This is a genomic window from Microlunatus flavus, assembly GCF_900110855.1.
GTDB classification, from domain to species: Bacteria; Actinomycetota; Actinomycetes; order Propionibacteriales; family Propionibacteriaceae; genus Microlunatus; species Microlunatus flavus.
Genome location: NZ_FOFA01000011.1, coordinates 6,172 through 63,842, shown reverse-complemented (window position 1 = coordinate 63,842; position 57,671 = coordinate 6,172). Strand labels below are relative to the sequence as shown.

General features: G+C 74.9%; 52 protein-coding genes (1 of these 52 running past the window's edge). 10 read left to right on the top strand and 42 right to left on the bottom strand.

Annotation, left to right across the window (positions count from 1 at the left end; genetic code table 11):
• Nucleotides 1–289: the 5' end (the start) of an NAD-dependent epimerase/dehydratase family protein gene (locus tag BMY04_RS20205; protein ID WP_091185979.1), read on the bottom strand. It extends 530 nt beyond the left edge of the window; 289 of the gene's 819 nt are visible here — the first part of the coding sequence; it begins with the start codon at nucleotides 287–289; its stop codon lies off the left edge, out of view.
• A 61-nt stretch (nucleotides 290–350) separates the two neighbouring features.
• Here BMY04_RS20205 and BMY04_RS20200 point away from each other — a divergent pair, with 61 nt between their 5' ends.
• Nucleotides 351–797 (top strand): MarR family winged helix-turn-helix transcriptional regulator, encoded by a 447-nt coding sequence (locus BMY04_RS20200; protein ID WP_091185977.1) that lies wholly within the window; start codon nucleotides 351–353, stop codon nucleotides 795–797.
• Here BMY04_RS20200 and BMY04_RS20195 read toward each other — a convergent pair.
• From BMY04_RS20195 to hisF, 6 genes are all read right to left on the bottom strand, one after another.
• On the bottom strand, nucleotides 794–1,993 hold the full coding sequence (locus tag BMY04_RS20195; RefSeq protein WP_170854245.1) for a DNA glycosylase AlkZ-like family protein: 1,200 nt from the start codon (nucleotides 1,991–1,993) through the stop codon (nucleotides 794–796). The genes BMY04_RS20200 and BMY04_RS20195 overlap by 4 nt on opposite strands.
• Nucleotides 1,994–2,083: 90 nt before the next feature.
• A complete protein-coding gene (locus BMY04_RS20190) occupies nucleotides 2,084–2,503 on the bottom strand; it encodes a VOC family protein (RefSeq protein WP_091185971.1) in 420 nt (139 codons plus the stop codon).
• Between the two features lie 16 nt (nucleotides 2,504–2,519).
• Complete coding sequence (ilvD, locus tag BMY04_RS20185; protein WP_091185967.1) at nucleotides 2,520–4,244, bottom strand: dihydroxy-acid dehydratase; 1,725 nt, start codon at nucleotides 4,242–4,244, stop codon at nucleotides 2,520–2,522.
• Between the two features lie 98 nt (nucleotides 4,245–4,342).
• Nucleotides 4,343–5,650 (bottom strand): glycosyltransferase 87 family protein, encoded by a 1,308-nt coding sequence (locus BMY04_RS20180; protein WP_091185963.1) that lies wholly within the window; start codon nucleotides 5,648–5,650, stop codon nucleotides 4,343–4,345.
• A complete protein-coding gene (locus tag BMY04_RS20175; RefSeq protein ID WP_091185960.1) occupies nucleotides 5,647–6,105 on the bottom strand; it encodes an HIT family protein in 459 nt (152 codons plus the stop codon). The genes BMY04_RS20180 and BMY04_RS20175 overlap by 4 nt, the downstream gene beginning before the upstream one ends.
• Nucleotides 6,102–6,911 carry an imidazole glycerol phosphate synthase subunit HisF gene (hisF, locus tag BMY04_RS20170; RefSeq protein ID WP_091185957.1) on the bottom strand — a complete coding sequence of 270 codons (810 nt, stop codon included), beginning with the start codon at nucleotides 6,909–6,911 and terminating at the stop codon, nucleotides 6,102–6,104. The genes BMY04_RS20175 and hisF overlap by 4 nt, the downstream gene beginning before the upstream one ends.
• Nucleotides 6,912–7,024: 113 nt before the next feature.
• Between hisF and BMY04_RS20165 the strand changes: the two genes are divergently transcribed.
• The 3 genes from BMY04_RS20165 (at nucleotide 7,025) to BMY04_RS20155 (ending at nucleotide 11,804) form a co-directional block, all read left to right on the top strand.
• Nucleotides 7,025–8,557, top strand: coding sequence for a TldD/PmbA family protein (locus BMY04_RS20165; RefSeq protein WP_232506540.1), 1,533 nt, complete (start codon nucleotides 7,025–7,027; stop codon nucleotides 8,555–8,557).
• Nucleotides 8,554–9,939, top strand: coding sequence for a metallopeptidase TldD-related protein (locus tag BMY04_RS20160; RefSeq protein ID WP_091185954.1), 1,386 nt, complete (start codon nucleotides 8,554–8,556; stop codon nucleotides 9,937–9,939). The genes BMY04_RS20165 and BMY04_RS20160 overlap by 4 nt, the downstream gene beginning before the upstream one ends.
• A gap of 431 nt (nucleotides 9,940–10,370) precedes the next feature.
• Nucleotides 10,371–11,804, top strand: a complete 1,434-nt coding sequence (locus tag BMY04_RS20155; protein ID WP_091185950.1) for an HNH endonuclease signature motif containing protein — start codon at nucleotides 10,371–10,373, stop codon at nucleotides 11,802–11,804.
• Nucleotides 11,805–11,977: 173 nt separating this feature from the next.
• Here BMY04_RS20155 and BMY04_RS22515 read toward each other — a convergent pair whose 3' ends face one another.
• From BMY04_RS22515 to BMY04_RS20140, 3 genes are all read right to left on the bottom strand, one after another.
• Nucleotides 11,978–13,492, bottom strand: a complete 1,515-nt coding sequence (locus BMY04_RS22515; protein ID WP_139210032.1) for a glycosyltransferase family 39 protein — start codon at nucleotides 13,490–13,492, stop codon at nucleotides 11,978–11,980.
• Between the two features lie 59 nt (nucleotides 13,493–13,551).
• The gene (locus BMY04_RS20145) at nucleotides 13,552–16,428 is read right to left on the bottom strand and encodes a DEAD/DEAH box helicase (RefSeq protein WP_091185945.1); all 2,877 of its coding nucleotides are present in this window, start codon (nucleotides 16,426–16,428) and stop codon (nucleotides 13,552–13,554) included.
• An 81-nt stretch (nucleotides 16,429–16,509) separates the two neighbouring features.
• Nucleotides 16,510–19,260, bottom strand: coding sequence for a helix-turn-helix transcriptional regulator (locus tag BMY04_RS20140; protein WP_139210030.1), 2,751 nt, complete (start codon nucleotides 19,258–19,260; stop codon nucleotides 16,510–16,512).
• Between the two features lie 148 nt (nucleotides 19,261–19,408).
• Between BMY04_RS20140 and BMY04_RS20135 the strand changes: the two genes are divergently transcribed.
• Nucleotides 19,409–20,125: an alpha/beta fold hydrolase gene (locus tag BMY04_RS20135; RefSeq protein WP_091185936.1), complete on the top strand. Its 717-nt coding sequence runs from the start codon at nucleotides 19,409–19,411 to the stop codon at nucleotides 20,123–20,125.
• Between the two features lie 189 nt (nucleotides 20,126–20,314).
• Here BMY04_RS20135 and BMY04_RS20130 read toward each other — a convergent pair whose 3' ends face one another.
• The 6 genes from BMY04_RS20130 to BMY04_RS20105 all read right to left on the bottom strand — a co-directional run bounded on the left by BMY04_RS20130 (nucleotide 20,315) and on the right by BMY04_RS20105 (nucleotide 24,915).
• The gene (locus BMY04_RS20130) at nucleotides 20,315–21,253 is read right to left on the bottom strand and encodes a diacylglycerol/lipid kinase family protein (protein WP_091185933.1); all 939 of its coding nucleotides are present in this window, start codon (nucleotides 21,251–21,253) and stop codon (nucleotides 20,315–20,317) included.
• A complete protein-coding gene (gene tatC, locus BMY04_RS20125) occupies nucleotides 21,246–22,127 on the bottom strand; it encodes a twin-arginine translocase subunit TatC (RefSeq protein ID WP_091185932.1) in 882 nt (293 codons plus the stop codon). The genes BMY04_RS20130 and tatC overlap by 8 nt, the downstream gene beginning before the upstream one ends.
• Before the next feature lie 36 nt (nucleotides 22,128–22,163).
• Entirely contained in the window at nucleotides 22,164–22,475 is a 312-nt protein-coding gene (gene tatA, locus BMY04_RS23635) for a twin-arginine translocase TatA/TatE family subunit (RefSeq protein ID WP_091185928.1), read from the bottom strand.
• Nucleotides 22,472–22,768 carry a hypothetical protein gene (locus BMY04_RS20115; protein ID WP_139210028.1) on the bottom strand — a complete coding sequence of 99 codons (297 nt, stop codon included), beginning with the start codon at nucleotides 22,766–22,768 and terminating at the stop codon, nucleotides 22,472–22,474. Before BMY04_RS20115 ends, tatA begins: the two co-directional genes overlap by 4 nt.
• Nucleotides 22,769–22,972: 204 nt before the next feature.
• The gene (locus BMY04_RS20110) at nucleotides 22,973–23,941 is read right to left on the bottom strand and encodes a helix-turn-helix transcriptional regulator (RefSeq protein WP_091185921.1); all 969 of its coding nucleotides are present in this window, start codon (nucleotides 23,939–23,941) and stop codon (nucleotides 22,973–22,975) included.
• A complete protein-coding gene (locus BMY04_RS20105; RefSeq protein WP_091185918.1) occupies nucleotides 23,938–24,915 on the bottom strand; it encodes a helix-turn-helix transcriptional regulator in 978 nt (325 codons plus the stop codon). Before BMY04_RS20105 ends, BMY04_RS20110 begins: the two co-directional genes overlap by 4 nt.
• Nucleotides 24,916–25,190: 275 nt before the next feature.
• On the opposite strand from BMY04_RS20105, the gene BMY04_RS20100 reads away from it, so the two are divergent.
• On the top strand, nucleotides 25,191–25,892 hold the full coding sequence (locus tag BMY04_RS20100; protein ID WP_091185914.1) for a potassium channel family protein: 702 nt from the start codon (nucleotides 25,191–25,193) through the stop codon (nucleotides 25,890–25,892).
• A gap of 10 nt (nucleotides 25,893–25,902) precedes the next feature.
• Here the strand turns inward: BMY04_RS20100 and BMY04_RS20095 are convergent, their stop codons facing one another.
• Nucleotides 25,903–26,352 carry a VOC family protein gene (locus BMY04_RS20095; RefSeq protein WP_091185910.1) on the bottom strand — a complete coding sequence of 150 codons (450 nt, stop codon included), beginning with the start codon at nucleotides 26,350–26,352 and terminating at the stop codon, nucleotides 25,903–25,905.
• A gap of 55 nt (nucleotides 26,353–26,407) precedes the next feature.
• Between BMY04_RS20095 and BMY04_RS20090 the strand changes: the two genes are divergently transcribed.
• Together BMY04_RS20090 and BMY04_RS20085 are read left to right on the top strand one after the other, a co-directional pair.
• Complete coding sequence (locus BMY04_RS20090; RefSeq protein ID WP_091185906.1) at nucleotides 26,408–27,559, top strand: DUF3866 family protein; 1,152 nt, start codon at nucleotides 26,408–26,410, stop codon at nucleotides 27,557–27,559.
• Nucleotides 27,560–27,569: 10 nt separating this feature from the next.
• Entirely contained in the window at nucleotides 27,570–28,064 is a 495-nt protein-coding gene (locus BMY04_RS20085) for a GNAT family N-acetyltransferase (protein WP_139210026.1), read from the top strand.
• A gap of 15 nt (nucleotides 28,065–28,079) precedes the next feature.
• Here the strand turns inward: BMY04_RS20085 and BMY04_RS20080 are convergent, their stop codons facing one another.
• The 6 genes from BMY04_RS20080 to BMY04_RS20055 all read right to left on the bottom strand — a co-directional run bounded on the left by BMY04_RS20080 (nucleotide 28,080) and on the right by BMY04_RS20055 (nucleotide 34,115).
• A complete protein-coding gene (locus tag BMY04_RS20080; RefSeq protein ID WP_091185898.1) occupies nucleotides 28,080–29,123 on the bottom strand; it encodes an FKBP-type peptidyl-prolyl cis-trans isomerase in 1,044 nt (347 codons plus the stop codon).
• A gap of 260 nt (nucleotides 29,124–29,383) precedes the next feature.
• Nucleotides 29,384–30,757 (bottom strand): Pup--protein ligase, encoded by a 1,374-nt coding sequence (pafA, locus tag BMY04_RS20075; protein ID WP_091185894.1) that lies wholly within the window; start codon nucleotides 30,755–30,757, stop codon nucleotides 29,384–29,386.
• Between the two features lie 20 nt (nucleotides 30,758–30,777).
• Entirely contained in the window at nucleotides 30,778–31,569 is a 792-nt protein-coding gene (locus tag BMY04_RS20070) for a pseudouridine synthase (protein ID WP_232506539.1), read from the bottom strand.
• On the bottom strand, nucleotides 31,566–32,222 hold the full coding sequence (scpB, locus tag BMY04_RS20065) for an SMC-Scp complex subunit ScpB (RefSeq protein WP_091185891.1): 657 nt from the start codon (nucleotides 32,220–32,222) through the stop codon (nucleotides 31,566–31,568). Before scpB ends, BMY04_RS20070 begins: the two co-directional genes overlap by 4 nt.
• Nucleotides 32,219–33,073, bottom strand: coding sequence for a segregation and condensation protein A (locus BMY04_RS20060; RefSeq protein ID WP_232506538.1), 855 nt, complete (start codon nucleotides 33,071–33,073; stop codon nucleotides 32,219–32,221). The genes scpB and BMY04_RS20060 overlap by 4 nt, the downstream gene beginning before the upstream one ends.
• A gap of 49 nt (nucleotides 33,074–33,122) precedes the next feature.
• Entirely contained in the window at nucleotides 33,123–34,115 is a 993-nt protein-coding gene (locus tag BMY04_RS20055) for a ParA family protein (protein ID WP_091185884.1), read from the bottom strand.
• A 142-nt stretch (nucleotides 34,116–34,257) separates the two neighbouring features.
• Between BMY04_RS20055 and BMY04_RS20050 the strand changes: the two genes are divergently transcribed.
• Both BMY04_RS20050 and BMY04_RS20045 read left to right on the top strand, forming a co-directional pair.
• Nucleotides 34,258–35,028, top strand: coding sequence for a GAF and ANTAR domain-containing protein (locus BMY04_RS20050; protein ID WP_091185882.1), 771 nt, complete (start codon nucleotides 34,258–34,260; stop codon nucleotides 35,026–35,028).
• 213 nt (nucleotides 35,029–35,241) lie between these two features.
• Nucleotides 35,242–37,113, top strand: coding sequence for an ABC transporter ATP-binding protein (locus tag BMY04_RS20045; protein ID WP_170854244.1), 1,872 nt, complete (start codon nucleotides 35,242–35,244; stop codon nucleotides 37,111–37,113).
• Nucleotides 37,114–37,123: 10 nt separating this feature from the next.
• On the opposite strand, the gene BMY04_RS20040 is transcribed toward BMY04_RS20045, so the two are convergent.
• The 19 genes from BMY04_RS20040 to BMY04_RS19950 form a co-directional block, all read right to left on the bottom strand.
• The gene (locus BMY04_RS20040) at nucleotides 37,124–38,104 is read right to left on the bottom strand and encodes a site-specific tyrosine recombinase XerD (protein WP_091186147.1); all 981 of its coding nucleotides are present in this window, start codon (nucleotides 38,102–38,104) and stop codon (nucleotides 37,124–37,126) included.
• Nucleotides 38,101–39,216, bottom strand: coding sequence for an alanine dehydrogenase (gene ald / locus BMY04_RS20035; protein ID WP_091186144.1), 1,116 nt, complete (start codon nucleotides 39,214–39,216; stop codon nucleotides 38,101–38,103). The genes BMY04_RS20040 and ald overlap by 4 nt, the downstream gene beginning before the upstream one ends.
• 180 nt (nucleotides 39,217–39,396) lie before the next feature.
• The gene (locus BMY04_RS20030) at nucleotides 39,397–40,629 is read right to left on the bottom strand and encodes an RNA polymerase sigma factor (protein WP_091186141.1); all 1,233 of its coding nucleotides are present in this window, start codon (nucleotides 40,627–40,629) and stop codon (nucleotides 39,397–39,399) included.
• The gene (locus BMY04_RS20025) at nucleotides 40,626–41,003 is read right to left on the bottom strand and encodes a YciI family protein (protein WP_091185875.1); all 378 of its coding nucleotides are present in this window, start codon (nucleotides 41,001–41,003) and stop codon (nucleotides 40,626–40,628) included. Before BMY04_RS20025 ends, BMY04_RS20030 begins: the two co-directional genes overlap by 4 nt.
• 101 nt (nucleotides 41,004–41,104) lie before the next feature.
• Nucleotides 41,105–41,749: an NUDIX domain-containing protein gene (locus tag BMY04_RS20020; RefSeq protein WP_408630470.1), complete on the bottom strand. Its 645-nt coding sequence runs from the start codon at nucleotides 41,747–41,749 to the stop codon at nucleotides 41,105–41,107.
• Nucleotides 41,750–41,808: 59 nt separating this feature from the next.
• Nucleotides 41,809–43,476, bottom strand: coding sequence for a CTP synthase (locus tag BMY04_RS20015; protein ID WP_091185869.1), 1,668 nt, complete (start codon nucleotides 43,474–43,476; stop codon nucleotides 41,809–41,811).
• 145 nt (nucleotides 43,477–43,621) lie between these two features.
• The gene (locus BMY04_RS20010; RefSeq protein ID WP_091185865.1) at nucleotides 43,622–44,545 is read right to left on the bottom strand and encodes a phosphotransferase; all 924 of its coding nucleotides are present in this window, start codon (nucleotides 44,543–44,545) and stop codon (nucleotides 43,622–43,624) included.
• Nucleotides 44,546–44,717: 172 nt separating this feature from the next.
• Nucleotides 44,718–46,475 carry a CDP-glycerol glycerophosphotransferase family protein gene (locus BMY04_RS20005; protein ID WP_091185862.1) on the bottom strand — a complete coding sequence of 586 codons (1,758 nt, stop codon included), beginning with the start codon at nucleotides 46,473–46,475 and terminating at the stop codon, nucleotides 44,718–44,720.
• 58 nt (nucleotides 46,476–46,533) lie between these two features.
• On the bottom strand, nucleotides 46,534–47,619 hold the full coding sequence (locus BMY04_RS23595; RefSeq protein WP_269766241.1) for a glycosyltransferase family 4 protein: 1,086 nt from the start codon (nucleotides 47,617–47,619) through the stop codon (nucleotides 46,534–46,536).
• Nucleotides 47,612–49,222, bottom strand: a complete 1,611-nt coding sequence (locus tag BMY04_RS19995) for a lipid II flippase MurJ (RefSeq protein ID WP_091185859.1) — start codon at nucleotides 49,220–49,222, stop codon at nucleotides 47,612–47,614. The genes BMY04_RS23595 and BMY04_RS19995 overlap by 8 nt, the downstream gene beginning before the upstream one ends.
• An 18-nt stretch (nucleotides 49,223–49,240) precedes the next feature.
• On the bottom strand, nucleotides 49,241–50,125 hold the full coding sequence (locus tag BMY04_RS19990; protein ID WP_170854243.1) for a hypothetical protein: 885 nt from the start codon (nucleotides 50,123–50,125) through the stop codon (nucleotides 49,241–49,243).
• Nucleotides 50,126–50,144: 19 nt separating this feature from the next.
• The gene (locus tag BMY04_RS19985; protein ID WP_091185852.1) at nucleotides 50,145–51,077 is read right to left on the bottom strand and encodes a copper transporter; all 933 of its coding nucleotides are present in this window, start codon (nucleotides 51,075–51,077) and stop codon (nucleotides 50,145–50,147) included.
• Nucleotides 51,074–52,255 (bottom strand): putative cytokinetic ring protein SteA, encoded by a 1,182-nt coding sequence (gene steA / locus BMY04_RS19980; RefSeq protein WP_091186134.1) that lies wholly within the window; start codon nucleotides 52,253–52,255, stop codon nucleotides 51,074–51,076. Before steA ends, BMY04_RS19985 begins: the two co-directional genes overlap by 4 nt.
• Nucleotides 52,256–52,319: 64 nt before the next feature.
• Nucleotides 52,320–54,044, bottom strand: coding sequence for a DNA repair protein RecN (gene recN, locus BMY04_RS19975; RefSeq protein ID WP_091185849.1), 1,725 nt, complete (start codon nucleotides 54,042–54,044; stop codon nucleotides 52,320–52,322).
• A 4-nt stretch (nucleotides 54,045–54,048) separates the two neighbouring features.
• Nucleotides 54,049–55,143 carry an NAD kinase gene (locus tag BMY04_RS19970; protein ID WP_232506536.1) on the bottom strand — a complete coding sequence of 365 codons (1,095 nt, stop codon included), beginning with the start codon at nucleotides 55,141–55,143 and terminating at the stop codon, nucleotides 54,049–54,051.
• Between the two features lie 4 nt (nucleotides 55,144–55,147).
• Nucleotides 55,148–55,927 carry a TlyA family RNA methyltransferase gene (locus tag BMY04_RS19965; protein ID WP_091185845.1) on the bottom strand — a complete coding sequence of 260 codons (780 nt, stop codon included), beginning with the start codon at nucleotides 55,925–55,927 and terminating at the stop codon, nucleotides 55,148–55,150.
• Complete coding sequence (locus BMY04_RS19960; RefSeq protein ID WP_091185840.1) at nucleotides 55,924–56,133, bottom strand: hypothetical protein; 210 nt, start codon at nucleotides 56,131–56,133, stop codon at nucleotides 55,924–55,926. Before BMY04_RS19960 ends, BMY04_RS19965 begins: the two co-directional genes overlap by 4 nt.
• Entirely contained in the window at nucleotides 56,130–56,465 is a 336-nt protein-coding gene (locus tag BMY04_RS19955) for a hypothetical protein (protein WP_139210024.1), read from the bottom strand. The genes BMY04_RS19960 and BMY04_RS19955 overlap by 4 nt, the downstream gene beginning before the upstream one ends.
• A gap of 25 nt (nucleotides 56,466–56,490) precedes the next feature.
• Entirely contained in the window at nucleotides 56,491–57,510 is a 1,020-nt protein-coding gene (locus BMY04_RS19950) for an HAD-IIA family hydrolase (RefSeq protein ID WP_091186127.1), read from the bottom strand.
• Nucleotides 57,511–57,671 lie beyond the last annotated feature (161 nt).

Below are 57,671 nucleotides of genomic sequence, written 5' to 3'. Positions count from 1 at the left end.
CCTCGACCGCGGACAGGAGGTTCCGGGTGCCGTCGAGGTTCGCCCGCCAGATGGCCGCCTCGTCCTGGGTGCGGAAGAGCGCCGCGAGGTGCACGACCAGGTCGACGCCCTCGACGGCCGCCCGCAGCGAGTCGGGGTCGGCGAGGTCGCCGCGGACGGCGACCACCTCGGGCGGCAGCGGGTGCTCGCCCCGCACGAGGGCGCGGCACTCGAAGCCCGCCGCCACGAGACGCGGGAGCAGCCGGGCGCCGACGAGGCCCGAGGCGCCCGTGAGCAGAAGTGTGGACATGATGTTCCCCTTTACTGATCGTCAGTAGGACTGATCATCAGAGTAGCAGTAACCTGGCGATGTGGTGAACGAGGCGGACCTGGGACCGGAGCTGGTCGGCCGGCTGACCTACCTCCTCAAGCGGGCCCTGCTCGAGCTGGAGGACCTGCACGCCGAGCACCTGGCGCCGGCGGGTCTCGGAGCGCGCGAGCTCGCCGTCCTGCTGCTCCTCGGCGGCCACGAGCCGGAGTCCCAGCAGCAGGCCGCCGCACGGCTGGGGGTGGACCGCACCTCGATGGTCGGGCTGCTGGACGGCCTCGAGGCCAAGGGCTTCGTCGCGCGGCGCCCCGACCCCGTCGACCGGCGGCGCAACGTCGTGGAGCTCACCCCCGCCGGTCAGGTGGCGCTGCGGGAGGCGACGCGCGCCAGCGACGACGCCGAGCGCGCGCTCCTCGCCGACCTCGACGACGCCGAGGCGGCCCAGCTGCGCGCCCTGCTGCGCCGCGTCGGGCACGGCGCGCGCCGCTAGCCGTCCTGGTCCGCACCCTCCGCCCGGCCGGCGAGGATCCGCGGGTGCTCGCGGCCGGGGAACCGGACGCTGTAGCGCGTCTCCCCGACGGCCGCCGCGAGCACGGCGAGCCGGTCGTCGAGCTCGGCCCGCCGCGCCGCGGGGACCGCCTCGAACCAGTGGGTGAGCATCCGGCCGTCCGGCGCCTGCGCCCAGGCGCCGACCACCCGTCCGTCCACCCAGAGGGTCGGCCCGGCGTTGCCGTTCGTGTCGAACGCCTGCTCCGCGCTCTGCGGGAGGTACCAGGCGCGCTCCTTCCACCCCATGGTCGTGGGGTCCAGGCTCGGCAGCGCCGCGACCCAGGGACCGGGGTCCTCGACCTCCGCCACGTCGCCGGCGGCCATCCAGGCCGGACCGGTGGCGAGCGCGACCTCCTGCGCCCCGACGTCCGCGAGGGCCGCCCTCGTCGCCGCCGCCGTCCAGCCCGTCCACCAGCGCAGGTCGTCGGTGCTGACGGGGCCGAAGCGTTCCAGGTGGCGACGGGCCAGAGCCGCCCGCGCCGTCCGCGGGTCGAGGTCGCCGAGCCCGCCCGGCAGCCAGTCCTCCGCGAGGGCGTAGCGGTACGCGCCGCTCACCCAGCTGCCCACGGGCCGGGTGCGCAGCAGCACGCCGGCGAAGCCGAGGCCCAGCAGCACCCGCGTGTGCGCGGACTGGGTGGCCCCCCACCGCGGGCCGCCGACGACGATCGGCTGGCGCAGCGCCGGGATGCGTTCGCCCAGCTCGCGCGCGGTGCTCGGCCCGTGCGCCCGCAGGTCGGCGACCACCTGCTCCGCCGCCGCGCCGAGCCACGCCTCCGGTCTCTCCACCCCGCTCACGGCGAGGTAGCCGGCGGTGCGGCGCCGCTCCGGCGTGACGAGGGCCAGGGTCGCGGCCCCGTGCAGCTCGCGGACGACCTCCGGCGTGGCGACCCAGAGCGTGCGGCGTACGGCGTGGTGGCGCACCACGGAACGTTGCTCGTAGAGCGCGGCGTCGACGGCGGCCAGACAGGGGTGGGCCATCCGGGCCAGGGCCGAGAGGTAGACGGTCACCGGGTCGGACGAGTGCAGCGCGACCAGGGCGTCGGCGAGCGCCGCGACGTCGTCGGTCCGCGTCCCGGGCAGCAGCAGGTGGCGCCGCGCGAGGCGCGCGCGACGTTGCTCGACCCCGATCGCCCGCACGGTCGGAACGCTAGAGGATGGCGCTGACAGGGTGCCCGAGCTTCCCGCCCGTGGTGTCCCTCGGCGGGGCACGACGCGCGAGACCTCGGCTCAGTCGGCGACGAAGATGCAGAACGGGTGGCCCGAGGGGTCCGCGTACACGTACAGCGGCTCCTCCGGGTCGTCGAACCGGTCGTAGAGCAGCGTCGCGCCCAGCCCGAGGGCGCGCAGGTGCTGCTCCTTGAGGTCCGCCGCGGTCGGCACGGTCGTGTCGAGGTGGAGCTGCTGCGGGACCTCGCCGGTCGGCCAGGTCGGGTGCGGCAGCGACTCGACGCGCTGGAAGGCCAGCGCCGGGACGCCGCCGTCGCCGTGCAGGACCAGCCAGTCCTCCCCGTGCGGGTCGGGCTCGCCGGGCGCCGGCGGTTCGTCACCCGGCCGGTACGTCAGCCCGAGCAGCACCCGGTAGAACTCGGCGAGGGCGCGCGGGTCCTGGGTGTCGAGGACGGTCTGGCGCAGGCGCGGGACGCTCACGATCCCAGGCCTCCGCTCAGCCGCAGACCGCGCCGACGTTGGCGGAGCGCACCAGCTTGGTGTACTTCGCCAGCACGCCCCGGCGGGCCGGTCGTTCGGGCGCGGTCCAGGCCGCCCGGCGACGCTCCAGCTCGTCGGCCTCGACGCCGAGCTCGAGGGTGCCGTTGGCGACGTCGAGCGTGATCTTGTCGCCGTCCTGCACGAGGGCGATCGGGCCGCCCTCGGTCGCCTCGGGGGCGATGTGGCCGACGCAGAGGCCGGTCGTCCCGCCCGAGAAGCGGCCGTCGGTGATGAGCATGACGTCCTTGCCGAGGCCGGCGCCCTTGATCGCGCCGGTGACCGCGAGCATCTCGCGCATGCCGGGACCGCCCTTGGGGCCCTCGTAGCGGATGACCACGACGTCGCCGGCGGTGATGGTGCCGTCCTCGAGCCCGTCCATGGCGGCGCGCTCGCCGTCGAACACGCGCGCGGTCCCCTCCCACACGGAGGTGTCGAAGCCCGCGCTCTTGACGACCGCGCCCTCGGGCGCGAGCGAGCCGTGCAGGATCGTGATGCCGCCGGTCGGGTGGATCGGGTTGGCCAGCGCCCGCAGGATCGTCCCGTCGACGTCCGGCGGGTTGATGTCGGCCAGGTTCTCGGCCATGGTCCTGCCCGTCACGGTCAGGCAGTCCCCGTGCAGCAGGCCCGCCTCGAGGAGGGCCTTCATGACCACGGGCACGCCGCCGACGCGGTCGACGTCGGTCATCACGTAGCGGCCGAAGGGCTTGAGGTCGCCCAGGTGCGGAACCTTCTTGCCGACGCGCACGAAGTCGTCGAGGGTCAGGTCCACCTCGGCCTCGTTGGCGATGGCCAGCAGGTGCAGCACCGCGTTCGTCGAGCCGCCGAAGGCCATGACGACGGCGATGGCGTTCTCGAACGCCTCCTTGGTGAGGATGTCGCGTGAGGTGATGCCGCGGCGCAGCAGCTCGACGACGGCCATGCCGCTCTTGCGGGCGAAGCCGTCGCGACGGCGGTCGACGGCGGGCGGCGCCGCGGAGCCGGGGAGCGACATGCCCAGGGCCTCGGCGGCGCTGGCCATCGTGTTCGCGGTGTACATGCCGCCGCAGGCGCCCTCGCCCGGGCAGATCGCCTTCTCGACCTCGGTGACCTGGTCGCGCGTCATCCGGCCCGCGAGGCAGGCGCCGACGGCCTCGAACGCGTCGATGATCGTCACGTCCTTGTCCCCGACGCGGCCCGGCATGATCGAGCCCGCGTAGAGGAAGACCGACGCCAGGTCGAGGCGCGCGGCGGCCATCAGCATGCCGGGGAGCGACTTGTCGCAGCCGGCGAGCAGCACCGAGCCGTCCATCCGCTCGGCCGACATCACGGTCTCGACCGAGTCGGCGATGACCTCGCGGCTGACCAGGGAGAAGTGCATGCCCTCGTGGCCCATCGAGATGCCGTCGGACACCGAGATCGTGCCGAACTCCAGCGGGTAGCCGCCCGCCGCGTGCACGCCGTCCTTGACCGCCTTGGCCAGCCGGTCGAGCGACAGGTTGCAGGGGGTGATCTCGTTCCAGCTCGAGGCGACGCCCACCTGCGGCTTGACCCAGTCGTCGTCGCCCATGCCGACGGCGCGCAGCATGCCGCGCGAGGCGGTCGCCTCGAGGCCGTCGGTGACGACGCGGGAGCGCGGCTTGATGTCCACGCCGGCGTTGGCGTCAGGGGTGTCCGTCGAGGTCTGCGGGAGGGTGTCGGTCACAGCCGTCAATGTAGTGCGCGGCGCCGACGGTTCTCCGAGCCTTCCGCCCGCCGTACGCCCCGAGGCTGCTCGGCTGCAGTGCCGCGTCGGTGCGGGGCTCAGCGCGGGAGCGCGGGGGCCGTGACCGGCGCACCGCCGGCGACCAGGGCGTGGCGCGGGACCTCACGGTTCCGGGTCGCCAGCACGTGCACGGCGAGCCCGAGCACGAGGACCGCGCCGGTGACCGGGCCGAGGTTGGCGACGAGCTCCTGCAGCGGGGAGTAGGTGGCCTCGACCCGGTTGCCGTACGGCAGCAGCGCGAGCGGCGGACACAGGCAGACCCACACGACCCAGAACCCGGCGACGACGCGCACCCAGCGCGGCAGGGCCTGGGTGAGCACGGCGACCCCCATCGGCAGGATCCACACGTAGTGGTGGGTCCAGGACACCGGGGAGGCGAGGTTGGTGCAGAGCCCGACCAGCGCGATCGCGAACACCTTCTGCCCGACGCGCCACCAGTGCACCGCGACCAGCGTCCCGACGACGGCCACGGTGGCGGCGACGCCGAACCCGAGCAGGCTCGTCGTGCGGCTCGTGTCGATCAGCCGGTAGAAGACGCTCAGCAGGTTCTGGTTGCCGACGTAGAAGGGTGAGGCCGGCGAGCGGGTGTCGCCGCCGGACAGCCCGGTGTAGTACTCGACGGTGTTGCGGGGCAGGAACGCGTATCCCACGGCGGTGAACGCCAGGAACGACAGTCCCGAGACGATCGCGAGCCTGCGCCGGCCGGCCAGGAAGGCGAAGACCCCGAACAGCGCCGGGGTGAGCTTGACCGACGCCGCCAGCCCGACGAGGACGCCCCGCCACGGGCGCTCGTGCTGCGGCGCCCCCGGCCAGCGCGGCAGCAGGTCGGCGACCACGAGCGCCATGAGGAACGTGTTCACCTGCCCGTAGCCGAGGGTCGTGCGGATCGGCTCGACCGCGACCACGGCCACGCTGCCGACGAGCGCCAGCCGCCAGCCGCGCTGCACCCCGCAGCGCCGCAGCACCGACTGCTGGGCGCCGACGCCGGCGACGGTCCAGGCCAGCTGCCAGAACAGGTACGGCCCGAAGGCGAGCGGGGTCATCAGCACCGCCGAGATCGGCGGGTAGATGAAGTAGAGGTGCCAGCCCGGCGTCGTCGTCGCGAAGATGTCGCGCCCGGCCAGCATGTCCTTCACCGCGTAGACGTAGACCTGCAGGTCGATCGTGTTCGGGGTGCGCGGCCACCAGTGGCTGTAGGCGATGACGAAGGGCAGCACCAGCAGCGCGACGACGGCGGGCGGGCCGACCTCGGCCAGCAGCAGGAGCGCCCGCCGGCCCGGGGTGAGCGGGTGCTGCGGGGCCGGCGCGCCGGACTCGGGCGCCGCGACGGCCGGCGAGGACGTCACGCGGTGCCGCCCGTGATCTCCGCCCACACCGCGTCGAGCTCGGCGGCGGGCACCTCGCTGGGGTCGACGAGGTGGGTGAAGCCCGGCTGGTCGGCGTAGCGCGGGATGACGTGGACGTGCGCGTGGAACACGGTCTGCCCGGCCACTGGGCCGGCCGAGGAGAGCACGTTGAACCCGTCGGGCGCCAGCCGGTCCTTCAGCAGCCGCGCCACCGCGTCGATCGCCGGGGCGATCGCCGGCAGCGTCGGCTCGCCGGAGACCAGGTCGGCGACGTGGCGGCGCGGGATCACCAGCGTGTGGCCGCGGTGCCAGCCGTTGATGTCGAGGAACGCGACCGCCGCCTCGTCGGCGTAGACCTGGCGCGACGGGATCGTGCCGGCGACGATGGCGCAGAAGATGCAGTCGGCGCTGCTGGCGTCCGGGCCGGTGCCGGCGTCGGTCTCCGAGGGGCTCACGTCGCGACAGTCTCCCTGGTCGGGCGCTGCATCGCTAAGGACGCGCGCCGTACGGGGAAGCCCGCGGCGGCGATCGCGTCCTTCACCTCGCCGACGCGGAGCGTGCCGAAGTGGAACACGGTGGCCGCCAGCACGGCGTCGGCCCCGGCGGCCACGGCCGGCGGGAAGTCCTCGACCCGGCCCGCGCCGCCGGAGGCGATGAGGGGCACGTCCACGGCCGCCCGGACGGCGGCGATCATCTCGAGGTCGAAGCCCGCGGTCGTGCCGTCGGCGTCCATCGAGTTCAGCAGGATCTCCCCCACGCCCTCCTCGACGCCGCGGCGCGCCCACTCCACCGCGTCGAGCCCGGCTGCCCGGCGTCCACCGTGCGTCGTGACCTCGAAGCCCGACGGCTGGTCGGGCGCGCGTCGCGCGTCGACGGACAGCACGAGCACCTGGTTGCCGAAGCGCCGGGTGATCTCCCCGATCACCTCGGGCCGGCGGATGGCGCCGGTGTTGATGGCGACCTTGTCGGCCCCGGCCCGCAGCAGCACGTCCACGTCGGCGACGCTGCCCACGCCGCCGCCGACGGTGAGCGGGATGAAGACGGTCTCGGCGGTCCGGCGGACGACCTCGAGCGTGGTCTCGCGACCCTCCGAGCTCGCGGAGATGTCGAGGAACGTCAGCTCGTCGGCCCCCTCCGCGTCGTACGCGGCCCCCAGCTCGACGGGGTCGCCCGCGTCGCGCAGGTCGACGAAGTTCACGCCCTTGACCACCCGGCCGGCGTGCACGTCGAGGCAGGGGATGACCCGGACGGCGACTGGCACGGGGCGAAGCCTAGTTCTTGGGGCTGGTGGTCCTCGCCCCGTTCGGACGCGGCCGGGTCGGCTCCCGCGCAGACCCCTCGGAACCGTCCGACCCCCTCGTTAGGGTGAGCGACGTGCCTCCTGCTCCGCCTCCCGCGCCTGCGCGGCGCCACGGGATCGACCCCTCGTTCACCGCGCTCCCCCTCCACGCGCTGGCCGACGCGGCGCTCGCCCGTGCCCGCGAGCTGGGCTGCAGCTACGCCGACCTCCGGGTGGAGCAGGTCCGCGAGGGGCTGCGGTCGTTCCGCGACACCGCGCTGGAGTCGAGCACCGACCACTCCACCGTCGGGCTGGCCGTCCGCGTCGTGCACGACGGGGTCTGGGGCTTCGCCGCCGGCGTCGGGCTGACCACCGACGTGGCCGCCCGGCTGGCCGAGCGCGCCGTCGCGACGGCCCGGATCTCCAAGCCGCTCACGCCGCACCGCGTCGAGCTGGCCGACGAGCCCGTGCACGCCGACCGGACCTGGGTGTCGGCGTACGAGACGGACCCCTTCGACGTGCCCGAGGCCGAGCAGCAGGCCCGGATGCTCGACCTCTCCGCCGCGCTGCTCGCCGGCGCCGGCGTCAGCCACACCTCGGCGAGCCTGCACGTCGTGCGCGAGGACAAGTTCTTCGCCAGCCTCGCCGGCACCACGACCACCCAGCAGCGCGTCCGCGTCCAGCCGCAGCTGACCGCGGTGAGCGTGGGCGACCACGGGTTCGCGACGATGCGCACGCTCGCCCCGCCCGCCGGCCGCGGGTGGGAGTACCTGACGGGCACCGGCTGGGACTTCGACGCCGAGGTGGCCGAGATCCCCGCGCTGCTGGCCGAGCACGCCGCGGCGCCCACCGTCGAGGCCGGGCGCTACGACCTCGTCATCGAGCCGAGCAACCTGTTCCTCACCATCCACGAGTCCGTCGGTCACGCCACCGAGCTCGACCGGGCCCTGGGCTACGAGGCCGCGTACGCCGGCACCTCGTTCGCCACGTTCGACCAGCTGGGCACGCTGCGCTACGGCAGCCCCGCCATGCACGTCACGGGCGACCGGGTCGTCGACCACGGGCTCGCCACGATCGGCTTCGACGACGAGGGCGTGGCGGCGACGACCTTCGACATCGTGCGCGACGGCACGCTCGTCGGCTACCAGCTCAACCGGCAGATGGCCGCGGAGAAGGGCCTGGGCCCGTCGAACGGGTGCGCGTACGCCGACTCCCCCGGCCACATCCCGATGCAGCGGATGCCGAACGTCTCGCTCGCCGCCGACCCCGGCGGCCCGAGCAGCGAGGAGCTCATCTCCCGGGTGGACCGCGGCCTGTACGTCGTCGGCGACAAGTCCTGGTCGATCGACATGCAGCGCTACAACTTCCAGTTCACGGGGCAGCGGTTCTACCGCATCGAGGGCGGCCGGCTGGCCGGGCAGGTCAAGGACGTGGCGTACCAGGCGACGACGACCGACTTCTGGCGCTCGATGGAGGCCGTCGGGGGTGAGCAGACCTACCTGCTCGGCGGCGCCTTCAACTGCGGCAAGGGCCAGCCGGGCCAGTCCGCGCCGGTGTCGCACGGTTCCCCGGCCGCGCTGTTCCGGGGCGTGAACGTGCTCAACACCGCGGCGGAGGGAGCAGCATGAGCGTCGTCGACCTGCTGGACGAGGCGCTGCGCGTCGCCACCGGACCCGTGGTGGCGGTGCTGACCGAGCGCCACGAGGTCAACCTGCGCTGGGCGGCGAACGCGTTGACGACCAACGGCGAGATGCGCAGCGTGAGCCTGGCGGTCACGGCGACCGCCGAGGTCGAGGGCGGCACCGCGATCGCGACCGTCGCCGCCGACCTCGTCGAGGTGTCGGAGGTGGCCGCCGTCGTCGCGGCGGCCGAGGCGGCCGCCCGCGCGGCCTCGCCCGCCGAGGAACCCTCGCCCCTCGTCGCCGCCGAGGCGCACCCCGAGGACGGCGACGTGCGCGCCGGACCGGCGACGACCACGGTCGAGACGCTGGCCGACGTGGCGGCCGGTCTCGGGCGGGCCTTCGAGCGCGCGGCCGCGGAGGGCCACCTCCTCTACGGCTTCGCCGAGCACATCGTCTCCACGGTCTACCTCGCCAGCAGCACCGGCCTGCGCCGGCGCGGGGTCGACCCGCAGGGCCGCCTCGAGCTCAACGGCAAGAGCGACGACCTCGCGCGCTCGGCGTGGGTCGGTCAGCAGACGCGGACGTTCGCCGACGTGGACGTGGACGCCCTCTACGCCGAGGTGTCGCGCCGGCTCGGGTGGGCCCGCCGCACGGTCGAGCTCCCGCCCGGCCGGTACGAGACGCTGCTGCCGCCCGGGCCGGTGGCCGACCTGGTGATCTACGCCGCCTGGACGGCGAACGCCCGCGACGCCGAGGACGGCAGCAACGTCTTCGCGGGCGGCGAGGGGCGTACGCGGGTCGGCGAGCGGCTGGCCGAGCTGCCGGTCGACCTGCTGTGGGACCCCGCCTGGCCCGGGGAGGAGACGCTGCCCTTCGTCGCCTCCACGTCCTCGCCGGACGGCACGTCGTTCGCCTTCGACCTCGGGCTCCCGGTCGAGCCGGTGCGCTGGGTCGAGGGTGGTGTCCTCACCCAGCTGGTCCGCAACCGCGCGCACGCCGCCGCCACCGGTCAGCGACCGACGCCGCCGGCCGACAACTTCGTCATGGACGCGGGCGGCACGGCGACCCTCGACGAGATGATCGCCCGGACCAAGCGCGGCCTGCTGGTGACGTGCTTCTGGTACATCCGCGAGGTCGACCCGGAACGCCTGCTGCTCACCGGCCTCACCCGTGACGGGGTGTACCTGGTCGAGGACGGCGAGGTCGTGGCGGCGGTGAACAACTTCCGCTGGAACGAGTCCCCGATCGAGCTCCTCGGCCGCGCCACCGAGATCGGGGCCAGCGTGCCCGTGCTGTGCCGGGAGTGGAACGACTACGTCACCAGGACCGTCATGCCGCCCCTGCGCATCCCGGACTTCAACTACTCGACGGTGAGCCAGGCCTCGTAGTCGGCGCCGGCCGGCGCCCGGGTCGGGTTCGTGGGGTTGGGTTCGCGGGTTGGCGCGGGTCGGGCTTGCGGGTCGGGCTCGCGGGTCGCGCGCGCGGGTCGGGTCCGCAGGTCGCGCGCGTCGGATCCGTGGGTCAGCGCGACTCGGACCTCCTCACCCTCCCCCCTCCGCCGACGTTCTCTCCGCGAGGCAGGACCCGGCTTCTGGTCTGGCGGCTCCGGCTGGCGTACTTCTGGCAGCAGAGGTGCCCGGACGAGCGGTTTCGCGTGACTTCTGCTGCCAGAAGTCCCGTCAGGGTGGGCTGCGGGCAGGGGGAGTGGCAGCAGCACCGGTGAGCAGTGGCCTGCGTGCGCGGCCACCCCTCGCGAACTTGTCCACAGATTCGCTCGCGTGTTCGAAGACTGTCAGAGCCAGGCCGTAGCGTCAGATCCATGGACGAGGGGGCGGCCAGCGGGCTGGGGCAGGCGCCGCTCGGCGCTGCGCTGCAGGCGTGGTCGGACGCGCAGGACGACGTCGTCCGCCTCCTCGCCGAGGGCGCGCTCGACGCCGTGGACGACCTCGGGCTCGTCGAGGTCCTGCGGCGGATCGAGGCCACGCGGAACCGGTCGGCCCTGCTCGACCACCACGTCGTCCAGACCGGGGAGGCCCGGCGGCTGGCCGACAGCCTGACGCAGCCGAGCATGGCCGCCGTCCTCGTCTGGGCCCTGCGGCTCTCGCGCGGCGAGGCGTCGCGCCGGGTCCGGGCGGCGGCGCAGCTCGGCGAGCGCCGGTCCATGACGGGCGAGCTGCTCCCGGCACTTCGACCGAGCCTCGCCGCCGCGCAGGCCGAGGGTCGGGCGACCCCCGAGCAGATCGACATCTGCCTCCGCGCCCTCGACGGCCTCGACCACCGCGGCTTCGACCCGCACGACCTCGAGACCGCCGAGCAGGTCGTGGCGGGGTTCGCCGCGACGTTCCCGCCGGCCGAGCTCCGCGGGCTGGCCCAGCAGGTCGTGGACCGCGTCGACCCCGACGGCACGGTTCCGGACGACGAGCTGCACGCCGACCGACGGCACCTCGAGCTGCGTCGCTGCCGCGACCACTCGTGGCGGCTCGAAGGCCGTCTCACCCCGGAGGTCGGCGCCAAGCTCACGGCGGTGCTGGGCCCGCTCGCAGCGCCGCGGGTCAACCGCGACGTCACCGCGGACGGCAGGCCGGTCGAGGACCTCGACGAGCGTCATCACGGTCAGCGCCGGCACGACGCGCTCGAGGAGGTGTGCGACCGGCTCCTCCGCTCGGGCACCCTCCCGGACTCCGGCGGCACGCCGGCGACCGTGATCGTCACGATCGCCGAGGGCGACCTCGCGGCGCGGCGCCGCTGGGGAGTCACCAGCGACGGGACCATGCTGTCGTCGCGGACGCTCCGTCGGCTGGCGGACGAGGCCGAGGTCGTACCCGCGGTCGTCTCCTGCACCGGGGTCGTGCTGCACCTCGGCCGGACCCGTCGCCTGGCGAGCGCCGCCCAGACGCTCGCCCTCGTCGCGCGCGACCGCGGTTGCAGCTTCCCCGGCTGCCAACGACCGCCCGAGTGGTGCGAGCGTCACCACATCCGCGCCTGGGCCGACGGTGGCCGTACGGACCTCGACAACCTGACGCTGCTCTGCGCGTACCACCACCACCACTTCGAGGCCCGCGGCTGGACCTGCCGGGTGACCGACGGCCTTCCCACCTGGACGCCGCCGAGATGGATCGACCCGCAGCAGCGGCCGCTGCGCAACGTCCGCATCAGCGCGGCCGCCGCTTCCGCTGGCGGCAAGCTGACGATCAGGTCGAGGACCCGGAGCACCCGGGTCGTCGGAACCGGGCCGCCGGTGCTGAGGCGGTGAGGGCGAGGCGGTGAGAGCCAGGCTTTGAGGGCGAGGCGTGAGGGCGAGGCGGTGAGGGCCAGGCGGTGAGGGCCAGGCGGTGAGGGCCAGGCGGTGAGGGCCAGGCGGTGGCCGGAGGGTGAGGTGGGAGCGACGCCGTGGCGGTCCCTCCGGCGCATCGCTGCGGGCGTCGGTCAGCGCGGGGTGCGGAGGAGCAGGTCGCCGCGTTCGGCCTGGGCGGCGGTGCGGGTGAAGAGCCATGTCTGCTCAGCGTCGCTGCGCTCGAGCAGGTCGCCGCTGAAGCCGAGCTCGCGCAGCCGGCGGATCTCGAGCGTGCGCTGGGCCTCGTCGGCGACGGGCGAGAGGTACCAGAGGCGCTGGACGCCGCGGAGGCGCGGCTCGACGGCGGAGAGCGGGAGGCGGTCGTCCCACAGGTAGTGGCGCGAGAGCCGGTCGGCGCCGGCGTTGAGGACGGGGCCGGTGCCGAGGGCACCCGGGTAGGAGACCGTGATGGCGGAGACGAGCGGGTAGTCGATGACGGCGTCGCCGGGGTTGCCCCGGTACGCGACGACGGCAGCGATCTGGCCCCAGCTGTCCCACGCGTCCACCGTCCGCTGGTCTCGGTAGGTGGTGGTGCCGGCGAGCGGGAGGGCCGCCGCGAGGCAGAAGGCCAGCCAGCGCCGCCGCACCGAGGCGATCCCTCCCCCGGCCAGCACGGCGAGCGCGCCGACGCAGAAGGCGAGGTAGCGCTGCGAGTAGAGCGGCGTCCAGACCGCGGAGACGGTGATGAGGGCCAGCCCGGGGACGACGGCCCAGCCGACGAGCAGGAAGGTCGTGCCGCGGCGCCCCTTCCGGTGCCGCGAGAGCCAGACCAGCCCCGCGGCCGCCATGGCCCAGCACAGCACCGCCCAGAGCCCGTTGAGCGGGGCGAGCGGCTCGGTGGCGATCTTGGCGAGCGACTCCGGCGTCGGCGGGTCGATCCAGTCGACCTGGGCCTGCTGGCCCCGGGCCCGCCAGGCCAGCACCACGACCGGCACGGCCCCGAGCAGGAGGCCGACGAGCGCGGGCCAGCGGCCGGGTGGCAGCCCCAGGCGGAGAATCCGGCGGGGTCGCCCCTCGGGGTCGGGGGGCGCCCAGAGCCAGACCACGAGCACCGGCAGCATCAGGGCGGAGTAGACGTGCAGACCGCCGACCAGCGCGGTCGCCAGGGCCACGGGCAGCACCCAGAGCGCCGAGGGCCGGCGCGCCGACAGCACCACGAGCACGACGAGGAGGACGGCGGCCGCGGTGAACCACGCCCCCGACCGTCCCTCCGTGCCCACCAGGGTCACCCGGGGGCACACGGCCATGACCAGCCCGGCGAGCAGCCCGGCCCGCGGCGTGAAGAGGAGCGAGCCCAGAACGACGACGAGCCCCGCCGCCAGGCCGCAGGCGACGGCCGACGGCGCGCGCAGCGTGAGGGTCGAGATGCCGACGACGTCCAGCCAGACCTTCATGGTCGCGTAGAAGAGCGCGTGGACGACGTCGACGTTCTGCAGCATCTGCCCCAGCTGCGCCCAGGTGCGCGTGACGGCCGAGACGGTGGCCGCCTCGTCACGCGACTGGGTCGGAACCCACGAACCCGCGCCGACCAGCCCGGTGGTCATGACGAAGACCGCGACGGCCCGGACGACGACCGAGGCCGTACGGGTCGGGGCGGAGGAGGGCACGACCGGAGATGCTAGGCCCCGGCGCCGCAGAGACGGGGTCGACGCGAGCGGAGGACGGACTACGTCTCGTCCGTCTCCACCTCTTCGGCCTCGAAGGTCACCACGCCGCGGCGCATCGAGCGGACCAGCGCGTGCGCGGTCTCGCGCAGCGGCCCGGCCCCGGCGGCGTCGGCCACCTGCCCGGCGAAGTCGATGACCTGGCGGACCCAGCGCACGAAGTCCCCGGCCGTCAGGTCCGTCTGCTCGACCACGGCGGCCAGCGAGCGGCCGGCGGCCCAGCCGTACGCGACCTCGGCGAAGCCGATCTCCGGCTCGCCGCTGCGCGGCAGGCGGGCGTCGCGCTCGACGAAGGAGACCTGGCGCCAGACGCGGCGCACCTCGTCGACGGCCGCGCTCGACGCGGCGTCCGGCATCCGCGGCCGCCGGGCCTGGTCGTCGCTGCGCCGGGCCTCGAAGACCAGGGAGCTGAGCACGGCCGCGAGCTGCGGAACCGTCAACCCGTCGAACACGCCGGCGCGGATGCACTCCGCGGCGACGAGGTCGAGCTCGCCGTAGATCCGGGCGAGCATCCGCCCGGCGTCGCTGACCTCGCCCCGCGGCCCGTGCGCGGTGTCGCCGGTCAGGTAGCCGAGCGACTGCAGCACCAGGCAGATGCGGTCGAAGGACGTGGCGATGGTGTGCGTCCGCGTGCTGGCGCGGGACTCGAGCCTGACGTTCTCCCGCTCCAGACGCAGGGCCCGCTCGGCGGTGCGCGCGTGCTGCTCGCGGTCGGGGCAGGAGTGGACCGGGTCGCGGCGCTGCTCGTCGCGCAGCTGCTCGACGCGGGCGGCGACCTCGGCGTCGGCGGGCGGACGGCGCAGCGCGGGCGCGCCGAGGTCGATCTCGGCGAGCCGGGAGCGGAACGCGGCGGCCAGGTTGCGCCGCGACGCCGGCTCCTTGGGCGAGAAGTGCTTCGGTACGCGCATCCGGCCGGCGACGACCGGCGGTGCCGGGAAGTCGACGAGCGCGAGCCGGCGGACCTGGCGGTCCTCGGTCATGACCAGCGGTCGCGGCGACTCGTCGCTGCCGCCCTCGTGGACGCCGGGGTCGAGCACGACGACCCACCCCTGGCTGCGTCCGGCCGGCACCTTGACGATGTCGCCCGGCTTGAACGTCACCAGGACCTGCACGCTCTCGGCGCGCCGGTCGGCCTTGCGCTCCCGGGCGGCGTCGGCCTCGAGGTCGGCGATCGCCGCCCGCCGCCGCGCGTACGCCTCGAAGTCGCCGCGGTCGCAGGCGGCGTCGGCCCAGGTCTCGGTGATGGCCTCGGTGTTGCGGGCCACGGTCCGGGCGACGCCGACGACGCTGCGGTCGGACTGGAACTGGGCGAAGGACTGCTCCAGCAGCGCGCGTGCACGCGCCCGTCCGACGCTCCCGACGAGGTTGACCGCCATGTTGTAGGTCGGCGCGAACGACGAGCGCAGCGGGTAGGTGCGGCGCGACGCCAGGCCTGCCACGGCGCGCGGGTCGAGGCCGGGCTGCCACAGCACCACCGCGTGACCCTCGACGTCGATGCCCCGGCGTCCGGCGCGGCCGGTGAGCTGGGTGTACTCCCCCGGCGTGATGTCGGCGTGGGTCTCGCCGTTGTACTTGACGAGCTTTTCCAGCACCACGCTGCGCGCGGGCATGTTGATGCCGAGCGCGAGCGTCTCCGTGGCGAAGACGACCTTGGTCAGCCCGCGGACGAAGCACTCCTCGACGCAGCCCTTGAAGGCCGGCAGCATCCCGGCGTGGTGGGCCGCGACGCCCCGCGTCAGCGCCTCCGCGAAGCGCGGGTAGTCCAGGGCCCGCAGGTCGGCCTCGTCGAGCCCGCCGAGGTGGTGCGACAGCACGCCGGCGATCTCGCTCTGCTCCTCGGGGCGGGTGAGCGTGATCCCCGACCCCAGCAGCTGGCGGACGGCCGCGTCGCAGCCGTTGCGGGAGAAGATGAAGACGATGGCCGGCAGCAGCGCGGCCCGGTCGAGCTGCTCGACCATCTCGCGGCGGCTCGGCGCGGCGAGCGAGCGCGGCCGGTCGGAACCGTCGCGGCCCTGCGAGGCGCCACCGTAGGCCCCGCTGCCGTACGAGACGTTGCGCTTGCCGCGCCCGCCCCGGCCGCGCGGACGGCGGGAGTCGTCGCGGACGAAGCGCGACTCCTCGCGGGCGACCTTGAGCAGCGCGGGGTTGACCTCGCCGTGCCCGGGCGGCGCGTCGGGCCGCGCGGTCGGCGCCACGTCGGCGAAGAGGTCGTAGAGGTTCCGGCCGACGAGCACGTGCTGGTAGAGCGGCACGGGCCGGCGCTCGGAGACGACGACCTCCATCTCGCCGCGCACGGCGGCCAGCCACTCCCCGAACTCCTCGGCGTTGCTCACCGTCGCCGAGAGGGCGACCACCTGGACCGACTCCGCCAGCCCGATGATCACCTCCTCCCAGACGCCGCCCCGGAAGCGGTCGGCCAGGTAGTGCACCTCGTCCATGACGACGTAGCCGAGGTTGTCGAGGGTGCGCGAGCCCGCGTAGATCATGTTCCGCAGCACCTCGGTCGTCATGACGACGACGGGCGCCTCGGAGTTGACCGAGCTGTCGCCGGTCAGCAGGCCGACGTTCGCGGCGCCGTGCCGTCGGGCGAGGTCGGCGTACTTCTGGTTCGACAGGGCCTTGATCGGCGTCGTGTAGAAGGCCTTGCGCCCCTGCTGCAGGGCGAGGTAGACCGCGAACTCGCCGACGATCGTCTTGCCCGCGCCGGTCGGTGCCGCAACGAGCACGCCCGCCCCGGCCTCGACGTGGGCGCACGCCTCGCTCTGGTAGTCGTCGAAGGCGAAGCCGTACCCGTCGGCGAAGGCCGCGAGCTGCGGCGAGCTGCGCCGTTCCCGGAACCGCGAGTACGCCTCGGCGGGACTGACCTGTTCCGCGCTCACGACGACCGAACCTACCCGGTGGGCCCGCACCGGGTAAGGACGCCGCGTCGCCCGCCGGCCACCGTGCACCAGGCCCCGCGCCTAGCGGTCGAGCCGGGCCACCACCGCCGCGAGCTGGTGCCGGGCCGTGACGCCCAGCTTGGGGAAGGCGTTGTAGAGGTGGACGCCGACCGTGCGCGGCGACAGGAACACCGCCTCCCCGATCTCCCGGTTCGTCAGGCCGGTCGCGGCGAGGCGGACGACCTGCCGCTCGCGGCCGGTCAGCGAGGACCAGGTCGCGGCGTCGGCCGAGGACGAGGAGGTCCCGCCGACCCGGCCCAGCTCCTCGCGGGCGGCCTCGACCCGCAGCCGCGCCCCGATCCGCTCGAAGGCCTGCAGCGCGCCGAGCAGCTGGACCCGGGCCTCCGGGAAGCGCCGCCGTCGTCGCAGCCAGCGCCCGTACGCGAGCCGGGCGTCCGCCAGCTCGAGCGGCCAGCGCGCGTGGCGGGGGTCGTCGACGACGCGGCGCGCGCGCGTGTCGACCTCGGGGTCGTCGGCGAGCAGCGCCTCGGCCGCGGCCAGGACCATCGTCTGGTACGCGCCCTCCGGCGGTTCTGCGAGCGCCCGGCGCACGCCGTCGACGAGCCGCCGCGCGTCGGCCGCCCGGTCGGTGCCGAGCGCCGCCGAGACGGCCGGGACGAGGGCGCGCACCGAGAGCCGGCCGTGCCGGGGAGCACCGTCGAGGTCGAAGCACGCACGCAGCTGGTCCCAGCGGGCCTCGTCGTCCTGGCCGTACCAGCTGTCGGCCACGGCGGCGCGGACGCCGATCTCGAGGGCGGTGCAGGAGGCGAGGTCGAGCCTGCTCCAGACCTGCGCGGCGAGGTCGCGCGCCTCCTCGCGCTCGCCCCGCAGGGCGGCCACCGCCGCCAGGGCGTGCTGGGCCACCGCCCGCTGGTAGTCGAGCGCGCCCACCTCGCTGAGCTCGAGCAGGAGCCGTGCGGCCTCCTCCGCGTCGTCGAGCGCGGTCGCGTCCAGACCCACCTGGGCCAGGGCGACGAGGATCGGGACGAGCTCCTGGGAGTTCTCGCGCTCCAGCACTCGGCGGGCCTCCCGCAGGTGCGCGGCCGCCAGGTCGGGCAGGTCCAGCAGCCAGGCCGCCGCGCCCAGCAGCATCGCGCGGAGCCCGACGACGACGGGCGGCACCGGCGGTGGCAGCGGGGCGGCCCGGGCGACCTCCTCCAGGAGGTCGGGCGGCCGGCGCGCCGGTTCGGCGGCGGCCCGGACCCACACCCGCGAGGCGGTCACGAGCGGGTGCTCGTCCTCCGCGCGTCCCAGCTTCTCCACCCAGCCGAGGGTGACGGTCGGGTCGGCCGCCGTCTGGTAGACGAGCGAGGCGAGGCTGGTCAGCGAGGCCCAGGCCGCGACCGGGTCGAGCACGGCCGCCTGGGCCACCGCGTCCTCGAGGGCCAGCCGCGCCGCCTGCTGGTCCATCGTCCGGCTCAGCGTGGAGGCGATGAACTGCTGCGCCGCGGCCCGGACGGCGGGGTCGGCCGTCTCGTCGCGGACCCGCCGGGCGAGCCCGACCTGCTCCGTGAGCTGCCCGGTCGGCGTGCCGACCTGCAGGAGCTCCACCACCCGCCGTTCCCGGACGGCCGGGTCGGGGGTCAGCTCGACCGCGCGCCGCAGCGCCCGCGCCGCCTCCGCGTACGCGACCCGGTCCGTGGCCCGCGCGGCGGCGGCCGCCAGCTCGGCCGCGACCGCCTCGTCCGGGCCGACCGCGGACGCCGCACGGTGCCAGGCCCGTCGGTCGGCGTCGTCGTGGTAGGCCGCGGCGAGCGCGCGGTGGGCCCGCGCCCGTTCCGCCGCGGTCGCGCCGGCGTACACGGCCTGGCGCGCGAGCGGGTGCCGGAAGCGCACCTCCTGCCCGCGGACCCGCACCAGGCCGACCCGCTCGGCCGGCTCCAGCGCGTCCACCACGTCGGCGCCCGGCGAGGACCGTGCGAGGACGGCCATGTCCTCGGCTCCCGCCGAGGCGAGCACCACGACCTGCCTCGTCGCCGCCGGCAGGGTGGCGAGGTCGGCCGCGAAGGCCTGCTCGAGCCGTTCGGGGACGCCGGTCTCGGCGTCCTCGGCGAGCAGCGCCTCGGGCCCGGACCGGGCCAGCTCGACGAGGGCGAGCGGGTTGCCGGCGGCACGGGCGACGAGCGCGCGGACGGCCTGCTCCGGGAGGTCGACGCGGACGTCGGCGACGACCCGTCGCGCGTCCTGGTCGTCGATCGGGCGCAGGGCGAGCACCGGCAGCCCCTGGAGCTCGGCGCGTGGCCGCTCCGTCCGGGCGGCCAGGACCACCGACACCGGGCCGCCGGCGACGCGGTGGGCCAGGAAGGTGAGGACCTGGAGGGTCGTCGGGTCCAGCCACTGGGCGTCGTCCACGCACACCAGCAGCCGTCCGTCGCCGGCCAGCTCCTCCAGCCAGGTGAGGACGTCGAGCCGCAGGCCGAGCACGCTGGCCACCCCGCGCTCGCCGCGGGCGTGGTCGAGCAGGCGCATCCGCAGCTCGCTGGCCAGGCTCGAGGTGGGCGACCGGGCGAGGAGGAGCAGCTCGGTGAGCCCGGCCAGGGGCACGGCGCGGTCCGCGACCCGGCCCGAGACGACCAGCACCGACCAGCCCTCGCCCCGCAGCCGCCGCGCGAGCGCCGACAGCAGCGCGGTCTTGCCCTCGCCCGGGCTGCCGAGGAGGACCGCGGACCGGGCGGGGCCGGTGACGAGACCGACCAGCGCGGCGAGCTCGGCCTCGCGCCCGTGCAGGCGCTCGACCTCCGCCGAGGGCTGCAGCAGCGGCCCCGAGGTCACGGCGGTCACGCTATCGCCGATCCACGGGAACGTTCCACCGGACCGGCCGCCGACTACGTCATCGACCTACGTCGCTCGACCTAACGCGACCGCGCGGCGACTGCCTAGCGTCCTGGTCGACCTGTTCCCACTGCTGGAGGAAGTGCTCATGCCCACCACCGTCGTCCTCGTCCACGGCGCCTTCGCCGACTCGGCCAGCTGGGCGCCCGTCACCCGGCTGCTGCTCGACGCCGGCCACGACGTCCGCGTCCCGCCCGTGCCCAACCGCAGCCTCGTCGGCGACGCGGCGTACATCCGCCGGTTCGTCGAGCAGCTCGGCGGCCCCGTGCTGCTCGTCGGCCACTCCTACGGCGGTGCGGTCATCACCGTCGCCGGCGTGGCCGAGAACGTCGTGGGCCTGGTCTACGTCGCCGGGTACGCCCTGGCCAAGGAGGAGAGCCTCGGCCAGCTGCAGGGCGGCTTCCCGGACTCCGACCTCGCCGCCCACCTGGTCTACGAGCCGTACACGCTGCCCGACGGCACCGACGGCACCGACGTGTCGGTCGAGATCGCCGCCTTCCCCGCCGTCTTCGCCGGCGGCGTCGACCCGGCGACCGCCCAGGTGCTCGCCGTCTCGCAGCGGCCGCTGTCCGCGCTCGCGTTCGGCGAGGTGGCCAGCGAGGAGGCGTGGCGCACCAAGCCCTCCTGGGGCCTCGTCTCCGCCGCCGACCACACGATCAACCCCGACGTCGAGCGGTTCGGCTACACCCGGGCGCAGATGCGCCGGGTCGTCGAGGTCGAGGGCGCCCCGCACCTGGTCATGCACCAGAACCCGCAGGCGGTCGTCGACCTCGTCACCGAGGCGCTCGCCGCCGTCGACGCCTGACAGAGCTCGACCGGGCTCAGCCGACCGGGCCTGCTCAGGTCGTCGGCTTCGTGCGCGAGCCACCAGCCGCTCGGGCGTGGGCGGTGCGCAGGGGTCCACGCGCGCCGGACGGGGGGCGACCGGCGCGCGCGGACCGCAGGACGACTGAATCAGGTGCCCCGGGACCGTGGCAAGGGGGACGCGCCGGACTCAGGGCAGGCAGACCCTGATCGCGGCGGGGACGAGCTCGACCGCGACGGGCGTGGGGCCGAGCTCCTCGCCGTCGCCGTACGCCGTCCCCGCGCCGTGGGCGACGTGCACGGAACGCGCCCGCAGCTGCTCCACGCACGGGTCGGCGGCGAACCGGCCGCTCTTCATCTGCGGCAGCAGCCTCAGGAGGCCGGCGCGGCTCACCGGGTGGATGATCGTGACGTCGAGCTCGCCGTCGTACGGGTCGGCGCGCGGGCAGATCTTCAGGCCCCCGCCGAAGCTCGTCGTGTTCCCGACGGAGACGAACATCGCGTCCAGCTCGCGCTCGGCGCCGTCGACCACGAGCGAGTACCGCAGCGGACGGAACGTCCGCACCTCGGCCAGCACCGCCAGCAGGTAGCGCGCCGACCCCCGCGGCCAGGCCATGCGGTTCGCCCGGGCGTTCACCAGGGCGTCGAAGCCCGTCGCGACGACCGTGCCCACCCACCGGTCGGCGACCCGCAGCAGGTCCACCGGCCGGGTCCGCCCGGCGACGACCGCACCGACGGCGGCGTCGAGGTCGTCGAGGGCGAGCCCGAGCCCGCGGGCGAGGTCGTTCCCGGTCCCCGCCGGGACGAGCCCGAGGGCGGGCGCGGTGGTGGGGTCGTCGGCCGCCCGGCGCGCGACGGCGTTCAGGCCGAGGTGGGCCATGCCGTCCCCACCGAGGACCGCGAGCACGTCCGCTCCGCTCGCCGCCGCTGCCGTGACCAGCTCACCCGCCTCGGCCGGGCTGCGGCTGAGCAGCACTTCGACCGCGTGGCCGGCGTCCCGCAGCCGGCCGGTGACCCGCGGCAGGACGGTCAGCGCACCGCCCTTGGCGGCGCTGGGGTTGACGACCAGGGCGACCGAGGCCGGTGGACCTCCGTGGCTCCCGGGCGCAGGGCCGTCCGCGTCAGGCACTCTCGCCGTCGGACAGCTCCCGCAGCGCCTTGTCCCGGCTCACCGGGTCGAGCGTCCCGCGCCGGGCCTTGCGCCGGTCGAGCACGTGCGCGATGACCTCGGCGAGGACGAAGAGGACCGTCATCGGCAGCGCGAGCGCCAGCATCGAGAAGGGGTCGGTCGACGGCGTCGCGACGGCTCCGAAGACGAACGTCCCGAAGATGATGAACGAGCGGTACTTCGACAGGTACTTCGCCTTGAGCACCCCGACGATGTTGAGGATCAGCACGACCTCGGGGATGAGGAAGGCGATCCCGAAGACGAGCATGAACCGCATCAGGAACGACAGGAACTGGTTGACGTCCTGCAGGTTGGTGATGCCGTTCTCGGTGAAGCCGAGGAGCACGACCAGGCCCTTGGGCATCACGTAGTAGCCCACCGCCACCCCGGCGAGGAACAGCGGCGTCGCGGAGCCCAGGAAGATCAGGGTCCACTTCTTCTCCTTGGCCAGCAGCCCCGGCACGATGAACGCCCACAGCTGGTAGAGCCAGATGGGGGCGGTCAGCAGCAGCCCCGCGAGCGCGGAGACCTTCAGCGCGAGGGTGAAGGGAGAGGCGACGCCGTTGTTGACCAGCGTGATGTCGGCGTTCGGGTTCTTCGCCAGCAACGCGGCCTTGGCCTGCTCATAGGGGTAGAAGAGGACGTCGGTGAGCTGGTGGCGGAAGAACCAGCACACGATCGTGCCGACGAGGATCGTCAGCGCGATGACGACGAGGCGGTAGCGCAGCTCGGCGATGTGCTCGAACAGGCTCATCGAGCCGTCGGGGCTGCCCTTCGGCGGTCTGAGCCAGGCCAGGCTCAGCCGGATGGGGCGCCCCTTGATGGTCAGCGACACAGGGCGTCCTGGTGCTCGGCGTCGTGCGGGACGACGTCAGACGTCGCGGCGGACGTCGCCGGTCGGGTCGACGGGCGCCTGGCTGCGCGGCGGCTGCGTGTAGCCGGGGTCGGTCGGCGCGAGCGGCTCCGCGGTGTACGGCTCCGAGGTGCGCTGGGCCGACGCCTCGTCGACCGCGGCGCCGTCCTTGTCGCGGAGACCCTTGGTCTCCTCCTTGAACTCCCGCAGCGCGCGCCCGGTGCTCTTGCCGAGCCCGGCCAGACGAGCACCGCCGAAGAGCAGCAGCACGACGGCCAGGATGATGAGCAGCTCGGGGACGCCGAGGCCGCCGAACGCGAGCGGGGTCATGGTTCCTTCTTTCCCGGCGCTGTCGCGCCGCGGTCATCGTACGACTCGACCGTACCCGGCCGACCTGAGTCGTCGGAGGGTTCGGAGCCGTGTCCGTCGTGGGTTGCCGCCGTCACAGGGAGGGCCGGCACCTCGACCTGCGCGAGCAGGTCGGCCAGCTCGCCGGCACGGACCGCGAGGACGTCCGCCTCCTCCAGCAGGCCCCCGGCCTTGCGCCACAGCCCCAGCAGCAGGCGGCCGAGCACGAGGGCGCCGCCGACCGCGATCGCCAGGAAGAGCAGGACCCACCACACGGGGTTCATTGTGGCCGCTCGCGCACCGCGCGCTCGCACGCTCCACGCCCTCGTCCTGGCCGCTCGCGCACCGCACGCTCCCACGCTCCGCCTTCCTCCTTCCCAGGGACGACGAAAAGCGTGTCGTCCCTGCTCGGTCGTCCAGGCGGGCCGGCGCACGGTCCCCGACGCTCGTGGCCCCCCGGCCCGTACCGCGGAGCTTCCTCAGGCGGTCGCGTCGAGCGCCGCGTACGCCGCGAGGGCTTCCTGCGCGGCCTCGGCCGCGGCGTCGCCGGCGCCGTCCGGGGACAGCACGCGGGCCGAGCCGCCGAGGCGCAGCAGGAGGTGGCGCAGCCAGGCCGGGTCGGTGACCCGGAACGTCGCGACGACGCTCCCGCCGTCCACGGTGGTCGTCGTCTCGGTCGGGTAGTACTCCGCGACCCAGGCCGCCTCGCGCGACAGCTCCACGCTGACCAGCGGCGCGTGCGCCATCGAGCCGGCCCACCCCGCGGTGAGGTCGGCGAGCTCGACGTCGTGCGGCTCGACCGGCGCCTCGGTCACGCTCGCCGCGGCGATCCGGTCGAGGCGGAACGTGCGCAGCCCCTCCGCCCGGTAGCACCACGCCTCCAGGTAGCCGTAGCCGTCGAGCACGAACAGCCGCAGGGGGTCGACGAGGCGCTGCGTCGTCTCGTCGCGCGTGGCCGTGTCGTACGTGAGGTCGAGGCGGCGCCCCCGCTGCAGCGCGTCGGCCAGCGTGGCCCGGACGTCCTCGGTGGCGGAGGTGACGTTGACCGACGCCGACCCCGTGGGGGCCGTCCCCGCGGCCGCCTCGAGCTTGGCCAGCGCCCGGTCCGTCGCCGCGCGCTGGTCGGGCCCGGCGATCTCGCGCAGGGTGCGCAGCGCGAGCACCAGCGCCAGGGCCTCGTCGGCGGTGAGCCGCAGCGGGCGGGTCAGGTAGTCGGCGTTGCTGAGGTGGATGACCCCCTCGCCGTCGACGGCGTCCATGTCGATGTCGATGAGGTCGCCCGGCGACAGCCCGGGCATGCCGCACATCCACAGGACCCCGAGGTCGGCGCGGAGCGTCTTCGGGCTGATCCCGAACGCGGCCGCCACGTCGGCGACGGCGGCGCCGTCGTGCTCGCGGAGGTACGGCACGAGGCTCAGCAGCCGCCGCACCTGCGCCTGGCTGGTCATCGGGCCTCCACCGGGGCGCGACCGGCGACCGCCCGCAGCCGGTCGACCACCCCGGCGCGGAGGTCCGCCGGCTCGACGACGAGCACGTCGGCGCCGTGCCCGGCGACCTCCTCGGCCATGCCGGGTAGGCTGCCGTAGCCGACCCACCAGCCCTCGTAGCCGTCCGCGGGCCAGGCCAGGTCCGGCAGCACCTCGGCGCGGCGACCGCGCCGGGTCAGCGACGGGGCCTTCCCGGGACGTACGGCCAGCAGCGCCTCGGCGGTCGGCTCCCGCGGGTCGAGCGAGGCGGCCAGCGCCCGCAGGTCCAGGCCCTCGGGGGCGTCGAAGGCCCCGGGCCGCGACACCGCGGCCGGGAGGTCGCTGATGCGCGACAGCTTGAACATCCGGGTCGCGTCCCGGTCCACGTCGCGCCCCACGACGTACCAACGGCCCCGCCGCGACGTCATCCCCCACGGCTCCAGGGTCCGCACGCTCTGGTCGCGGTAGGTGAACCGGACCCGCACCCGCTCGAGGACGGCCGTCCACAGCGGTCCGAAGGCCGCCTCCGTCGCCTGCACCGACGGCTCCAGCGCCGCCAGCGCGGAGGGGTCGGGCTCGACGCCCGCCGCCCTCAGCTTGGCCATCGCGCTCTGCGTCGACTCGGCCATGCTGGCGTGCTGCCAGACCCGCGCCGCCACGCCGACCACCGACGCCTCCTCGGCGTCGAGCTCGATCGGCGGCAAGGAGAACTCGCTCGGCAGGATCCGGTAGCCGGCCTCGTCCTCGAACAGCGGGTCGAAGCCGCCGACCTCGATCGGGACACCGAGGGCGCGCAGCTCGTCCTTGTCCCGCTCGAACGTCCGCTCGAAGGCGGCGTCCGTCAGCCCGTGGTAGCCCTCGACCAGCTCGCGGATCCGCGACTTGGGCAGGTAGCGGCCCGCGACCAGCAGCGCGATCGTGAGGTTCACGATGCGTTCGGTCTTGCGGGGTGCCACCTTGTTTGTCCTCACTCCGTTCGGACGCGTCTCGGGCTCAAACCCGATCCCTTCCTCCCTCGCTCGCAGACGAAAAGCGTGTCTGCTCCCTCGGTCGTCCAGGCATCGGCGCCCGAGCCGGCGGTGCTCAGGTTGATGCCGGCTCGGCGGGCGCCTGTTCACGGTGAGCGCGTGTTCGGGCGAGGACTGAAAGTACTACGGCCTCGCTCGAAAGCGCGTGCGATTCACGCGTGGCGAACGACGGGCTCCAGAGGGGGTGGCGGCAGGGTGGCGGCATGGACCGCCTGGAGCGCTGGGAACGGGCGACCAGCTGGCCGCTCACGGCGGCGTCGCTGCTGTTCCTCGCCGCGTACGCGACGCCGATCATCGCGCCGGGGGCGCCGCGGGCGCTGCTTGCCGCCTGCCACGGCGTCGTCGTGCTGGCCTGGGCGTTGTTCGTCCTCGACCTGCTCGTCCGCCTGGCGCTGGCGCGGCGGCGCGGCCGCTGGCTGCTGCAGCACTGGTTCGACGTCGTGGTGCTCGCGCTGCCCGTCCTCCGCCCGCTGCGGCTGCTGCGCCTGGTCACGCTGCTCAGCCTGCTGAACCGTCACGCCGTCCGCGGGTTGCGCGGCCGCATCGCCGTGTACGCCGGGGGCGCCTCGGTGCTCCTCGGCTTCTGCGGGGCGCTCGCCGTCCTCGACGCGGAGCGTGGGCACCCCGGCGCGAACATCCAGACCTTCGGCGACGCCGTGTGGTGGGCGGTCGAGACGATGACGACCGTCGGCTACGGCGACCGCTACCCGGTGACGACGCAGGGCCGCTTCGCCGCGGTGGTGCTCATGCTCGGCGGGATCGCGCTGCTCGGCACCGTGACCGCCACCCTCGCCTCCTGGCTGGTGCAGCGGGTCCGCGCCGAGGAGTCGGAGACCGACCTGCTGCGTCGCGACGTGGCCGCCCTCACCGCCAAGGTCGACGAGCTGCTGCAGCGCCGGCCCTGAGACCGCTCGCTCAGTCGAGGCAGAACTCGTTGCCCTCGGGGTCGGCCATGACGACGTGCCCGGCGTCCATCCCGCCGGGCTCGTAGCGCTGCAGGCGCCGCGCACCCAGGCCCACGAGGCGCTCGGCCTCGGCCTCGAGCGCAGCCATGCGCGCGTCGCCGGCCAGGCCGGGGGCGGCGCGGACGTCGAGGTGGAGGCGGTTCTTGACCGTCTTGGGCTCGGGCACCCGCTGGAAGAACAGCCGCGGGCCGCTCGCCCCGGCCGGCGGGACCGCGGCGTCGCGCGCGTCGCGCTGGTCGTCGGGCACGTGCCACGCGTCGAGCGCGGCCTCCCAGCTGTCGAAGCCCGGCGGCGGCGCCTGGCGCTCGTAGCCGAGCACCGCGCACCAGAAGGCGCACAGCGCCGCCGGCCCGGCGCAGTCGACGGTGACCTGGACCTCGCGTACCTCGACGGGCGTCATGGCGGGACGCTAGCGCCGGCCACTGACAGTCCGGGCACGGCTTAGGGTCGGGCCCGTGATCGTCTGGGCCTCGGGCACGGTGACCGGCCTGCGCGGGGGGTGGCGCGGCGCCGTCGAGCTGGACGTGCGCCGCGACGACACGCAGGCCGGCGTCCGCTCCCTCGCCTACACCGACCTGATGGCCGCCCCCGAACCAGGCGACCGGGTGCTGCTCAACGTCGCCGCGCTGGACCGGGGGCTGGGCACCGGCGGGTACGCGTTGGTCGTCGCCGCCCTCGCGCCGGACGGGACGGTCGGGGCGCAGCCCCCGCCGCCGGCCGGGCACCTGGTCAAGGCGCGCTACCTCCCGCTGCAGGCGATGGTGGCCGGGGCCGACGAGCAGGGTTCGCCGCACCACGACCTGCTCGCCGACGCCGACTCCCTGCACGGCCTGCCCGTGGTCGTCGCCGACCTGCACTCCGCGCTCGCGCCCACCCTGCTCGCTCTGGCGCACGACCGCCCGGGCACGCGGGTCGTCTACGTGATGAGCGACCAGGGCGCGCTGCCCATCGCCTTCTCCCGGACCGTGGCCCGGCTGCGCGACGCCGGCCTGCTCGCCGGAACGGTCACGGTCGGGCAGTCCTTCGGCGGCGACCTCGAGGCGGTCACCGTCCACTCCGGCCTCCTCGCCGCGCGGCTGGCGCTGGGCGCCGAGGTCGCGGTGGTGACGCAGGGGCCCGGCAACCTCGGCACCGGGACGCGCTGGGGCTTCTCCGGCGTCGGCGCCGGCGAGGCCGTCAACGCGGCGGCGACCCTCGACGGGCGGCCCGTGGCGAGCCTGCGGGTCTCCGGCGCCGACGCCCGGCCGCGGCACCGCGGGGTGTCCCACCACAGCCTGACCGCGTACGGGCGGGTCGCCCTGAGCCCGGCCGACGTCGCCGTCCCCGACCTCGCGGGGGCCGGCCGGCTGCACGGCATCGCCGGGCTCGCGGACGTCGCCGCGCTCGCCCCCGGCGTCGACCGGGCGGCCGAGGCCCTCGGCGTCCGGCACCGGCTCGTCCGGGTCCCGCTCGACGGCCTCGACGACGCGCTCCTGGCCTCGCCGCTGCGCATGACGACGATGGGCCGCGACCTCGACGGCGACCCGGCCTACTTCCTCGCCGCGGCCGCCGCCGGGCGGCACGCAGCCACCTTGATCACCGCTGCGCCGGACGAACGGCCCCGATAGCGTCGGTCCCGTGAGCGCACCCGTGGTGGACTTCCGACCGGCCCGCGTCGACGAGGGCGACGGCAAGACGCTGTTCTGGGCGATGGCGGCCGAGATCGCCCGGCTCTACGACGGGCTCGACCACAACGGGCCCGACATGCCCAAGGCCGGCCCGGCCGAGCTGGGTCCCCCGCACGGCGGCTTCTGGGTCGGCTACGTCGACGGCGAGCCTGCCTGCTGCGGCGGCATCAAGCGGCTGCCGGACGAGGGCGCGTGCGAGATCAAGCGGATGTTCGTGGTCCCGGCGCTGCGCGGGCGCGGCCTCGCCCACCGGCTCCTGGCCTTCCTCGAGGACCAGGCCCGCGAGCGCGGCTACCGGGTGGCGCGGCTCGACACCGGCCACCACCAGCCCGACGCGCGCCACATCTACGAGACGTCGGGCTACGTCGAGATCGCCAACTTCAACGCCAACCCGCACGCGACGTACTTCGCGGAGAAGGTGCTCCTGCCCGCCGGGCCGGCGTAGCGCCGGAGGCGGTGCCTAGCCGCCCGAGGAGGTGAAGAGCACGTCGACGACGAACACGAGGGTCTCCCCCGGGTTCACCTTCGGCGTGGCGTTGCCCTGCGGGTAGCCCTCCGACGGCGGCACGACGACCAGCACGCGGCTGCCGACCTTCTGCCCGACGAGGGCCTTCTGCAGGCCCTGGACGAGCGAGCCCAGCTGCGCGGTCGCGGGCTTGGCGCCGTACGTCTGCTCGAGGACCTGGCCGGTGCTCCAGTCGACCCACGAGTAGTTGATCGTCACCGAGTCGGCCTGGCCGACCTTCTTGCCGGAGCCCTGGATCAGCGGCTGGACGACGAGGTCCTTGGGCGGATCGGTCTTCGGCACCGTGACGACCGGCTTGCCGTCGGTGTCCTTGACGGTCGGGAGCCCCGCCTTCGGCGTGACGGCGGAACCCTGCGGGCCGGTCAGCGGCACCGCGACGATGTCGACGACGAAGACCAGGGTGTCGCCCACGTCGATGCCGGCCTGCGGGCTGCCGCCGCTGGCGTCGTAGCCGTCGGAGCCGGGCATCGCGATGACGACGCGGCTGCCCTGGTGCTGGCCCTGCAGGCCCTTGCTGAAGCCTGGCACGACCTGGTCGAGCGGGAAGGCGATCGACTGCCCGCGGCTGAACGAGTCGTCGAACTTCTTGCCCGTGCGCCCGTTGACGCCGTAGTAGTTCACCTCGACGGTGGCGCCCGGCTGGACGACGGCGCCCTTCGGGTTGGGCTGGAGCACCTCGGTCCGGGTCTGGTCGATCGCCCACGGGGACTTGACCGTGACGGTGGGCGACTTGCCGTACTTGCCCTCGACCTTGACCGCCGAGAAGTTCTTCGACGGCGTCACGCTCGCCGACGGGCTCGCGCTCGGGCTGGCCGACGGCGACGCGCTCGCGGCGTCGGACGCCGTGGCGGCCGGGGTGGGGCTGGCGCTGGCGGCCGGGTCGCCGTCGTCGCCGCAGGCACCGAGGGTCAGCAGGACCGCGCTCAGCCCGAGGCCTACTAGGGCCTTGGTCACAGGGACGGGTCGTCGAAGTCGCACCGGGAGAGGTTACAGGGGTCAGTCTGTGCGCAAGGGTTCGTCGAGACGGAGTGCGTGTTCCCCTGCGAGGCCCCAGATCCGCAGCACCTCGTCTGGTCCCGGTCCGCGAGCAGGGCGTGCACAGCGCGACCAGGCACCCGGATCGTCCGCCGGTGCCTGGACGACCGGACGCGCAGGACACGCTCTTCGTCCTGCGCGGGAGGGAGGAAGGCATCGGGTCCGAGGACGATCCGCGAGCGAGCGGAGCGAGCTCAGAAGATTCAGTAAGCCCTGCGCATGGAGGCGATCAACCGGTCCACCCGCTCGTCGGCGGCGACGAAGGGGTCCTTGCAGAGGACCGTGCGCTGCGCCTGGTCGTTGAGCTTGAGGTGCACCCAGTCGACGGTGTAGTCGCTGCGGCAGTCCTGGGCCGCGCGGATGAAGTCGCCGCGCAGCTTGGCGCGGGTGGTCTGCGGCGGCACCGACTTGGCCCGGAACACGGCCGGCTCGGTCGTCACGCGGGCGGCGGCGCCGCGGGCCTCGAGGATGGAGAACAGCCCGCGCCCGCGCCGGATGTCGTGGTACGCCAGGTCGATCTGGGCGATCCGCGGGTCGGCCAGGCTCAGCTGGTGCTTGGCGGAGTAGCGCTCGAGGAGCTTGAGCTTGATCGCCCAGTCGATCTCGGTGTCGATGAGCTCGAGCTTGTCCTCGGCCACCGCGCGCAGCGTGCGCTCCCACAGGTCGAGGACCCGGTCGACCGTCGGGGTGCGCAGGCTCTCGCGGCTGACGAACTCGGCGACCTTCTCGTAGTACTCGGTCTGCAGCTCGAGCGCGGAGATGCGCCGGCCGTTCGACAGGGAGACCTTCACCTGCCCCGTACGGTCGCGGCTCATGTCGCGGATCGCGCGGATCGGGTTGTCCAGGGCCAGGTCGCGCATCGGCACGCCGGCCTCGACCAGGCGCAGCACGAGCTCGGCGGAACCGACCTTGAGCAGCGTGGTCGTCTCGCTCATGTTCGAGTCGCCGACGATGACGTGCAGGCGGCGGTAGCGCTCCGGGTCGGCGTGCGGCTCGTCGCGGGTGTTGATGATCGGGCGGCTGCGGGTGGTGGCCGACGAGACGCTCTCCCAGATGTGCTCGGCGCGCTGGCTCACGCTGTACTCGGCGCCGCGCGCCGTCGTCAGCACCTTGCCCGCGCCGCAGATGAGCTGGCGCGACACCAGGAACGGCACCAGCACGTCGGTGATCTTGGAGAAGTCGCCGATCCGGCTGATCAGGTAGTTCTCGTGGCAGCCGTAGCTGTTGCCGTGGCTGTCGGTGTTGTTCTTGAACAGGTAGATGTCGCCGGCGATGTTCTCGCTGGCGAGGCGCTGCTCGGCGTCGACGATCAGGTCCTCGAGGATCCGCTCGCCGGCCCGGTCGTGGTTGATCAGCTGGACGAGGTCGTCGCACTCGGCGGTCGCGTACTCGGGGTGCGAGCCGACGTCGAGGTAGATCCGGGACCCGTTGCGCAGGAAGACGTTGCTGCTGCGCCCCCAGGTGACGACGCGCCGGAACAGGTAGCGGGCGACCTCGTCGGGGGTCAGGCGGCGGGTGCCGCCGGACGTGCAGGCGACCCCGTACTCGGTCTCCAGGCCGTAGATGCGGCGGTCCATCGACCAGGTTCGCCCTTCCCTCAGCCCCGCTCGACCAGGTCCAGCAGCGCGCCCAGCTCCTCGCGGGTGAGGTCGCGGACCTCGCCCACCTTGAGGGTGCCGAGCCGCACCGGTCCGATGCCGATCCGGGACAGCCGCCGGACGGGGTGCCCGACGTGCTCCATCGTACGGCGCACGATGTGGTTGCGGCCCTCGTGCAGGGTGAGGCGCACGAGCGACTTGCCGCCGACGGTCGAGACGAGCTTGACCCCGCGCGGGTGCACCGGCCCGTCGTCGAGCACGATCCCGTCCTTGAGCCGCTTGAGCGTCACCGAGTTGACGATGCCCTCCACCTCGGCGAGGTAGGTCTTGTCGATCTCGAAGCTGGGGTGCGCGAGCTTGTGCCCGAAGTCGCCGTCGTTGGTGAGGATGATCAGGCCCTCGGTCTCGGTGTCGAGACGCCCGACGTGGAACAGCCGCTCCTTGAGCAGCGCCTTGCTGGCGCCGGACTCCACCACGGCGTCGGCGAGCGTGCGGCGCCCCTCGGGGTCGTGCAGCGTCGACACCACGCCGCGCGGCTTGTTCAGCACGACGTAGCGGTGGCGGCGGGGCGGCGGGATGCGCGAGCCGTCGACGCGGATGGTGTCGCGGTGCGGGTCGACGCGGCGGCCCTGCTCGGTGACGATGCGGCCGTTCACCTCGACGCGGCCCTGGTCGATCATCTGCTCCGCCGCCCGGCGCGAGGCCAGGCCCGCCTGGGCGAGCACCTTCTGCAGCCGCTGGCCCTCGGGCTCGTCGGCGTTCCGGTCGTTCGTGTCCTCGTTGCGGCTCACGCCGTCGTCCTCTCGTCGCTGTCTGCGTCGGGCACCCCTGAGGGTGCCGGGCCCGGTGCCGGGGAGGCGAGCGCGGACAGCTCGGCCTCCAGCTCGGCCACCTCGGGCAGGTGCGGGGCGAGCGGCGGCAGGTCCTCCAGGCCGCCGAGCCCCATCTTCTCCAGGAAGGCCGCCGTCGTGGCGAACACGGCCGCGCCGGTCTCGGCGTCGTGACCGGCCTCCTCGACGAGGCCGCGGGCGACGAGCGTCCGGATCACGCCGTCGACGTTCACGCCGCGGATCGCGGCCACGCGCCCCCGCGACACGGGCTGCTGGTAGGCGATGACCGCCAGGGTCTCCAGCGCGGCCTGCGACAGCCGGCCGGTCTGGCCGCCGACGACGTGCGCGGCGATGACGTCGGCGTGCTCGACCCGCGTCCAGTAGCGCCAGCCACCCCCGACGCGGCGCAGCTCGAAGCCGCGCCCGGTCTCGTCGTAGAAGGCCGACAGGGACTCCAGCGCCTCGAGCACGACGGCCTCGGGAGCGCCCACGGCCTCGGCCAGGGTGAGCTCGCTCGTCGGTTCGTCGGCCAGGAGCAGCAGGGCCTCGAGCGCGCCGGAGACCTCGGCGGCGCTCGGGGGCGCGACCTCGGTCTCGGTCTCGGGCTCGCTCATGCGGTGCTGTCCTCGGGGGTCGGGCCGGGCCGGTGGCCCTCGGTCTGGTCGTCGGGGTCGGCGTCGAACTCGTCGGAGATCTCCAGCTCGCCCGAGTCGGCGCCCGTCCAGCGTACGGTCAGCTCGCCGAGGGCGCTGACCTGCTCGAACGCCACCGCCCCCTCGCGGAAGAGCTCGAGCAGCGCCAGGAACCGGGCGACCGTGGTCAGCCGGTCGGCGTCGCCGGTCAGCGCCCGGAACGTCGCCACCCGCTGCCGCCGCAGCCGGTCGACGAGCACGCCGGCCTGCTCGGTGACGCTGACCGCCGGGGCGTGGATGTGGGCGAGCGAGACGACCTCGGCGACCTTCGGCGCCATCGCCCGGGCGGCGAGCGCGGCCAGCTGGTCGGGCGTGATCGTGAGCTCCACCTCGGGCAGGAGGCGGGCGAAGTGCGGTTCGAGCCCGGTCGCGCGCGGCACCCGCCGCGACTCCGACGCCAGCGTGTCGCCCAGCCAGGCCGCCACCTGCTTGAAGGCCCGGTACGCCAGCAGCCGCGCGAAGAGCAGGTCGCGGGCCTCGAGCAGCGCGAGGTCCTCGGGGTCCTCGACCTCGCCGGAGGGGATGAGCCGGGCGGCCTTCAGGTCGAGCAACGTCGCGGCCACCAGCACGAACTGCGTCGTCTGGTCCAGGTCCCACGAGCTGCCCGCGGCCTTCACGTGCGCGATGAAGTCGTCGGTCACCTGCGACAGCGCGATCTCGGTGATGTCGAGCTGACGGCGCCCGATGAGCTGCAGGAGCAGGTCGAACGGGCCCTCGAAGTTCGTGAGGTGGACGTCGAACGACCCGCGCGCCGCGGGTCCCTCGGACGTCACCAGCGGTGGTCCCCGTGAGGTCGCCTCGCCGGCGCGCCTACGAGGACGGTCACCCGCACCGGGCGAGCACCTCGCGCGCGAGCATCCGGTACGAGGCCGCGCCGGGCGAGGAGCTGGCGTAGCTGGTGATGGGCTCCCCCGCCACCGTGGTCTCCGGGAACTTCACCGTGCGCCGGATGACGGTGTGGAACACCTGGTCGCCGAAGGCCTGCACCACCCGGTCGAGCACCTCGCGGCTGTGCAGGGTGCGCGGGTCGTACATCGTGCCGAGGATGCCGAGCACCTTGAGGTCGGGGTTGAGCCGGTCCTGGACCTTGTCGATGGTGTCGGTCAGCAGCGCGATGCCGCGCAGGGCGAAGAACTCGCACTCCAGCGGCATCAGCACCCACTCCGCGGCGGTCAGGGCGTTGATGGTGAGCAGCCCGAGCGAGGGGGCGCAGTCGATGAGGATGACGTCGTAGTCGCCCCGGACCTTCTTCAGCACCCGCGCCAGCGTCTGCTCCCGGCCGACCTCGCTGACCAGCTGCAGCTCGGCGGCGGCGAGGTCGATGTTGCTCGGCAGCAGGTCGACGCCCTCGGTGCCGGTGGCGTCGATGACGTCGCGCACGTCGAGGTCGCGGGTCAGCAGCAGGTTGTAGATGCTGTTCTCGAGCGTGTGCGGGTTGACCCCCAGCCCGACGGACAACGAGCCCTGCGGGTCGAAGTCGACGAGCAGCACGCGGCGGCCGAGCTCGGCGAGCGCGGCGCCGAGGGTGATCGTGGTCGTGGTCTTGCCGACCCCGCCCTTCTGGTTGCACACCGCGATCACGGTGGCCGGTGGGCGCGGGTCGGGCAGGGCCGGCGGGTCGCCGAGCTCCGGCCACGGACGTCCCGTGGGGCCCAGCTCGGCCTTCGGCAGCCCGGCCGTCGACAGGTCGGGCGCCGCCGGGCGCGGGGCGGCGAAGAGCGCGTCGCCGTCCTCGTCGGGCGCGCCCGCGAGGGCCGCGTCGACGGGCGGCGGGTCGGCGGGCAGGGCCTGCAGCCCGTCCTGCGGGTCCACCATGTCGGGCAAGCTCCTCGGGGGTTCAGGTCGTCGGACCTGGCGAACCCTAGTACCTGCGGGACCCGCCCCTGCTCGCCGCCGTGGTCACCGCCTCGCTACCGTGGGTGGTTCACTTCAGCAGCATCCCGAGGACGGGGCCCGCATGGACGAGGAGTCGCGCACCGGCGGCCGCGGCGAGCCGTCCACCCACGACGAGGGGACGGCGGGCGTGAACCAGCTGGCCGCCCGGTTCAGCGAGATCGCCCGCCTGCTCCAGGCCGAGGACGACACCGACACGATGCTCGACGAGCTGGTCGCCTCGGCCGTCCGGATGATCCCGGGCGCCCAGGACGGCTCCATCAGCGTCGTGACCGGGCGGACCGAGGTCACCTCCGAGCACCCGACGAGCGACTTCCCGGCGCGGATGGACGAGATCCAGACCGAGGAGCGGCAGGGCCCCTGCCTGGACGCCGCGTACGAGCACGAGACGGTGCGGGTGCCCGACATGACCCGCGAGGAGCGCTGGCCGCGCTTCGCCCGGCGGGCCGCCGAGGCCGGCACGGGCAGCATGCTGTCCTTCCAGCTCTACGTCGAGCACGACGACCTCGGCGCGCTCAACCTCTACAGCCGCGAGCCGAACGCCTTCGACGACGAGTCGGAGCAGGTCGGGCTGCTGTTCGCGAGCCACGCCGCCGTCGCCTTCGCCGACGCCCGCAAGCTCGACCAGCTGAGCCGGGCCGCCGGCTCGCGCGACCTCATCGGGCAGGCCAAGGGCATCCTCATGGAGCGCTACGGGCTCGACGAGCAGCAGGCGTTCCGGGTGCTCACCCGGGTGAGCCAGAACAGCCACCGCAAGCTGCACGACGTCGCGCAGGAGCTGGCGACCACGCGGAGGCTGCCGGGGCTCCCGGCCGCGCAGGACCCCGGCCGCTGACGCCGGTCCCCCGGCTGCCCCTCGGCGGGCGCGGGACGCCCGGGCGACCCGCCGGACGGCAGCTAAGTCCTCCGACCCCGGTTGGCAAGGGCCGCACGACCCTTCCGCCGGCGGGCGCGCGACGAGATGATCTCGGCGGGCGGAGCGACGTCCGGTCCGCGGGGGCGGCCGGACGGCCGGGGACGCGCCGCCCATCTCGGGGAGGGGCGACCCGTGAGCCAGCTGATCTCGACGAAGAAGAGCTACATCGATCCGCAGGAGCTGCCGGCGGTCGACCGGGCCACGCTCGCCCGCGTGCTGCGCTACCTGCGGCCGCACGCCGGGCGCGGGGCGCTCGTGCTCGGGCTGCTGGTCGCCGTCGCCGGCACGAAGCTGCTGCCGCCGCTGCTGGTCAAGAGGGTCGTCGACGAGGCGATCCCCGGCCGTCGGGTCGCGCTCCTGCTGGTGCTCTGCGCCGGCATGGTGCTCGGACCGCTGGTCGCCGGGTTGCTCCAGGTGCTTCAGAAGGTGCTGACGGCTCGGACCGCGGAACAGGTCATGCTCGACCTGCGTGTCCAGCTCTTCGCCCACCTGCAGGCCCAGCCGCTGGCCTACTTCACCCGGGCGCGTCCCGGTGAGGCGCTCTCGCGGGTGCTGAACGACGTGCAGGGGGCGGGCGCGGCGGTCGGGACCACCCTCGTCTCGGTGGCGGGCAACCTGCTCACGTCCGGGCTCGCGCTGACCCTCGTCCTCTGGCTCGACTGGCGGCTGGCGCTGCTCGCCCTCACCCTGCTTCCGGCCTACGTCCTCCCCACCCGCCGGGTCGGCCGCCGCCGCAAGGCGCTGCGTCGCCGGTCGCAGGAGCTTCTGGCACAGCTCACCGGCGTCCTCGCCGAGACGCTCTCGATCTCCGGGGCGCAGCTGATCAAGGTCTTCGGGACCGAGGGCACCGAGACCGACCGGGTGCGGGACCGGGGTCGGGAGCTGATGGAGGTCAACGTCCGGCAGGCGCTCGTCGGCCGGTGGTTCACGATGGCCCTCGCCGTCGTCGAGAGCGTGGGACCCGCCCTGGTGCTCGCCGGCGGTGGCCTGCTGGTCATGCGCGGCGAGATCGGCCTGGGCACCGTCATCGCCTTCGTGGCCCTGATCGCCAAGCTGTACGGGCCGGCGTCGGCACTGGCCGAGGTGCACGTCGACGTGGTGACCTCGTACGCCTACTTCGAGCGCGTCTTCGCGGTGCTGGACCTCGAGCCGGAGGTCCGTGACACCCCCGGCGCCCGGGTCCTGGCCCGCGCCGACGGCGCGGTCACCTTCCGATCCGCCTCGTTCGCCTACCCCGGCGCGCGGGCGACCCTGCGCGACGTCTGCCTGCACGTGGAGCCGGGACAGACGCTCGCGCTGGTGGGCCCGTCCGGCGCTGGGAAGTCCACGCTGGCCGCGCTGGTCCCCCGGCTGCACGACGTGACCGCCGGCCAGGTCCTCGTCGACGGCCACGACGTCCGGACCCTGACGCTGGCGTCGCTGCGCAGCCAGATCGCCGTGGTCCAGCAGGAGACCTACCTCTTCCACGGCACGATCGAGGACAACATCCGCTACGGGCGACCGACGGCGGGGTCGGCCCAGGTCCAGGAGGCGGCGCGGGCTGCGCAGGTCCACGACGTCGTCATGGCCCTGCCCGACGGCTACCGCACGGTGGTCGGCGAGCGCGGCCACCGGCTGTCGGGCGGCGAGCGCCAGCGGGTCGCGATCGCCCGCGCCCTGCTGCGCGACCCGCGCATCCTCATCCTGGACGAGGCGACGTCGAGCCTCGACAGCCGCTCCGAGGCACTGGTCCAGAAGGCGTTCGCCCGGCTGCAGGCCGGGCGGACCTCGATCGTGATCGCCCACCGGCTCTCGACCGTGCGCGACGCCGACCAGATCGCGGTCCTCGAGGGCGGCCGGGTCGTCGAGCTCGGCACGCACGAGTCGCTGCTGGGCGCCGACGGCGCCTACGCCCGGCTGCACCGCGCTGCCGCAGCCCCGGGCGTCGAGCCGGGGCCGCCCGGGCGGGTGCCCGGCCTCGACCACCGAGCGGACGAGCGGCACCCGTCCTCCCTCCTGGTCTGAGGGCCGGGCCTCAGCGGGCGCGCGGGTGGGCGACGGCGTACACCTCGCGCAGGCGGTCGACGGTCACCAGGGTGTAGATCTGCGTCGTCGTCACCGACGCGTGCCCGAGGAGCTCCTGCACCACCCGGACGTCGGCCCCGCCGTCGAGCAGGTGCGTCGCGAAGGAGTGCCGCAGCGTGTGCGGGCTCACCTCGCCCGGGACGCCCGCCTGCTCGGCGACCCGGCGCAGGACGGCGTACGCGCTCTGGCGCGACAGGCGGGCGCCGCGGGCGTTCAGCAGCAGGGCCGGCGTCCCGCGGCCGCGGCCGGCGAGGGCGGGACGGCCGCGGACGAGGTACGCCTCGACGGCGGCCCGCGCGAACGAGCCGAGCGGCACCACCCGCTCCTTGCCGCCCTTGCCCACCACGCGCAGCCCGGCGAGCTCGTCGGGCGCGACGCTCATCGCGCGGGTCAGGTCGTCGACGTCGAGGTCGACCACCTCGCTGATCCGCCCGCCCGTGCCGTAGAGGAGCTCCAGCAGGGCGGCGTCGCGCAGGCCGTCCACCGTCTCCGTCGACGGCAGCTCGAGCATCGCCCGCACCTGGTCGAGCGACAGCGCCTTCGGCAGCCGCTGGGCGGGGCGGGGCGGGTGCACCTCGGCCGCCGGGTCGGTCGCGGACAGGCCGTCGGCGACGGCGAAGCGGTGCAGGCTGCGCACGGCGACGACCGCGCGGGCCACGCTGGCCGCGGCGAGCGGGGGCCGGCCGGGCGCCCCGTCGACGCCGGGCACGCCCTCGGCCAGGGACGCCGCGTACGCCCCCACGACCTCCGGGGTGATCGTGGCGGCGTCGGTGACGCCGGCGTCGGCCAGCCAGGCGGTGTAGCGCGCGAGGTCGCGCCGGTAGGCGCCGAGCGTGTGCTCGGAGACGCCGCGCTCCACCACGAGGTGGTCGAGGTAGGCGGCGACGAGCCGCTCGGGCTGCGCCGACGTGCTCGCCGACCGAACGCTCAGGCGAGCACCTCGGACACCTCGCGGTGCTCCAGGCCGTGCGCCTGCGCGACGGGGCCGTTCGTCAGCTCCCCGTCGTGGGTGTTGAGGCCGAGGGCGAGCGCCGGGTCGCGCCGCAGCGCCTCGCGCCAGCCGCGGTCGGCCAGGCTGGCCGCGTAGCGCAGCGTCACGTTCGTCAGCGCGTACGTCGACGTGTGCGGCACCGCGCCGGGCATGTTCGCGACGCAGTAGAAGATCGAGTCGTGCACCCGGAACGTCGGGTCCGCGTGCGTGGTCGGGCGGCTGTCCTCGAAGCACCCGCCCTGGTCGATGGCGATGTCGACGAGCACGCTGCCCGGGCGCATCCGCGCGACGAGGTCGTTGGTGACGACGGTGGGCGCCTTGGCCCCGGGCACGAGGACCGCACCGACGACGAGGTCGGCGTCGAGCACGGCGCGCTCGACCTCGAGGCTGTTCGACGCGACGGTCTTGATGTGGCCGCGGTAGATCCGGTCGGCCTCGCGCAGCTTGTCGATGTTGAGGTCGAGCAGCGTCACGTCGGCCTGCATGCCGAGCGCGATGGTCGCGGCCTCCATGCCCGAGACGCCGGCGCCGATGACGACGACCTTCGCCGGGTGGGTGCCGGGCACGCCGCCCATCAGCGTCCCGCGACCGCCCTGCGCCGCCATCAGGTGGTAGGCGCCGACCTGCGGGGCGAGCCGGCCGGCGACCTCGCTCATCGGCGCGAGCAGCGGCAGCGACCGGTTGGGCAGCTGGACGGTCTCGTAGGCGATGCCCGTGACCTTGCGGTCCAGCAGGGCCTTGGTGCAGGCCCGGTTGGCGGCGAGGTGCAGGTAGGTGAAGAGGACCTGGCCCGGCTGCATCCGGTCGTACTCGACCTCGATCGGTTCCTTGACCTTGAGGACCATGTCCGCCTCGGTCCAGACCGGTTCCCAGCCCTCGACGACCTTCGCCCCCGCCGCGCTGTAGGCGTCGTCGGGGATCGAGGAACCGACCCCGGCCCCGGACTGCACGAGGACCTCGTGGCCGCGGCTGGTCAGCTCGTGCACGCCCGAGGGCGTGATGGCGACCCGGAACTCGTTGTTCTTGACCTCGCTGGGCACTCCGACCTTCACGCGTCGCAGCATAGACGTGCGCCTCGGCGACGGTGGCGCGCCACGAGGGACTCGAGGTGGGACCGCCCGGCCCGTCAGGGTGCGGCCGCGGGCGACGTCTGAGGGCGACGGCCGGCAGGGCACCTCACCACTCGGGGGCCATGCGATGCGCTCGCCCGCCGGGCCGTCAGCACCCCACCCCTACCCCGGCAGGCCCTGCTCTCCACCGATCCGGCGGAGCTTTCTGCGCAGGTGCGCGCGCACGGCCTCGTCCCCGCTCAACGTGACGGCCCGCTCGTACGCGGCGACCGCCTCGGACGGGCGCCCGGCGCCGGCGAGCAGGTGGGCCCGCGTGGCCCACCAGGGCTGGAACCGCTCCAGTCCCGGTTCCTCGAGCAGCGCGTCGAGGAGGTCCAGCCCGGCCCGGGGGCCGTGCAGCCGGGCGGTGACGCTCGCGGCCGCCACCCGCGCGCCCAGGGTCGGGGCCACCGCGAGCAGCGCACGGTAGAGGACCTCCAGCGCGCCCCAGTCCGTGCGGCCCGTCCGGGACCGGTCGCAGTGGACCGCAGCGATCGCCGCCTCCAGCTGGAAGCGCCCCGGGACGCCCGTGCCCGCCCGTTGCAGGTAGGCGTGGCCCCGCGCGACCAGCCGGGCGTCCCAGGTCGCCGGGTCCTGCTCGTCGAGCGGTCGGTACGCGGTGTCCCCCGACCCGGACGCGCCGCGCGCCGCGGTGAAGGTGACGAGGGCGGCCAGCCCCCATGCCTCCGGCTGGTCGCCGAGCAGCTCGGCCAGCGTCACCGCCAGGTGGCGGGCCTCCCCCGCCATCGCACCGCGCTCGAGCACCGCGCAGCCGTAGACCGCCTCGAGCACCGGGAGCAGCCGGTCGCGGAGCGTCTCGGGCGGCGGCACGACGAAGGGGATGCGCGCCGCCGCGATCTTGCGCTTGGCCCGCACCAGCCGCTGCGCCATGGTCGCGGGGGCCACGGCGAACGCCGAGGCCACGTGGGCCGCGTCGAAGCCGAGCACGGCCTGGAGCATCAGCGGCGTCCGCACGGCCTCCTCGATCGCCGGGTGCGCGCAGACGAAGAGCAGCTCCAGGCGTCGGTCGGGCAGCGCGTCGAGCGCCAGCGCCCTGAGCGGGTCGTCCACCCCGGCCTCCCCGGCCTCCCCGGCCACGTCGTCGAGCCACGCGCGACGCCGCACCGCCGCGGAGCGCCAGACGTCGCGCTGCCGGTTGCGGGCCACCGTGAGCAGCCAGCCCTCGGGGTTGTGCGGCACCCCGCCGGCCGGCCAGGTGGTGAGCGCCGCCACGAAGGCCTCGGACAGCGCGTCCTCGGCCAGGGCGAGGTCGCCCGTCGACGCCGCGAGGAGCGCGACGAGGCGGCCGTACGACTCCCGCGCCGCCCGCTCGGCGGCGGCCTCAGGAGCGCTCACGCGTTCGGGCGCCACTGCCCGTCGCCGAACCAGACCGCGCCGGGCCGGACCTCGACCGCGCCCCACTCGACCGACGGGGCCCGGCCGGCCCACTCCAGGGCGGCGTCGAGGTCGGCCACGTCGAGGACGAACGAGCCGCCGAGCTGTTCCTTGGTGTCGGCGAAGGGGCCGTCCTGGACCTGCAGCACGCCGTCGCGGCGCCGCACGGTCGTCGTGCTGGACGAGGGCTGCAGCACCTCCGCCGACAGCAGCACGCCGGCGGCCTCGAGGGTCGTGGCGTAGCTGGCGAACGCCTGCTGGGCCTCGGCGACCACCTCCGCCCCCAGCGACTCGGGGGTCTGCTCGGGGTAGTGCAGCAGCAGCGTGTAGCGCATCGTCGGCTCCTCGGCCTCGGGGGCTCCCTGCGAGCCCCGCCGCCCTGATGACGATCGTGCCGTCCCCCGATCGACACCGCGCCCCCGACCGGGCCCGGGCCTCAGCCGGGCAGCAGGCCGGCGTCGGCGAGCGCGTCGCGGGCCGACCAGGGCGCGTCGCCGGGCCGGAGCGAGGCGAAGCCGTCGCGCAGCCGCGCTGTCCCCGCGGCCAGGACGCCGCTCACCAGCGTCGGGTTGTGCAGCCGTCCGCCGAGCACGGCGTCGAGCAGGTCGTCGAGCGAGGCCCACACGGTGTCCATCTCGGCCTCCTCGCCCTCGGCGGTGAAGCCGTCGGGCCGGTCGGCCGGCGCGAGGTCGCGGGCGAGGTAGACACGGATCCCCTCGCTGATGATCCCCGGGGTGCTGAACAGGTCGACGAGCACGTCCCAGCGGCCCGCGGAGAGGCCGACCTCCTCGGCGAGCTCGCGCTGCGCGGCGGCCAGCGGGTCCTCGCCGGCGTGGTCGAGCAGGCCCGCGGGCGGCTCGGTGAGGCGGTGGCGGACGGGGTGGCGGTACTGGCGCACGAGCACGACGCGCTCGTCGGCGTCCAGGGCGATGATGCCGACCGCGCCGGGGTGGCGCAGGTACTCACGGCTCATCGTGCCGCCGTCGGGGGTCCGGACGTCGTCCTCGGCGAACGTGGCGACGTGGCCCTCGGCGAGGACCCTGTTCGACAGCACGGGCCAGGCCAGCGGCACGTCCGCCAGCTCGGCGGCCGCGAGCACCACGTGCCCGTCGACGGTCGCGGACGCCTCCGTGCCGGCCGTCACCGACGCTGCTCGACGGGCAGCCGGGTGGACAGGCGGCGGTCGAGCGCCGCGTCCACCAGGCCCACGAACAGCGGGTGCGGCTTGGTCGGGCGCGACTTCAGCTCGGGGTGCGCCTGGGTCGCGACGAAGTAGGGGTGCACGTCGGTCGGCAGCTCGATGAACTCGACGAGCTGGCTGTCCGGGGACGTCCCGCTGACCACCAGGCCGGCCTCCTCCAGCTGGCCGCGGTAGGCGTTGTTGACCTCGTAGCGGTGCCGGTGGCGCTCGGTGACCGAGGTCTGGCCGTACTGCTTGGCGACGACCGAGCCGGGCTGCAGCTCGGCGGGGTAGGAGCCGAGCCGCATGGTCGCGCCGAGGTCGCCCTCGCCGGAGACGATGGCGACCTGCTCGGCCATGGTCGCGATGACCGGGTACGGCGTGCCCGGCTCGAACTCGCTGCTGTCGGCCCCGCTCAGCCCGGCCAGGTTCCGCGCGACCTCGATGACCATGCACTGCAGGCCGAGGCACAGCCCGAGGATCGGCACCTGGTGCTCGCGGGCGTACCGGATCGCGCCGATCTTGCCCTCGGTCCCGCGGATGCCGAACCCGCCCGGGATGCAGATGCCGTCGACACCCGACAGGTGCCGCGCGGCCCCCTCCTGGGTCGCGCAGGCGTCGGAGGGCACCCAGCGGATGCCGACCTTGGCGCGGTTGGCGAACCCGCCGGCGCGCAGCGCCTCCACCACCGAGAGGTAGGCGTCGGGCAGGTCGACGTACTTGCCGACCAGGGCGATCACCACCTCCTCCTCGGGGTGGTGCACGCGCTGCAGGAGGTCGTTCCAGCGCGTCCAGTCGACGTCGCGGAAGCGCAGGTCGAGGCGACGGACCACGTACGCGTCGAGGCCCTGGTCGTGCAGCATCTTCGGCAGGTCGTAGATGCTCGGGACGTCGGTGTTCTCGATGACGGCCTCGACGTCGACGTCGCACATCAGCGAGATCTTGCGCTTGACCGACTCCGGGATCGCGCGGTCGCAGCGGCACACGACCGCGTCGGGCTGGATGCCGACCTGGCGCAGCGCGGCGACCGAGTGCTGCGTCGGCTTGGTCTTGAGCTCCCCGCTCGGGCCGATGTAGGGCACCAGCGAGACGTGCAGGAAGAAGACGTTCTCGCGGCCGACGTCGTGGCGGACCTGGCGGGCGGCCTCCAGGAACGGCAGCGACTCGATGTCGCCGACCGTGCCGCCGATCTCGTGGATCACCACGTCGATCTCCGGGCCGCCCATGGCGAGCATGGAGTCCTTGATCTCGTTGGTGATGTGCGGGATGACCTGCACGGTGTCGCCGAGGTAGTCGCCGCGGCGCTCCTTGGCGATGACCGAGGAGTAGACCTTGCCGGTGGTGATGTTGGCCTCGGCCGACAGGTTCCGGTCGAGGAAGCGCTCGTAGTGGCCGACGTCGAGGTCGGTCTCCGCGCCGTCCTCGGTGACGAAGACCTCGCCGTGCTGGAACGGGTTCATCGTCCCGGGGTCCACGTTGAGGTAGGGGTCGAGCTTCTGCATCGACACGTTGAGCCCGCGGGCGACCAGCAGGCTCCCCAGGCTGGAGGCGGTGAGCCCCTTCCCGAGCGAGGAGGCGACACCGCCCGTCACGAACAGGTGCTTGGTGAACTTCGCGCGTGGCCCCACGGGCCTCCAGCCTAGTTCATCCCGCCGCGTTCCCACGGATCGCGACGCGCGGCTTCCCTCGGGGTCTGGAGCAGCGGGCGCAAGCACGCTCCCTGAGCCTGTCGAAGGGCCTCGACGAGGTGGGCGTCCTGCCGGCGGCAGCGGCTCAGGCCGCGAGCTCGTCCGCACGAAGGATCCGGGCGAGGGTCCGGCGGCCCTGCGCGCTCATCACGGGGTTGGTCGTGCGGTAGTACCAGACGAGCCCGAGGGCCTGCTCGTACGCCCAGGCCACCCCGCGCGCCCACGGCTCGTCCTCCACGCCGAGCGCCTCGCGGAACACGGCCCGCGGCCCGTCGTCGAGCAGGTGCCAGGCGCCGACCAGGTCGAGCGCCGGGTCGGCCGGGCCGGTCCCGCCGACGTCGAGCAGCCCGGCCAGCCGGGCCGTGGCGCCGGAGCCCGCGACGAGCACGTTGCCGCCGATGAGGTCGCCGTGGGTCGTGAGGTCGGGCTCGTCCCCGCGGGGCAGGTCGCGCAGCCGCTCCCACAGCGCGGTCAGCGCGGGCACGTCGAGCAGCCCTGCGCTGCGCTCCAGGCAGGTGCGCACCCAGGCGTCGTGGTCGCCGATCGTGCCGCCGCGGTTGGTACGCCGCTCCCCCACGAACGTCCGCCCGCCCGTCGGGACCGCCCGCAGGTCGCGGACCAGGCGCGCGAGGTCGCGGGCGAAGGCCTCCGAGCCCGAAGGGTCGGCGCCCCAGGCGTCGGTGCCGGGCAGCCACGTCTGCACCGACCAGGGCAGCGGGTAGCCGTGGCCCGGCTCGCCGAGGGCGACGGGTGCGGGGACCGGCACGCGGACCCGCCCGAGGACCGCGCGCGCCGCGGACGCCTCCTGCTCCAGGCCGGCCCGGACGGCCGCCGGGTCGGCGGGCTGCAGCGGGAACCGCGCGGCCAGGTCGTCGCCCAGCCGCGCGATCGCGTTGACGGTGCCCGTCTGCGGCAGCAGCCGGACGGGCCGGTCCGCGTAGGCGGGCAGCTGGTCGGCCACGAGCGCGCGCACGAGGTCCTCGGTGACGTCGAGCTGCCCCTCGTGCATGCCTTCTGTCCTCGCTCCGCTCGGACGCACGCGGCGCTCCGGTCCGCCGTCTTCCTCCCTCACCACGACGCCGGCGTCATCCTGCGCTACCGCAGCGACGTGACGGCGCCGCGGCTCCCTCGTCCAGACGGCGGCGCGCCGCGTGGTCGTGGCCGAGAGACCTCACCTCGTCTCAAGCGATCTCGCGCCGGGCCGCGTCGAGGAACGCGTCGGCGTACGTCTCGGCCGGGAAGTCACCGAGGTAGTACGTCTTGAGCCGGTGGCGCTCGCCGGCCTGGGGGTCCGCGCCGAGGAGGTCGTCGAGGACCGCGTCGAGGTTGCCGGCGTCGCGGGCGATGACGTACCCGCCGCGCACGACCGGCATCTCGGCGTAGAACTCCTCGAGGCTCGCGCCCATGGCCGCGACCGCGAAGGGCTTCTCGGAGTAGAGGAAGTCGGGCACGACGCTCGAGACGTCGGAGACGAGCGCGTCGACCGCGTTGAAGCAGTCGGTGATGGACCACACCGACTCGGCCTGGGCGCCGTAGACGTGCTCGGTCCCGGTGCGCGCCCGGTGCTCGGCCAGGATCGCCGTGACCTCCTCGGAGGCGGCCCGCAGCGTCGCGTTGCGCCCCGTGTAGGGGTGCGGCCGGAAGACCACGACGCAGCCGCGCTCGACCAGGCCGCGCACGATCGCGGGACCGATCGGCAGCGAGCTGTAGGCGGAGTCGGCGTGCATGCCGGCCCAGGTGGGCGCGTAGAGCACGCGGGTCACGCGCGTCCCGGGCACCGCGACCGCGACGTCCTCGACCTGGGGCCGCCCGACGATCTCGAAGAAGTCCGGGGCGGTCGAGATGCCGTGCGCGCTGAAGCGGTCGACCGCGGCCTGCCCCGCCACGAAGTTGCGGTCGAACATCCGGAAGACGGGGTTGTAGCTCGTGGCCTTGTCGCTGTCGCCGTGGTTGAGCTGGACGTGGCGCACACCGGCGTACCGGACGACGTGCACGTTGCGCAGCGCGTTGTTGACGTAGAAGACGGCGCGCAGCGAGGCCACCATGACCGCGTCCATCTCGCGCGCGCCCCGGCGCACGAGCACCGGCTGGTCGGTCATCGCCTCGGCCTCGCGGAAGCTGTTCGGGTTGCGCACGAAGACGACGTAGCGCTCGCCGAGCCGGTCGAGGTACGGGATCCAGCGCCCGATCTGGTAGCCCGTCCCCGGCTGCGCGTCCCAGTGCAGGGCGAAGTGGGGCGCGTACGCGGTGAGGCTGCGGTTCAGCCGGGCCTCCGCGCGGCGGCGCTGCAGCACCCACAGGGCCGCGTCGACCAGGGCCGCGACGGCGAGCAGGAGGGCCAGGACCGCGACGACCCACGCCGGCCAGGCCGGCAGCGGGAGCAGCGTCAGCAGGAGGACCACGACGAGCGCCCCGGTGCCCGCGTACGCCAGCCAGAGCGGCTTGAAGCGCGACGACGGCCGCACGCTGACGCCGGGCAGGTGGCTGCCGAACGGCACGGCGACGCGCACCAGGCGTGAGTAGCCGACCTCGGCGACCACGGCCGCGGCGAGCAGGACGAACGGCCACCAGCGCGCGGGGCCGGCGGGCAGCACGGCGGCGACGGCCGCCGCCAGCACGAGGAGCCGGGCCGCGCCGCCCAGCCCGGCGACCGGGGTGGCGACCTGCGCGCGGACCGCGAGCGCGACCGCCGCACCGACCAGTGCGCCGAGCACGAGGACGACCGGGTCCGGCACACCGAGGGCGGCGAGGAGGAGGGTGACGACGCCCAGCCCGCCGAGCGCGAGGTCGCCCGCGCCGAGGCCCCAGGCGATGCGCGCGGGGGTCTGCACGACCGCGCCCTCGATGGCGAAGGCGGCCCGGGGAGCCTCGGTCGCCTCGGGCGCCTCCGACGGCGCCTCCGTGGACTCGTTCGTCGTCACGGGTGAGGTCTCGCTCATGTCAGGGCTCGCAGAAGGTTCGGGAGGCCCGGCGAGGCGCCGGGGAGGACGCCACAGTCTAGGAAGGCCGGCGCCCGCGGACGGTCAGGACGTGCCGGTACGCCCCGACGAGGTCGTCGGCGACGTCGTCCTCGTCGGGCCAGGTCGAGGCCTGCCGGAAGCCGGCCCCGGCGAGCCGGCGACGGGCGTCGGCGTCGTCGGCCAGCGCCAGGACCGCCTCGGCGGCGGCCGACGGGTCGTCGGGGTCGACCAGGACGGCCGCCTCGCCGACGAGCTCCGGAACACCCCCGACCCGGGTCGCGACCAGCGGCACGCCGGACAGCAGGGCCTCCTGCGCGACGAGCGCGCGCGCCTCCCACCGCGATGGCAGGAGCGCGACGTCGGCCGCGTGCAGCCAGGAGGCGACGTCGTCGCTGCCCCCGAGCAGCGTGACCCGCAGGCCCTCGGCGGCGATGCGACGCGCGAGCGCGTCGTGCAGCGGACCGGTGCCGACGAGCGCGTACGCGACGTCGGCGCGCCCGCGCGTCCGGGCGGCGACGTCGAGCAGCAGGTCGAGGTTCTTCTGCGGCGCCAGTCGGGTGACGGTGAGCACCAGCGTGGCGTCGTCGCCGAGGCCGAGCTCGGCCCGGCGCTCCCGCCCCGGGATGCGGGGCAGGGCCAGGGCGGGGGCCGCCACGGGTGCGAGGCGCGCCTCCCGGGCGCCGAGGGCGACGGCGGTGGCGAGCAGGTCGCTGCTCGCGGCCAGCACGAGGTCCGCCCCGCGGGCCACGAGCCGCTGCAGGACCCGGCCCGCCCGCGCCGAGCGGCCGGTGCCGAGGACGGCGTTGTGCCACGTGACGACGAGGGGCACGCGCCGCAGCCGGGCGTGCGGCAGCGCGAGCGCGGCGGCCTTCAGCCCGTGCGCGTGGACGACGTCGGCGCCCGCGACCGCCCGGGCGAGGGTCCGGGTGGCGAGCCCGGTCGCGGGCACCCCGAAGGCGTGGGTGGCGAGCGTGACGGGCGGGGCGCAGACGTGCACGGCGAGGCCACGGCCCACCAGCCGCGGCGCGACGCTGGCGACGTGGCGCCCGATGCCGCCGGTGCTCGCGGTGAGGACCATCAGCACGCGGGTGCCGGCGACCTGCTCGGGGGACGGCTCAGGCACGCGCGGACACCGCCTCGTCGCGCGCGCCGGCGTGGCGCAGCGCCCAGGTCGCCCGCAGCAGCGACGGCCGCACCAGCGCGAGGACCGAGACGAAGACGACCCCCGTCACCGCCGCCGCGGCCAGGGCGAACGCCAGGGCGACGACGAGCGACGAGCCCGCCCCGAGCCGGCCGACGGCACCGCCCGCGAGCACCGCCGGGACCGCGGCGCCCAACCCGGCCAGCAGCGCGGCGACCACGCCGGTCGAGCGTGCCCCCGGCCGGCTGGGACCGCGCCCCAGCACCACCCAGCCGACGAGCGCGCCGACGGCGAGCCCGACCGACACGGAGGCCGCGAGCCCCACGACCAGGCCGTCGTCCGGTGCCAGCGCCGCGCTGACCAGCGCGCCGAGGGTCACGACCCCCCAGGCGACGCCCGTGGCCGTCCCGGCCGCCAGGGCCCGGTGCTCGGCGAGCAGCGTCCGGGTCGCCAGGCCCATCAGCGCGAAGGCGAGGACGGCCGGGCCCAGGGCCGCGACCGGACCGGCCAGCGCCGCCGTCCGCCCCGACCCCGGCCCGAGGACGAACACCCGCGCGACCGGCAGCGCCGTCGCCACGAGCAGCGCCGCCCCGAGCCAGCCCAGCACGACCAGCGGTGGGGCCGTCCGGCGCAGGACCTCGCCGACGGCTCCCCCGCCGCGCTCGGCCGCCGCGGCCAGGCGCGGGAACGTCAGCTGCAGGACGGGTGCGGCGAGGACCGCGTACGGGAGCAGGTAGAGGGCGTTGGCCCAGGTGAAGCGCGTGAGCGCGCCGGCGTCCGGGGTGCCCTGGGCGGCGTAGGTGATCACGAGGACGCTGACCTGCTGGAGCACCAGACCGGCCAGCCCGGCCGTGCCGATCGCGGCCACCACCCGGGCGTCGCCGTCGGCGAAGCGCAGCGTCGGGCGGACGCGCAGCCCCAGCCGGGTCAGCGGCACCGCGGTGCTCAGCGCCAGCGCGACGACGCCGGCCGTCGTGCCGAGCCCGAGCACGAGCAGCGCCTGGCGGCTGAGCAGGGCCAGGTCGCTCGTGGCCGCGGGCCGGGCGACGGCCGCGAACAGCACGTACGCGGCGACGACGACCAGGCTCGACAGCAGCGGAGCGGTGGCCGCGGCGAGGAACCGTCCGTGCGCCTGCAGGACGCCGGCGGTGACGACGGCGACGCCGTAGAACCAGACCTGCGGGACGAACAGCACGACCAGCGTCGCCAGCACCGACGCGCTGCCCACGCAGTCCGCCTTCGCGTACGCCCGCGCGAAGAGCCCCGCCCCCAGCAGGGCGGCCACCCCGACGACCGTCAGGACGAGCAGCGTCCAGGTCAGCAGCGCCGAGGTGGTCCGGTCGGCCTCGGCCCGCCGGCCGGCCCCGACGTGGCGGGCCACGACGGGCACCACCACCCCGGCCAGGACACCGCCCGCGGCGACCTCGAAGAGGACGTTCGGCAGCTGGTTGGCCGCGTTGTAGACGTCGCCGAGGCAGGTGTCGCCGACCGTCTTGCTGAAGACGAGCGAACGCCCGAAGCCGACGACCCGGGCCGCCAGGGTCAGCCCGCCGACACCGAGCAGGACCGATCCGCGCCGACTCACCCCCGCCTCACCCCCGGCTCATACGGCGGTGGGGCGGCGCCCGAGCCCGTCGAGCCAGGCGAGCACCGGCGTCCGGGCGATGACGGCGGTGAAGCTGACGCGCTCGCTGGCCAGGTTCAGCGCGGCGACGCCGGCGAGGGCGAGCAGCCGCGCCGGACGCGGCAGGGACGCGGCCGCGGCGGTCGCCGTCGCGGCGCCGAGGGCGTTCGCGCCGCAGTCGCCGAGCATGGAACGTGCGGCGAGGTCGGTGGGCAGGCTGCCGAGCGCGGCGCCGAGCGCCGGTCCCCCGCCCCGCCGGGCGAGGGGCGCGCTCAGCAGCACGACGACCTTGGCGGCCCGGCCGGGCCTCAGGTCGAGCAGGTTGACCAGGTTCGCGGTGCCGGCGACGAGCGCGGTGTCCACGAGCACGTCGGCGACGCGTCCCGCTCCCCTCGTGGGCCTCCCCCGGGTCAGCAGCACCGCCGCCCCCAGGCCGCTGAGGCCGACGCCGACGATCTTGACGGTGCCGCTGGTCAGACGTCCGTGGCGCAGCGCGCTCAGGTGCCCGCGGAACCCGCGTGCCTGCGCGCTGCCGGCCAGGTCGTCGTACGCGCCGACCACCCCGGCGCCGGCCACGGCCACCGCGACGGCGCCCGTGCGGGCGGCGGGCGCGCCGGTCAGGGCGTCGACCGCGCACCCGAGCAGCGCGGCGCCGACGGCGACCGGCCCCTCGAGCAGGGTCACCGAGGCGCCGGCGTGGTTCGTCCGGCGCCAGGGCCGGGCCCGCTCCTCGTCGGTCCGTCCGACCGCGACCGCGCCGAGCACCCCGGCGACGGCCGCGGGTGCCACCGCCGCGAGGGTGCGGACCGCGCGCCCGTACGCCGCCCCGTGCGTCTTCCCGTGCTCCTCGACGTGCTTCTCCACGTGCTTCTCCACGTGCGCCCTAGCGCACCGTGGGCAGCGCGTCGTCCGCCCGGGCCAGGGCGCCGTAGTGGCCCTGCTGGCCCATCAGCTGCTCCTTGCCGGCCAGCACGGTGGTCACGACGCCGCTCGGCAGGTCGGCGACGTCGACGGTGCTGAGCTCGGACGAGGCCGGCGACGTCGTGCGCACGGCCCCGACGTCGGTGCCCGTGAGCCCGGCGCTGTTCGGCCCGGCGACGACGACCCCGACCCGCTCGGCGGCGCCGGCCTGCTCCTTCAGCGCCGTCTCGAGCTCGACGTGGGCGGTCGTCAGCGCGGTGTCCACCGGCTGCGGCGAGGTCGGCGCGGTCACGACGAGGACGAGCTGCGCGTAGTCGTCGGTGTCGTCGCGGACGTCGGCGAGGCCGGCGTCGGACAGGGTGCGCCCGACGTTCTTGGCGTAGTCGTCGCGCGCGGTCGTCTGCTTGGACGCGACCGCCCGCGCCAGGCACCAGCCGACCTTCGCGGCCGGGCTCATCGAGTCCGTGAGGCCGACCTCGGCCAGGGGCGCGACCGCCTCCTCGACCGTGGAGGCCTGCGTCGGGTCGAACACCTCGGAGCGGACCTTGACCTGGCTCACCACGCGCCCGCCGGCCTGGGCGACCGCGTCGGCCACGGCGGTGACCGTCGAGCTCGGCGCGTCGGGCATCGCGACGACGGCGACCCTGGTGTCGTTCAGCTCGCCGGCGAGGACGAGCGTCGCGGTGCGCTGGTCGTAGGTGTTGCGGTAGTTGTCGAGGTTCGTGCGCCGGTCGATCTCGGCGCGCAGCTGGGTGACCTGCTGCCGGTCCTGCTGGGCCTGCGTGATGATGCCCTGGTCGACCGAGGGGCTGAGCGTCACGCCCACGGCGATGCCGACAGCGAGCGCGAGGAACACCGCCATCAGCGACACGATGTGGTAGCGGAAGTTGATCACGTGAAGAGTTCCTTGATCCAGTACGCGAGGTCGCGCAGGCGGGCCACCAGCAGGCTGCCCATCGCCCCGCCGACGTCGGTCATCGCCAGCGCGGTGACCAGCGCGACGATCCCCGACAGCACGAGCAGCGCCAGGTGCCAGCCCTTGACCTGGCTGCGGTAGATCCGCGAGACGCCCTTGGCGTCGACGAGCTTGGACCCCACCCGCAGCCGGGTGAGAAAGGTCGACGCCATGCCGGCGCGTCCCTTGTCCAGGAACTCCACCAGCGACAGGTGGGTTCCCACGGCGACCATCAGTCGGGCGCCGTACGAGTCGGCGAGCAGCATCGCGGCGTCCTCGCTCGTGCCGAGCGCGGGGAAGACGACGGCCTCCAGGCCCAGCTTCTCGACGCGCTCGAGCGCCGGCGTCCGGCCGTCGCGGTAGGCGTGCAGCACCAGCTCCGCCCCGCACTGCAGGGCGGCGTCGGAGCAGGAGTCCATGTCCCCGACGATCATGTCGGGCTTGTAGCCCGCCTCCATCAGCGCGTCCGCGCCGCCGTCGACGCCGATGAGCAGCGGCTTGTACTCGGAGATGTAGGGCCGCAGCGTGTCGAGGTCGCCGCGGTAGTCGTAGCCGCGCACGACGATCAGGACGTGGCGCCCCTCGATGCGCGTGCGGATCTCGGGGACGCCGACGCCCTCGAGCAGCAGCTCCTTCTCCTCGCGGAGGTAGGTCATGGTGTTGAGCGCGAAGGCGTCGATCTGGTCCGACAGCCCGGCCCGCGCCTGCTCGAGCTGCTCCTCGAGCACCTCGGTCGTCATCAGCGTGCCGCTCGCCACGACCGCCCCGGTGACGTCGAGCAGCCGGCCGCCGTCGACGACCAGGCGGTCCCCCTCCGTCACGAGGGTGAACACGTCCTCACCGACGTCGTCGATGAGCGGGATGCCGGCCTCGAGCAGGATGCTCGGGCCGAGGTTCGGGTAGCGGCCCGACACCGAGCGCACCGCGTTGACGACGACGCTGACCCCCGTGGCCACGAGCGCCTCGGCGCTCACCCGGTCCAGGTCGACGTGGTGGATGACCGCCACCTCGCCCGGGCGCAGCCGCTTGGTGAGGTTCTTCGTGCGCCGGTCCAGGCGCGCCACACCACCGACCTCCGCCGGCTCGGCGTGGCGGCGCAGGAGGGCGGGCAGTCTCATCTCGCCGGCCATCCTCCCACGGGTGACGGCTCCAGGGCTCGGGCGAAGACGCGCGCCGCTCGGGTCAGCGGCTCCCGGAACGTGCCGAGGCGGCCAGCTCGACCAGCTCGCCCGCGTGCGCGAGCGCCGAGTCCGTCGTCTCCAGGCCCGCCATCATCCGCGCGAGCTCGGCCGTGCGCTCCTGCTCGGGCAGCTGCACGACGCCGCTGGTCGTGACCTGACCGTCGTCGGCCTTGACGACGACGAAGTGCCGGTCGGCGAAGGCCGCCACCTGCGCGAGGTGCGTGACCACGACGACCTGGCTGTGCCGGGCGAGCTCGGCGAGCCGGCGCCCGATCTCCACGGCGACGCGCCCGCCGACGCCGGCGTCCACCTCGTCGAACACGAGCGTGCCGCCGGGACGGTCCGCGGCGAGCACGACCTCCAGCGCCAGCCGGACCCGGGAGAGCTCGCCGCCCGAGGCGACCTTGCCGAGGCTGCGGGGCTCGCTGCCCGGGTTGGCCGTGAACAGCAGGTCCACCGTGTCGGCGCCGTACGGGCCCAGCGCCGCCGGCGTCACGACGAAGGTGAGCCGGGCGTGGGGCATGGCGAGCGCCCCCAGCTCGGCGGCCACCGCGGCGGCGAAGCCCTCGGCGGCCTGGGTGCGCAGGTCCGTCAGGTCGGCCGCGCGCCGGCGCAGGTCGGCCTCGGACTCCTCGAGCTGGACGCGCAGCGCGTCGATCCGGTCGTCGCCGCCCTCGAGCTCGACCAGCCGTTCCGAGGCCTCCGCCGCCCACATCAGCGCGTCGTCCACGCTCGGCCCGTACGCGCGGGTCAGCCCGGCCAGCTGCGAGCGGCGCGCCGCGACCCACTCGAGCCGGGCCGGGTCGGCGACCAGGTCGTCGAGGTAGCGGGCGAGGTCGGAACCGACGTCGTCGAGCAGGTACGACGCCTCGGCGACACGACCGGCGAGGGCCTCCAGCGCGGGGTCCGAGGCCGCGTGCTCGAGGCTGCGGCGGGCGGCCGCCAGGGCGGCCGATGCGCCGCCCGCGTCGGCCGGGTCGTCCGGGTCGCCCGCGAGGGCGGCGAGCGCACCGCCCACGGACAGGCGCAGGTCGTCGGCGTTCTGCAGACGGGTGGCCTCGGCCGCCAGGGCGACGTCCTCCCCGGCCTCGGGCGCGACGGCGGCGACCTGCTCCAGCCCGAAGCGCAGCAGCTCGACCTCGCGCGCCCGCTCCGCGCCGGCCGCCACCAGGGCGTCGAGCTCGACCCGGGCCGCGCGGTGGGCGGTCCAGCGCCGCCGGTACTCCCCCAGGCCGGTGGCCAACCCCGACCCGGCGTACGCGTCGAGCAGCTCGCGCTGGCGCCCCGGCGCGGCCAGGCGCACCTGCTCGGACTGCCCGTGGATCGCCACCAGCTCCGTCGTCACCTCGGCGCACACCGAGACGGGCACCTGGGCGCCGCCCAGGAAGGCCCGGGAGCGCCCCGCCGCGGTCACGTGGCGCGCGACGACCAGCTCGTCGTCGTCGAGGTCGCCGCCCGCCTCCCGGACCCGGCCGACGAGGCCGTCGTCCTCGCCGTCGCCCTGGGCCCCCTCGGGCACGACCAGGCGCCCCTCCACCACGGCGCGCGGCGTGCCGACGCGGACCGCACGCGGGTCGGCGCGGTCGCCGAGCAGCAGGCCGATGCCGGTGACGATCATCGTCTTGCCCGCACCGGTCTCCCCGGTGACGACGGTCAGGCCGGGGTGCGGCTCGACGACGGCGTCGCTGATGACGCCGAGGTCCCGGATGTGGAGCTCGGCGATCACGGCGTCACCGGATCCCCATGTCGTCGGCGCCGACGGGAGCGGGTCCGGGACGCCGGTGCTGCTCGCGGCCCTCCCCGGGCTGCTTGGACTCCTCGGACGCGTCGGGCTCGTCGTCGTCGTCGTCGTCGAGGGCCGCCTCCTGCCCGGCGATGGTCTCGCGGTCCTCCTCGGAGACGCGGTCCTCGGCCTCGCCGCGCCAGCCCTCGACCCGCAGCCCGAACTTGTTGACCAGCCGGTCGGTGAAGGGCGCTTCCGACAGCCGCGCGAGCAGCAGCCGGTGCGCGCCCTGCTGCACCTCGATCTGCAGGCCGTCGCGCAGCTCCGCGGAGCGGCGCCCGTCGCACCAGACGACGCCGTCGGTCTGGGAACGTTCGATGAGCTGGATGACGACGCGCGAGGTGGGTCCGAGCACCAGCGGGCGGGCGAACAGCGCGTGCGCGCTGAGCGGGACGACGAGCAGCGCGTCGACGTTCGGCCACATCACGGGGCCGCCGGCGGAGAAGGCGTACGCGGTCGAACCCGTCGGCGTGGCCATCAGCACGCCGTCGCAGGCCCATCGCGAGAGGGGGCGGCCGTCGACCTCGACGAGGACCTCGAGCATGCGCTCGCGGGAGGCCTTCTCGACCGAGACCTCGTTGACGGCGTAGGACGACCAGACGACCTCGCCGCTCGCGCACTCGCGCAGGGTGACCTCGATGGTGGAGCGCTGCTCGACGGCGTACGAGCGGTCGACGATGCGCGTGACGATGCTGTCGACCTCCGACGACTCGGCCTCGGCGAGGAAGCCGACGTGGCCGAGGTTGACCCCGAGCAGGGGCAGGTCGGCGCGCAGCACCCACTCGGTGCCGCGCAGGATCGAGCCGTCGCCGCCGAGGACGACCATCAGCTCGACCTCCGGGGATTCGTCCGGCGGGCCGAGCGGTTCGACGGTCCGGGCGAGCGCGCGCGGGAGGCACTCCTCGTCGCCCGGGGGCAGGACGCTGGTGACGCCCGCCCGCAGCAGGCCCTCGATGAGGCGGGTCGCCGCGGCGATCGCGGTGGGCCGGCCCATGTGGGTGAGCACGGCGACGCGGCGCGTGGGCCCGGGAGCGGTCGTCACCGCGTCAGCATAGGGACGACTCCCACGCCCGCCCCGGGACGACGCCCGGCGCGCGGCCCAGGTCGACGAAGAACTCGCGGTTGCCGGCCGGCCCCGGCAGCCGGCTCGCGACCACGGCGCGCACGCGCCAGCCCAGCGCCGCCGCCGCGTCGGCGACGCCCTCGACGGCGCGGCGGTGCAGGGCGGGGTCACGCACCACGCCGTCCTTGCCGAGCGCCTCGCGGCCCACCTCGAACTGCGGCTTGACCATGAGCAGCCACCGGCCGTCGTCGCGGCTGACCGCTGCGAAGCGCTCGAGCAGCAGGGTCAGGGAGATGAAGGAGACGTCGGCGACGACGAGGTCGACGAGGCGCCCGCCGAGGACGTCGGGGGTCAGGTCGCGCAGGTTCGTCCGCTCGTGGACGTGCACGCGCGGGTCGTCGCGGAGCAGCGGCACGAGCTGGTCGGTCCCGACGTCGACCGCGTGGACCTCACTGACGCCCCGCTCCAGCAGGACCTGCGTGAACCCGCCCGTCGACGAACCTGCGTCGAGCGCGAGCCGGGTCCCGGTCAGGTCGTCGAGGCCCAGGTCGTCGAGGGCGCCGAGCAGCTTGTGCGCGGCCCGGGACACGTACGGGTCGGTCCGTGCCTCCAGGCGGTCGCCGTCCCGCACCGGGTCCGAGGGCCGCAGGTCGTCGCGGCCCTCGAGGACGACGCGGCCGGACCGGATGAGCTCCTGGGCCTGGCTGCGGGACCGGGCGAGACCGCGTTCGACCAGCGCACGGTCGAGGCGGACCGTCGTCACGGCTGCGGGTCGGCGGGCTGCCGCAGCACCTCCTGCAGCGCGGCGTGCGCCGCGCCCAGCCGCTCGGCGTGCTCGTCCACGTCGACGTCGTCCAGGCCCGCCACCCCGCCCAGTGCCGCGTCGACGCGGGCGTCACCGGTCTCGGGCGCGCCGGGCGGCACGTCCTGGTCGGGCTCGAGGTCGGGCTGCTGGTGGTGTTCGGTCACGGCCGGGACCCGGCGTCCGTCTCCAGGGCCGCGACCCTCAGCCGCAGCTCGTCCAGCTCGAGCCGCAGCACGTCGAGCTGACCCTGCGCGTCGTCGATGTGCTGGCGCGCCTCGCTCAGCTCCGCGGCCGGTACCAGGCCGAGCCGGGCGGCGACGCGGCCGACCTCGGCGGCCACGAGCTGCTCGAACAGCTCGCGGTTGGCACGGCCGGCCTGGCCGACCTCCTCGGCGAGCTGCCCCAGGCCCGTGAGCAAGGGCCCCGAGAACAATGGCCCCGAGAACAAGGGCCCCGAGAACAGGGACCCGGAGAGCCGGGAGCGGTACGCGGGCACGAGCAGATCCTACGGCGCGCGCCCGCTATGCCGACCGAGCCGCGAGCGCCGCCAAGGCGCCCGACAGGTCGAGCGGGTGGCCGTCGTCGAGCGCCCGCCACGCCAGGTGCGCGGCAGCCCAGGTCGCGGCGACCCAGCCGTCGGTCGTCGTCGCCCGACCCCCGTCGACCAGCAGCCGGCCGTCCTCGACCCGGGCGGTGGCACCGCCGCACCGGGCGACGTCGCCGTCCAGCTCGACCGTCAGCGGCGGGAGCAGGAGGGCACCGACGTCGTATCCGAGGTGCGTGGGCCGCGAGTCGGGGCTGACGGCGAGCAGGTCGGCGGGGCCGTGCGACCCGGTGAGGACCAGCATGCTGTCGAGGCCGGCGTTGACCGCGCCGGCGACGTCGGTGTCGAGCCGGTCGCCGACGAAGAGCGGCCGGCCGAGGTCGAGCCGGGCCACCGTCTCGTCGAGCAGCGGTCGGTACGGCTTGCCCGCCACCTCGGGGTCCACCGGCACGGCCATGCGCACGGCCGCGACGGCCGCTCCGTTGCCGGGCACCAGCCCGCGGTCGGTGGGACGCGTCGGGTCGTCGTTGGTGGCGACCCAGCGGGCCCCGTGGTGGATGGCCACTGTGGCCTCGATGAGCTGCTGCCAGGTCAGGTCCACCCCGTAGCCCTGCAGCACGGCGACCGGTTCGTCGTCGGCCGAGGTGACGGCCGTCAGGCCGGCCTCCGCGAGCGCCTCCCGGACGCCCTCGCCGCCGACGAGGAGCACCTTGGCGCCCTCGGGAAGGTCGTGCCGCAGCAGCTGGGCGCCCGCCTGCGCCGAGGTGACGACGTCACCCCGCGTCGCGGGGATCCCGAGCTCGGTCAGGTGCTCGGCCACCACGGCCGGCGGCCGGGCGGCGTTGTTCGTCACGAAGCCGACCGGGACCCCGCGCCCGCGGAGGCCGGACAGCGCGGGAGGAGCGCCCGGCACCGCGACCGGCCCGAGGTAGATGACCCCGTCGAGGTCGAAGAGGACTCCGTCGTAGGCGTCGACCAGCACGGCCTCCTCAGCCACGCGTGCCGCCCTCGTCGTCCTGCTCGTCGTCCTGCTCGTCGTCCTGCTCGTCGTCCTGCTCGTCGTCCTGCTCGTCGTCCTGCTCGTCGGACTCGTCGGACTCGTCGTCGTCGGACTCGTCGTCGTCGGACTCGTCGTCGTCGGACTCGTCGTCGTCGGAC

Bases quoted from the DNA above. Each gene is read 5' to 3' on its own strand.
- BMY04_RS20160 (WP_091185954.1), top strand. From the start codon at position 8,554: ATGAGCGTCGTCGACCTGCTGGACGAGGCGCTGCGCGTCGCCACCGGA.
- BMY04_RS20155 (WP_091185950.1), top strand. From the start codon at position 10,371: ATGGACGAGGGGGCGGCCAGCGGGCTGGGGCAGGCGCCGCTCGGCGCT.
- BMY04_RS20135 (WP_091185936.1), top strand. From the start codon at position 19,409: ATGCCCACCACCGTCGTCCTCGTCCACGGCGCCTTCGCCGACTCGGCC.
- tatA (WP_091185928.1), bottom strand. From the start codon at position 22,475: ATGACCCCGCTCGCGTTCGGCGGCCTCGGCGTCCCCGAGCTGCTCATC.
- BMY04_RS20110 (WP_091185921.1), bottom strand. From the start codon at position 23,941: ATGACCAGCCAGGCGCAGGTGCGGCGGCTGCTGAGCCTCGTGCCGTAC.
- BMY04_RS20100 (WP_091185914.1), top strand. From the start codon at position 25,191: ATGGACCGCCTGGAGCGCTGGGAACGGGCGACCAGCTGGCCGCTCACG.
- BMY04_RS20095 (WP_091185910.1), bottom strand. From the start codon at position 26,352: ATGACGCCCGTCGAGGTACGCGAGGTCCAGGTCACCGTCGACTGCGCC.
- pafA (WP_091185894.1), bottom strand. From the start codon at position 30,757: ATGGACCGCCGCATCTACGGCCTGGAGACCGAGTACGGGGTCGCCTGC.
- scpB (WP_091185891.1), bottom strand. From the start codon at position 32,222: ATGAGCGAGCCCGAGACCGAGACCGAGGTCGCGCCCCCGAGCGCCGCC.
- BMY04_RS20055 (WP_091185884.1), bottom strand. From the start codon at position 34,115: ATGGTGGACCCGCAGGACGGGCTGCAGGCCCTGCCCGCCGACCCGCCG.
- BMY04_RS20050 (WP_091185882.1), top strand. From the start codon at position 34,258: ATGGACGAGGAGTCGCGCACCGGCGGCCGCGGCGAGCCGTCCACCCAC.
- BMY04_RS20025 (WP_091185875.1), bottom strand. From the start codon at position 41,003: ATGCGCTACACGCTGCTGCTGCACTACCCCGAGCAGACCCCCGAGTCG.
- BMY04_RS20010 (WP_091185865.1), bottom strand. From the start codon at position 44,545: ATGCACGAGGGGCAGCTCGACGTCACCGAGGACCTCGTGCGCGCGCTC.
- BMY04_RS20005 (WP_091185862.1), bottom strand. From the start codon at position 46,475: ATGAGCGAGACCTCACCCGTGACGACGAACGAGTCCACGGAGGCGCCG.
- steA (WP_091186134.1), bottom strand. From the start codon at position 52,255: ATGAGACTGCCCGCCCTCCTGCGCCGCCACGCCGAGCCGGCGGAGGTC.